Origin of the sequence: Pseudomonas sp. JV449 (genome assembly GCF_032424295.1) — a bacterium.
In the GTDB taxonomy this organism is placed as follows: Bacteria; Pseudomonadota; Gammaproteobacteria; order Pseudomonadales; family Pseudomonadaceae; genus Aquipseudomonas; species Aquipseudomonas marginalis.
In genome coordinates, this window is sequence record NZ_VYKD01000001.1 from 230,687 (window position 1) to 272,680 (window position 41,994).

Below are 41,994 nucleotides of genomic sequence, written 5' to 3' on the forward strand. Positions count from 1 at the left end.
GCTGCGACGTGCGCTTAAGGTAGAAAAACAACGACGCCAACACCCCCGCATAAATCGCCGTTTGCAACTCCAGCAACAAGGTGGCGACACAGGTCAGGCTCATCACTACGAACTCTGCGCGGCTCACGCGGAACAACGCACGAATACCCCGACGATCCACCAGGCCCCAGGAAATCAGCAAGATGCTGGCGGCCATGCTCGGGATCGGAATATGTGCGATCAATGCGGCGCCAAACAGCGCAAACAATGCCACCCATACTGCGGAAAACACCCCGGCCAACGGCGAACAGGCGCCCGACTCATAGCTGAGGCCGGAGCGGGTGAACGACCCTGCCGACAGATACCCGGAGAAAAATCCGCCAGCGATATTGGATAAACCCTGGGCGCGAACTTCCTGGTTGGCATCGAGCAATTGTTGCGAACGGGCCGACAGCGAACGGGCAATCGACAGGCTGGTCACCAGCCCCAGCATGCCCACCGCAACGGCGCTGGGCAGCAGGCGCAGGATCATGTCCGGATCCAGCGGCAGCGGGCTGAACGGTGGCAGCTTGCCGATAAACGAACTGACGAGCGCCACATGCCCGAACATCGCCGGCCATAGCCACGTTGCCAGGCTACCCAGGGTCAGTGCGATCAGTAGCGTTGGCCAGCGAGGCACAAGGTATTTGAGCAACGCGCCCACCAGCAAAGTACCGAGTCCAAGGGCGAGGGAGGCGTGGTCCCACTCGCCAGCGTGGTCGATCAGCGCCAGCAGGCTATTGATCGCTGTGGCCTGGCTCGGTAAATCCAGGCCAAGCAGATTGGGCAGCTGCCCGAGGGCGATCACCACGGCGGCACCGAGGGTGAAACCCAGCACCACCGAATGCGAGACGAAGTTCACCAGCGCGCCAAAGCGCAGCATGCCCAGCAGCCACTGGAATACCCCGGCGAGGAATGTCAGCAACAGGATCAGGGTGATGTAGTCCTGAGACCCCGGCACGGCCAACGGGCTGACGCTGGCGTACAGCACGATGGAAATCGCTGCCGTGGGGCCACAGATCAGGTGCCAGGATGAACCCCACAGGCAGGCGATCAGCACCGGGATGATGGCGGCATACAGACCGTACTCCGGTGGGAGACCGGCGATCAGCGCGTAGGCAATCGACTGGGGCAGCGCGAGCACGGCACCGCTGAGGCCGACCAGCGCGTCCCGGCCGACGCTGGCGCGGGTTTGACGCGGGAGCCAGCGGAGGAAGGGGAAGAGTGTATGGCGGTTGGGCCGGGGCATTTATAACTCGGCTGAAAAGGTTTGACTCAGGGTATCAGTACACACTGGTCCTTGTGGGAGGGGGCTTGCTCCCGATATAGGTGGACCCGTCTAAATCTCTCTGACTGGCACTCCGCTATCGGGAGCAAGCCCCCTCCCACATTGGAATAGCGCAAGGCCCTAGAGTTTGGCCTTTACTGCCGGCAACGCGTCCTTGCCATCCACGGTTTTCACACCGTCGAGCCATTTGTCCAATACAGCCGGGTTCGCCTTGATCCACGCCTTCGCCGCGTCGGCATTGCTGACCTTGTTGTTGGCCACCTCAGCCATGATGCTGTTCTCCATCTCCTGGGTGAAACTCAGGTTGGTCAACAGTTTGCCAACGTTAGGGCAGGCCTGCGCATACCCTTTGCGGGTCAAGGTATACACACTGCCGGTGTCACCGAAGTATTTCTCGCCGCCTTTGAGATAGTGCATTTTCAGTTGCACGTTCATCGGGTGCGGTGTCCAGCCGAGGAAGGTGACGAATTTCTGCTTCTTCACCGCCCGTGACACTTCCGCCAGCATTGCCTGCTCGCTGGACTCGATCAGCTTCCACTGGCCAAGGTCGAAGTCATTCTTCTTGATGATCTCCTGCAGCGAGATATTTGCCGGCGCGCCCGAGCCGATGCCGTAGATCTTCTTGTCGAACTTGTCGGCGAATTTGTTCAAGTCGGCAAAGTCATGCACCCCGGCATCCCACACATAATCCGGCACGGCGAGAGTGAACTCGGTGCCGTCGAGGTTCTTCGCCAACTGCACCACATCGCCGTTGGCCACGAACTTGTCGTAGAAGCCCTGCTGCGCCGGCATCCAGTTACCCAGGAACACATCCACCTGGCCGTCCTTGAGCCCGCCGAAGGTGATCGGCACCGCCAGGGTGTCGACCTTGGCCTTGTAGCCCATGCCGTTCAGCAGGAAACCGGTAATGGCGTTGGTGGCGGCAATGTCGCTCCAGCCTGGATCGGCCATCTTCACGGTCTCACAGCGGGTGTCCGCATACGCATTGGCACTACTTAGCACCAACATGCCCACTACTGCAGTTAACTTTTGCATGGCCTTCCCTCTGTATTTATTGGTTTTGGCAGGGTTGTGGATAACGTGCCTTGCGCTCCAGGTCGTCGAGGTCGATATGGTTGCGCATGTATTGCTGACTGGCGTCCACCAGTGGCTGGTGATCCCAGCTCTTCAGCTTGCCTTGGGTCAGCGCCTCGAATACCAGGCGACGACGGCGTTGGCTGGCGAGCACCTGCTGGTGGATCGCCGGGATGTCCCACTTGGCCCGCGCCTCATTCAAAAACGCCTCGAACAGTGGCCGGTGTTCCGGTGACTGGCTGAGGTCTTCCCGCTCGTGCGGGTCGTTGTGCACATCGAACAGTAGACAAGGGTCGTCTTCGCTGTAGATGAATTTGTAGGCGCCACGGCGAATCATCATCAATGGGCTGATGGTGCCTTCGGCCATGTATTCGCCAAAGACTTCGTCATGCCCGCCCTGCCCCTGCAAGTGCGGGACCAGCGAGCGGCCGTCCAGGGGCAGGCGCGGGTCCAGCTCGCCGCCGGCCAGTTCCACCAGGGTCGGCAGCAGGTCGGCGGTGGACACTGCCTGGGTTACGCGGCCCGGCGCAAATTGCCCCGGCGCACTGACCAGCAGCGGCACGCGGGCGGCCATTTCAAACCAGTGCATTTTGTACCAGAGGCCGCGTTCACCGAGCATGTCGCCGTGGTCGCCGGAGAAAATGATGATGGTGTCGTCGGCCAGGCCGGTGTCTTCCAGGGTCTGCAGCAGCTTGCCGACATTGCTGTCGATGTAGCTGCACGCGCCGAAGTAGGCGCGGCGGGCGTCGCGAATTTTATCCACAGGCAGCGGCTTGTCCCACAGGTCATAGACCTTGAGCAGACGCTGGGAATGCGGGTCGAGATCTTCCTGGTTCGGCGTTGCAGGCAAAGGGATGTCGTTGTCGTCGTACAGGTCCCAGAACGGCTTGGGAATGGTGTACGGGTCGTGGGGATGGGTCATCGACACGGTCAAGCAGAACGGTTGGTCACCGTCTTCGCGGATGTGGTCGAACAGGTACTGCTGGGCCTTGAACACCACCTCTTCGTCGAAATCCAGCTGGTTGGTACGCACGCACGGGCCGGCTTGCAGCACCGAGGACATGTTGTGGTACCAGGTGGGGCGTACGTCCGGCTCATCCCAGTTCACCGCCCAGCCATAGTCGGCGGGGTAGATGTCGCTGGTCAGGCGTTCTTCATAGCCGTGCAGTTGGTCGGGACCGCAGAAGTGCATCTTGCCCGACAGCGCGGTGCGATAACCGAGGCGCCGCAGGTAGTGGGCATAGGTCGGCACATCGGCGGGAAAATCCGCCGCGTTGTCGTAGGCGCCGATCTTGCTCGGCAATTGGCCGCTGACCAGGGTGAAGCGTGAGGGGGCACACAGTGGGCTGTTGCAATAGGCCGCGTCGAACACCACGCCCTGTGCGGCGAGGCGGCTCAAATTCGGCAGCTTGATGGAGGAAGGTCCGTAGAACGGCAGCATCGGCGCGGCCATTTGATCGGCCATGATGAAAAGAATGTTCTTGCGCTTCATGGGTCTTCGGCATTCCATAGGCAGTGTTTATGCGAATGAGCATGCAGCCCATGTAAAATGGGGTAAAGCCCATGACGAGCAATGTCTAGGATAAGCGCAGCTTATGTATGAAGCCCTTGGAGACCTGTCCCTCGACCTGCTACGCGCATTCGAGGCGGCCGCGCGCCATCGCAGCTTTACCGCCGCTGCGATGGAGCTGGGTACCACTCAGCCGGCGATCAGCCAGCAGATCAAGCGCCTTGAAGAACAACTGACGATCCGCCTGTTTGACCGCATCTATCGGGGCATCGAACTGACCGACGCCGGCGCCCTGCTGTTCGAGCATGTGCAAGGCGGTTTGCAGAACATCAACCAGGGCCTCAGTGTGATTACCCAGCAGGACCAGCACGAAGTGCTGCAAGTGGCCACAGACTTTGCGTTCGCCGCCTATTGGCTGATGCCGCGCCTGCATCGCTTCCACGCCGCCAACCCGCAGGTGGACGTGAGCCTGGTGACCAGCGAGCGCAACCACGCGACACTGCGCAGTGACATCGATGTGGCAGTGCTGTTTGGCGATGGCCGCTTCAAGCAGGGCGACAGCCTTTGGCTGTTCAACGAGGAAGTGTTCCCGGTGTGCAGCCCGCAATGGCTCAAGGAGCAGGCCAGGCCTTTGACTGTGCACACCTTGCCCGACTACCCGTTGCTGCACCTGCGCCAGGAAAACAACAGCCAGTGGTTCGACTGGAGTGGTGTATTCCGCGAGCTGGGTATCACCGCCGCACCCACGCCCGGCCAGCTGCGATTCGACAACTACACCTTATTGATCCAGGCAGCGATTGCCGGCCAAGGGGTGGCGATCGGCTGGCGCCATTTGGTGGATAACCTGCTGGAACAGAACTGGTTGTGCCGACCGATCGGCAACACGGTGATTTCGCGCTTTGGCTATTACGTGGTGCAGCCCCAGCGCAAGCGGCGTGGGCAGTTGGTCGAACGTTTCGTCGACTGGTTGCAGGCAGAACAGGCCAGCAGCGCGCAGTCCCTGACCGGACTGGCCCTGCCATCGATTGCGGTCTAGGATTTGCCGCACATTGGATCCGGAGTCCGTCATGCAACGTATCAAGGGCTACCATGCCCATATCTACTTTGACGCCAGCACCATCGACCAGGCGCGCACCCTATGTGAAGACGGCGCGAAACTGTTCCCGCTGCGCATGGGCCGTGTGCATGAACGGCCCGTAGGCCCGCACCCGGACTGGAGCTGCCAGCTGGCGTTCGATGCCGAATACATTGGCGTGGTGCTGCCGTGGCTGGCGCTGCATCGCAATGGGCTGGTGGTGTTCCTGCACCCCGAAACCGGCGATGAGCTGAAGGATCACACCGATCACGCGATCTGGATGGGTGCGATGCGCGAGCTGGACCTGTCGGTTTTTTAACCTCCCCTTATCAGATAAAAACCGCCCCTTCCCGCAGTAAAAGGCGAGGAAGTTGTAGGATTTATCTTGTCTTGTCTCAATATATGGGACTGTTATTTATATATTGAGATATTGCCGGCCATAGGTTTATATTCGCCCATCTGCTTTTTTCAGCACCCACTCATTTCAGGTGAAGCGATGCAGGCGCAATTGATCGCGCTCGATTGGGGGACCAGCTCCCTTCGTGCTTATAAACTCGGGCCCGCAGGCGTCGTGCTGGAACAGCGCTCGCTGGCGTCGGGCATCATGCATTTGCCCAGTGAGCCCCGGGACATCGGCGGTGTGCACTGCAGCGATGGCTTCGAGTTGGCGTTCGATGCGGCATGCGGCGACTGGCTCGACGCCCAACCCCATCTTCCAGTGATCGCCTGCGGCATGGTCGGCAGCGCCCAGGGCTGGAGCGAGGCGGCATATCGCAATACGCCGGTCGACGTCGCCAGCCTGGGCCAGGCGTTGCACACGGTGCGCAGCCTGCGCGGCGTCGATGTGCGTATCGTGCCCGGCGTGATCGAGCAGGTCGGTTTGCCCAATGTGATGCGCGGTGAAGAAACCCAGGTGCTGGGTGTGCTGCAAAGCCTGTCGGCCAACGGTGAAATGTTGATCGGCCTGCCCGGCAGCCATTCCAAATGGGTCGAGGTGGTGGAAGGTTGCATCACCCACTTCGATACCTTCATGACCGGTGAACTGTTCGCGGTGCTGAGCAAGCACAGCCTCCTGGGGCGTACGCAAAAGGTATCCGCGCAGTTCCAGGCCGAGGCTTTCGACCGCGGCGTTCAAGTGGCGCTCTCGAACGATGGCCAGCGCGGCGTGCTGTCGACCTTGTTCAGTGCGCGCACCCTGGGCCTGACCGCCGAACTCACCCCTGAGCAGCAGCCCGATTACTTATCCGGCCTGCTGATCGGCCATGAACTGGCCGGCTTGCCAGCCAGTGCACGGCACATCCCCATCATCCTGGTGGGCGCTGGCCCGCTTTGCGTGCGCTACCAACGCGCCCTCGCCCTCTGCGGTTTCGCCCACGTCAGCCTGGCGCAGGAAGCGACCGAGCGCGGCCTGTGGCAACTGGCAGTGGCCGCCGGGCTCACTCAACCTGCAACGGAGGCCTGACATGCTCAAGCAAGCACTGGCACAAAACGGTTTGATCGCGATCCTGCGCGGTGTGCGCCCGGACGAAGCCCAGGCGGTCGGCCAGGTGCTGTACGACGCCGGTTTTCGCGTGATCGAAGTCCCGCTCAACTCGCCGGACCCTTACACCAGCATCCGCACCCTGCGCGACAGCCTGCCCGCCGATTGCCTGATCGGCGCCGGTACGGTGTTGACGCCTGCGCAGGTCGAGCAGGTGAAAGCCGCTGGTGGCCAAGTGATCGTCATGCCCCACAGCGATGCCAAGGTCCTGCGCGCCGCCAAGGCCGCTGGCCTGTACCTGTCGCCGGGGGTGGCCACGCCCACCGAGGCGTTCGCCGCGCTGGATGAAGGCGCCGACGTGTTGAAGCTGTTCCCGGCCGAGCAAATGGGCCCTTCTGTGATCAAGGCGTGGCTGGCGGTATTGCCGGCAGGCACGTTGCTGCTGCCGGTGGGCGGCATTACCCCGGACAACATGCAGGTGTTTATCGACGCCGGCGCCAAGGGGTTCGGGCTGGGTTCCGGGTTGTTCAAACCGGGTATGACAGTGGATCAGGTAGCGAGCCGCGCCCAGGCTTATGTCGCCGCCTGGAAAGCCCTGAGCTGAGATCAAGTTCCGCGCCCCTGGCGCTGCATCTATAAGAGAGATAACAGATGAAAATCACCAAACTGACGACCTTTATCGTCCCGCCGCGCTGGTGCTTCCTCAAGGTCGAGACCGACCAGGGCGTGACCGGCTGGGGTGAGCCCGTAGTCGAAGGCCGCGCTCACACCGTGGCTGCGGCGGTCGAGGAACTGTCCGATTACCTGATCGGCAAGGACCCACGCAATATCGAAGATATCTGGACCGTGCTCTACCGCGGCGGCTTCTACCGTGGCGGCGCCGTGCACATGAGCGCCCTCGCCGGCATCGACCAGGCGCTTTGGGACATCAAGGGCAAGGCCCTGGGCGTATCGGTCAGCGACCTGTTGGGTGGCCAGGTACGCGACAAGATTCGCGTGTACTCGTGGATCGGTGGCGACCGCCCGGCCGACACCGCCCGCGCCGCCAAAGAGGCCGTGGCCCGTGGCTTTACTGCGGTGAAAATGAACGGCACCGAAGAGTTGCAGTTTGTCGACAGCTTCGAAAAAGTCGACCTGGCCCTGGCCAACGTCGCGGCCGTGCGCGATGCGGTCGGCCCTAACGTCGGCATCGGCGTCGACTTCCATGGCCGTGTGCACAAGCCCATGGCCAAGGTGCTGATGAAAGAACTGGACCCGTACAAACTGATGTTTATCGAAGAGCCGGTGCTCAGCGAAAACTACGAAGCCCTCAAGGAACTGGCGCCGCTGACCAGCACCCCGATTGCCCTGGGCGAGCGTCTGTTCTCGCGCTGGGACTTCAAGCGCGTGCTCAGCGAAGGCTACGTCGACATCATCCAGCCGGACGCTTCCCACGCGGGCGGTATCACCGAAACCCGCAAGATCGCCAACATGGCCGAAGCCTACGACGTGGCCCTGGCCCTGCACTGCCCGCTGGGCCCGATTGCCTTGGCGGCGTGCCTGCAACTGGATGCGGTTTGCTACAACGCGTTTATCCAGGAGCAAAGCCTGGGCATTCACTACAACGAGAGCAACGACCTGCTCGACTACGTGCGCGACCCGGGCGTGTTCGACTATGACCAGGGCTTTGTGAAAATCCCCAACGGGCCGGGCCTGGGGATCGAGATCAACGAGGAATACGTGATCGAACGCGCAGCCATCGGCCATCGCTGGCGCAACCCGATCTGGCGCCACGCCGACGGCAGCTTTGCCGAGTGGTGATGTCTGCCTGAAAGAACGCGGTCAAACATGTGGGAGAGGGCTTGCCCCCTCCCACATGTTGATCCGGTTTCTGCAGAAGTCCCTTCCTCAACAAATATAAGAAGAGGCACCTACCATGCAACCTGAATCCTTGAGCGGGCAGGCTTCTTTAGTCACGCCTACCCGAAAGCGCTACTTCATCATGGTGCTGCTGTTTATCACCGTCGTGATCAACTACCTCGACCGCAGCAACCTGTCGATTGCCGCCCCGGCGCTGACCAGCGAACTGGGTATCGACCCGGTACATGTCGGGCTGATTTTCTCCGCGTTCGGCTGGACGTACGCCGCCATGCAGATCCCCGGCGGCTGGCTGGTGGACCGGGTGCCGCCGCGTATCCTCTACACCGCCGCCCTGTTGCTGTGGTCTATCGCCACCGTGATGCTCGGTTTTGCCGCCAGCTTCATTGCGCTGTTTGTGCTGCGCATGGCGGTGGGTGCCCTGGAAGCACCGGCTTACCCCATCAACAGTCGCGTGGTCACCAGCTGGTTCCCCGAGCGTGAGCGCGCCACGGCCATTGGCTTCTACACCTCCGGGCAGTTTGTCGGGCTGGCGTTCCTGACGCCGGTCCTGGCCTGGTTGCAGCACCATTACGGCTGGCACATGGTATTTGTCGTGACCGGTGGCGTGGGCATTCTGTGGGCGGCAATCTGGTATGCCCTGTATCGCGAGCCCCGTGATTTCAAAGGCGTCAACGCCGCTGAAATCGAATTGATCCGCGAAGGTGGCGGGCTGGTGGACTTGAGCGCACAAGCGAGCAAGAGCAAGGCGCCCTTCAGCTGGGTCGACCTGGGCATCGTCCTGAGCAAGCGCAAGTTGTGGGGTATCTACCTGGGGCAGTTCTGCCTGAACTCCACGTTGTGGTTCTTCCTGACCTGGTTCCCGACCTACCTGGTGAAATACCGCGGCATGGACTTCATCAAGTCCGGCATGCTCGCGTCACTGCCCTTCCTCGCGGCTTTCGTCGGCGTGCTGTGTTCGGGGTTGTTTTCCGACTGGCTGATCCGCCGTGGCGCCTCGGTGGGGTTTGCCCGCAAGTTGCCGATCATCAGCGGCCTGTTGATCTCTACGGCGATCATTGGCGCCAACTTCGTCGAATCGACACCGTTGGTCATCGCCTTCCTGGCCCTGGCGTTCTTCGGTAATGGCCTGGCCTCGATCACCTGGTCGCTGGTCTCGACGCTTGCCCCGGCACGTCTGCTGGGACTGACCGGCGGGGTGTTCAACTTCATCGGCAACCTGGCGGCGATTGCCACGCCGATCGTCATCGGTTTCCTGGCCAGTGGCGATTCGTTTGCGCCGGCGATCACCTACATCGCCGTGCTGGCGCTGTTGGGCGCACTCTCCTATGTGCTGCTGGTGGGCAAGGTCGAGCGGATCGAGCTGTAAGCAGTGGGCGGCCTGCGGGCCGCCCGTTGGCCGGGCTCAGGGCACCGACATTTCGTTACGGAACACATTCGAAGGATCCCAGCGTTGCTTGGTTCGGCGCAGGCGGTTCTCGATGATCGTGTTGGGGAAGAAAATTCCATACCACAGAGGGTTCCTGGGGTTCGCGGGATTGCCACCGAGGTGGGTCATGTCCAGGTCGGGGTAGTTGATGTAGCAGCCCTCGAACTCAGGGTCATTGGGAACACCGTTGGTGAATGCAGCGTAATAGAGGCTGCGGATCCAGTCGGCATGGGCGCGGTCGATGGCGTCATCGTCGGCGTGCCAGTAACACTGCGGTTGCCATTTGAGGTACGAGGAGCGTTGCGCGGCTGACGTCTGCGCCAGGATCGGGCCGTCCATCTGGTTGATGCGCCCGCCGAACGACTGGATCTGGATCAGGCTCTGGGTCAGGTATTGCTCGGGGTCCGGCAAGGTCAGCGTCGTCCAGATCGCGTCCAGCACGCGCTGTGTAAACCCGCCTTTCTGATACGCCGATTTATACCGCCCGCGCTGATTGTCACCGGAACCGTTGAGCGATTGGGTGGCGTACAACCAGTCCAAACGCCTGGCGGCCTCATGGGCACTCTGCAGGGAGTCGACCCAGCGGCCCTTTTGCCCGCCACGTGGCTGATGCACGACGTGGAACGGCAGGAGCGACTCCGTCGCACCGACACCCACCGCGGCCTGCATGCTGCTGACAAAGTCGTCGAAAGGCGCCAGGTCATCGAGCTTCCCGTCCTTGTCGACGTAGTGGATGCCCAGGGTCACGTTGCCAGTGTTCAGATGACGCATTTCCAGTTTGGTGGCCAGGCCCCAGGTTGCCGGGTCGGCCTGATGGTCCACGAACCAGTTTTGATAGGCGTGCAGCAAACGTTCGAGGGCGGCGCGTGTGAGGTCTGACCAGTCCCATTCCAATGGCAGCCAAAGCACTTCGTCCGGGGCTGGCGGCAGCGTCTTGAAATAGTAACTGGTGATGATGCCGAACTGCCCACCACCGGCGCCGCAACAGGCGGCGAACAGGTCCAGCTCATCAGTGTCGAGGCTGTTACGGGAGACATGGACAGGTTCAAGACCCGAGCCGGGTCCATTGGCGACCAGCAAGTCGACGCCGTCCAGCCAGTCGCAGACCAGCCCGTATTTACGCGACAACAACCCATAGCCGCCGCCGCAGATATGCCCGCCCAGTCCCACCGAATAGCAGGATCCACTGGGCAGCGCCTTGCCTGCCAATTTGTACAGCGCGACGCTGGTGTCCCAGTTCTGGCAGCCGGGCTCCAGGCGGAATGCATAGCGATGGGGCGAAGCGGGTACCAGCACTGAGCTGATCAGGCCGTTGGGGTCGTAGGCCAATTGGTTGATCTGGCCGATGTCCAGGATCGACAACACCTCGCCTGGCACATCCGGCATCTTGTTAGAGACAAATCCTTCATAGCAATGCCCGCCGCTGCGCACCGTGATACGGCCATTGGGCACAGCCAGGGCCTGGGCGGCTGCGTCGATGATGTCTTGTGGGGTGTGGCAGAGGTAGATCTGGCTGGCGCCGTTGGGTGAAGACTCGCCCTGGACGTTGCCCAATGGCCAGCGCAGGTTGAAACCCTTTTGCAACGTGGAATGACGACGGTCCGAGGGGGTGATGAGATCAAATGCCATGATGGACTCCTGGGAGACGATAATGACTTCTGATGCAGCTAACTTAACGACCGGCAACGCAAGAAGGCGTGACTTGCAGAGGTGGTTAGACGGCAATAGGCACGAAGTGTGTTGAGGGGGTGTGTTCCCCCTCAAGCCTAGCCTATATGGAAAAAGCCCGGATCAGTTCAGCACGCCGTCCAGAATTTCATAGACGATACCGGTACCCACCGCGATCAACACCACATCCGGCCCCGAACGGCGCCACTCATAACCCGGGTACACCGGCAGGCGCGCCAGCGCACGGTTGTCCAGGCGCTCGCCGTAGTAGCCGCGCGGCAGGGGTTGGCCGCGCACCAGGCGCACATTCGGCGGCGGCGGTGCGCCACGGGAGAACTGGCCGTGGTTATCGTGAATGATCTGGCGTACCGGGCCGAAGTCCTGGGGCGGGCCTCCGCGACGGTTGTCCTGCGGGCCGCGATGGTCGTCGCCCCGTTGCTCGTGCTGGCCCTGCGGGCCGCCACGGTCGTCACCCCGCTGGTCAGGCGGCGCGGCTTGCACCAGGGCGCTGGCGCCAAGCACCAGCACACCAAGACCTGCAATCACGGATTTGGGCATTTTCATCGGGTATTCCTCAGGGCACACATACAAAAAAGGGATCTCGAACGCGGTTCGAAATCCCTTGGTCTTGCTGTTTAGGCCGTGATTGCGCGCGTTGATTCCTCTGTATCAGGAACTTTACCTCTCGCTACATGGCGCTTACTTACGGGCGTTGCGCACACCTTCCGACAGCGCCGCGCACAGGCTCAATACGCCATCGATTGCTTGTTGATCGTTACTGGCATTGGCGATGTGATCGATCAGGGCCGAGCCCACCACCACGCCATCGGCCAGGCGCGCGATGGCGGCCGCCTGTTCCGGTGTGCGGATACCAAAACCGATGCTGATCGGCAGGTCGGTATGCCGACGCAGGCGGGTCACGGCTTCCTCGACGTGTTCCAGGGTCGCGGCGCCGGCGCCTGTCACACCGGCCACGGATACGTAGTACACGAACCCGGAACTGCCGTTGAGCACGGTCGGCAGGCGCACGTCATCGGTGGTCGGCGTGGTCAGGCGAATAAAGTCGATACCTGCGGCCTGGGCCGGGTCGCACAGCTCGCCGTTATGCTCGGGCGGCATGTCGACCACGATCAGGCCGTCGACGCCGGCCTCTTTGGCGTCAGCGATGAACTTAGGCACGCCGTATTTGTGGATCGGGTTGAAGTAGCCCATCAACACCAGCGGGGTGTCGTTGTTGTCCTTGCGGAACTCTCGCACCATCTGCAGGGTTTTCAGCAGGTTCTGCTTGGCTTCCAGTGCGCGGATGTTGGCCAGTTGGATGGCCGGGCCGTCGGCCATCGGGTCGGTGAAGGGCATGCCCAACTCGATCACATCGGCGCCCGCAGCGGGCAAGCCCTTGAGGATCGCCAGCGAGGTGTCATAACCCGGGTCACCGGCCGTGACGAAGGTCACCAGGGCGGCGCGGTTTTGTTCCTTGAGTTGCGCAAAGCGGGTTTGCAGGCGGCTCATTTAGTGTTTCTCCTGCTGAGACTGTTCCATGTGGTGCATCACGGTCTGCATGTCTTTATCGCCACGGCCGGACAGGTTGACCACCATCAGGTGATCCTTCGGCAGGGTCGGTGCGCGCTTGAACACTTCGGCCAGGGCATGGGCGCTTTCCAGGGCAGGAATGATCCCTTCCAGGCGGCAGCATTTGTGGAACGCGTCCAAGGCTTCATCGTCGGTCACCGAGGTGTACTGGACGCGGCCGATATCGTGCAACCAGGCGTGTTCCGGGCCGATGCCGGGGTAGTCGAGGCCGGCGGAAATCGAGTGGGCGTCGATGATCTGGCCGTCGTCGTCCTGCAGCAGGAAGGTACGGTTGCCGTGCAGCACGCCCGGTACGCCACCGTTGAGGCTGGCGGCGTGCTTGCCGGTCTCGATGCCGTGGCCGGCGGCTTCAACGCCGATGATCTCGACGCTGGTGTCGTCCAGGAATGGGTGGAACAGGCCCATGGCGTTGGAGCCACCGCCGATGCATGCCACCAGGCTGTCCGGCAGGCGGCCTTCCTGGGCTTGCAGCTGGGTGCGGGTTTCCTTGCCGATCACGGCCTGGAAGTCGCGCACCATCGCCGGGTACGGGTGCGGGCCGGCCACGGTGCCGATCAGGTAGAAGGTGTCGTCGACGTTGGTCACCCAGTCGCGCAGGGCTTCGTTCATGGCGTCCTTGAGGGTGCCGGTGCCGGCGACCACCGGGATCACTTCAGCGCCCAAAAGCTTCATGCGGAACACGTTGGCCTGTTGGCGCTCGATGTCGGTGGTGCCCATGTAGATCACGCACTGCAGGCCGAAACGCGCGGCCACGGTGGCGGTCGCCACACCGTGCATACCGGCGCCGGTCTCGGCGATGATGCGTTTCTTGCCCATGCGCCGCGCCAGCAGGATCTGGCCGATGCAGTTGTTGATCTTGTGCGCGCCGGTGTGGTTCAGCTCTTCGCGCTTGAGGTAGATCTTGGCGCCGCCGCAGAACTCGGTCAGGCGCTCGGCGAAATACAGCGGGCTGGGGCGGCCGACGTAGTCGCGCTGGAAGTAGGCCAACTCTTCGTTGAACGCCGGATCGATCTTGGCCGCTTCGTATTCGCGGGCCAGGTCGAGGATCAACGGCATCAGGGTTTCGGCGACGTAGCGGCCGCCAAACGCGCCAAACAGGCCGTTGGCATCAGGGCCGTTGCGCAGATCGGTCTGGGACTGAGTCATGGGACGCTCCAGGTAGAAATTCTGTATGGGAAGCAATGACGGCCACTCTACCCCTCACATCCGGCGCTGAAAACCGATAAGATCGCTGCAACCTGTCAGGAAAACTCACAGATGAGCCGCGACCTCCCGCCCCTCAATGCCCTGCGCGCATTTGAAGCCACTGCCCGCCTCAACAGCGTCAGCCAGGCTGCCGAGCAATTGCACGTGACCCACGGTGCGGTCAGCCGCCAGTTGAAAGTGCTGGAGGAGCATTTAGGTGTCAGCCTGTTCATCAAGGACGGGCGCGGCCTTAAACTCACAGATGCAGGTGTGCGGTTGCGAGATGCCAGCGCGGAGGCGTTCGAGCGCTTGCGGGACGTGTGCGCCGAACTCACCCAGGCCAGCGCCGACGCACCTTTCGTGCTCGGCTGCTCAGGCAGTCTGCTGGCGCGTTGGTTGATCCCGCGCCTGGGACGCTTGAATGCCGATCTGCCGGACCTGCGCCTGCACCTGTCGGCGGGCGACGGCGACCTTGACCCCCGACGCCCCGGTCTCGATGCCCTGCTGGTCTTCGCCGAACCGCCGTGGCCGGCGGATATGCAGGTATATGAACTGGCGAGCGAGCGTATCGGCCCGGTGATGAGCCCGCGTTTTGCCGGCTACCAGCGCCTGCGCCAGGCGCCGCCGCACGCCTTGTGTGGCGAAGCTTTATTGCACACCACGTCCCGTCCGCAAGCCTGGCCCAGTTGGGCGCAACAGCACGGCATCGAGCCCGGCGCGTTGAAACACGGCCAGGGTTTTGAGCATTTGTATTATTTGCTGGAGGCGGCGGTTGCAGGGTTGGGTGTGGCGATTGCGCCAGAACCGCTGGTAGCAGAGGACCTGCGCGCGGGTCGCCTGGTGGCGCCGTGGGGTTTCAGTGAAACCCCGGCGCACCTGGCTTTGTGGCTACCCAAGCGCGCCGCAGACGGGCGCGCGGGTCAATTGGCGCACTGGCTCAAGGCTGAGCTGGCGCGCCAGCCGGTGTAGCCGGTCAATCAGTCACCGCGTTTGCACAGCAGGTAAGCCGCCAGCAGGCCCAGTGCGCCAACGGCGACGCCGGCGGTGGTCCATGGGTGCTCTTGTGCGTAGTCCCGGGTGGCAACACCGGTTTCGCGGATTTTGACTTTGCTTTCTTCGTAGGCATCGCTGATCAGGTGACGGGAATGCTTGAGGGCATTCTCGGCATTGCTTTTCAGGGCCTTCAGGGTTTTGCGCGACTCATCCGACGCATCGTCCTTGAGGCTCTCAAGGGACTTGAGCAGGCTCGAAATCTCGGCTTCCATGCTTTCCAGCGACGCTTTGCGTAAAGAAGTGTTGGCCATGTGAATTCTCCTGAAGTGATTGAGTGGCGTGTGTAGATACCGACTCCAGCGTTTTCAGAAAGTGCAGTAAATCTGAACTTTCGGGTAGGAACGGTCGCCAGAAGCAGTATGAACAATGACTGCTAGGCTTTATTGACGACCCTCAGGAGAAACACCATGTCTGATCATCACACCTACAAGAAAGTCGAATTGGTAGGTTCATCCACCACCAGCATCGAAGACGCAATCAACAATTCCCTGGCCGAAGCCAACAAGAGCATCAAGCACTTGGAGTGGTTTGAGGTGACGGAGACCCGTGGTCATATCAAGGACGGCAAGGTCGCCCACTATCAGGTCACGCTCAAGGTGGGGTTTCGAATTGCCAGTAGTTGATCGCGTCGGTTGAACTTGCCGGCTGGCCGATTGCCATAACCTGCGCTACAAACAATGGGTGCCGATGCCTGCAGCGTCGGCACGCTCGTTTCAATCAGCGCAAGGAAAGTGACGGATGAAGAAGTTCCTGTTAGCGGTAGGTTTGTTGAGCATTGCGGGCACAGCCCTGGCGGCGGGCAAGCCTTGTGAAGAGCTGAAAAGTGAAATTGCAGCGAAAATCGACGCCAAGGGCGCTTCGGGTTATTCGCTGGAAGTCGTGGATAAAGGCGCCTCGACCGACGCTAAAGTGGTTGGCACCTGTGAGGGTGGTACCAAGGAAATCGTCTACAAGCGCGGTTAATCCCGTGTGGCAGGCTTGAAACCGACGCACAGGTGCGTCGGTTTTTTTTCGCCTGGGGGTTTAGCCCTTCATCAACTGCGCCAGCAGCTCGTAGGAATGAATCCGATCGGCGTGCTCGTACAGGTCGCAGGTGAAGATCAATTCGTCGGCGCCGGTCTGTTCGATCAGTACTTCCAGCTTGGCACGGATCTTCGCCGGGCTGCCCACCATTGCCAGTCCGAGGAAACTGCCGACGGCGTCTTTTTCATGGGGCAGCCACAGGCCGTCCATGGTTTTCACCGGTGGGCGCTGCACCAGGCTTTGCCCGCGCATCAAGGCAAGGATGCGCTGGTACACCGAGGTGGCCAGGTAGTCGGCCTGCTCATCGGTGTCGGCGGCAACCAATGGAATGCCGAGCATCACGTAAGGCTTGTCCAGCACGGCCGAGGGCTTGAAGTGGTTGCGGTACACGCGAATCGCCTCGTGCATCAAACGCGGTGCGAAATGGGAGGCGAAGGCGTAGGGCAAACCGCGTTCGCCCGCCAGTTGCGCGCTGAACAGGCTGGAACCCAGCAGCCATACCGGTACGTTGGTGCCGGTGCCGGGCACCGCAATCACCCGTTGGTCCGGTGTGCGTGGGCCGAGGTAGGCCATCAGCTCGGCCACGTCTTCCGGGAAGTCATCCGCGCTGCCGGAGCGTTCACGGCGCAGGGCGCGAGCGGTCATCTGGTCGGAGCCGGGTGCGCGGCCCAGGCCCAGGTCGATACGTCCGGGGTAGAGGCTTTCCAGGGTGCCGAACTGCTCGGCGATCACCAGCGGTGCATGGTTGGGCAGCATCACGCCGCCGGAGCCGACGCGAATCGTCGAGGTACCGCCGGCCAGGTAACCCAGCAATACCGAGGTGGCCGAGCTGGCGATGCCATCCATATTGTGGTGTTCCGCCACCCAGAAACGGTTGTAGCCGAACTTTTCCACATGCTGGGCCAAATCCAGGGAATTGCGCAACGACTGCGCCGGGCTGCCGTTGGCGCGCACCGGCACCAGGTCGAGGGTCGAGAACTTTACGTCGGACAGCGATTTCATAAGCCTGCTTCTCCAATGGGGGCGCAGGCTTCTTAGACGAACCAAAACCTGCCGCTTCATGTGCATGTCCTATGCAATGAGGGCATATACCCGAGATTCAATAGCAGCAATGAAATTTCCTACTTAATTGCTAGGTTTCTCTTACAACTGAACTTTGCCGGCGCGTCTATCCTCAGAACCTTACCGACGCAAAACCACCGTTCGAGGAGAAAGCTATGAGTATCGTTAAAAAGGCATCCGCGCATTGGGAAGGTGATCTGAAGACTGGCCTGGGCTCCATTTCCACCGAAACCGGCGTGCTGCGCGAAGCGCCCTACGGCTTTAAGGCCCGTTTCGAAGGCGGCAAGGGTACCAATCCTGAAGAACTGATTGGCGCGGCCCACGCCGGCTGTTTCTCCATGGCTTTTTCCATGATTCTCGGCGACGCCGGGCTCAAGGCTGACAGCATCGACACCCAGGCCGAAGTGACCTTGGACCAGGTCGATGGCGGCTTCGCGATCACCGCCGTGCACTTGGTGCTCAAGGCCAAGATTCCAGGTGCCAGCCAGGCGCAGTTCGATGAATTGAGCAAGAAGGCCAAGGAAGGGTGCCCGGTGTCCAAGGTGCTGAATGCGAAGATCAGCCTGGATGCCACGCTGGTCAACTGACACTGCAGGTCCAGTGTGGGAGGGGGCCAGCCCCCTCCCACATTTTGTTCTGCGTTAAATCAGAACTCGTGTTTCCCGAATGTGGTCCTATAGCCTATGCAGCCTTAGGCGCACACCCGTGCGCATGCATTCAGGGAGCTTCACACATGAAACGTTTTGCTTTGGCGATCATTTGCGGTGTGTTGGCCACATCGGCTGTGGCCGCACCAAAAGACTGCGAAGAGCTCAGGAAAGAGATTGAGGTCAAGATCCAGGCGAACGCGGTTCCGTCCTACACCTTGGAAATTGTCAGCAAGGAAGAGGCTGACAAGCACGACGTCGCCATGGTCGTCGGCAGCTGTGAGAACGGTACCAAAGCCATCATCTATCAGAAGAACAACGATTGATCAGAGACAGTTGACGCTGCGTTCTTCCGCCAGCAATTGGCGAGCGGCGTTATACAGCCGGATATTCGGCGTGAAGGCCAATGAGCGCCCTTCCAGGCGATAGCGTTGGCCAGCCTCGAAATGGTCGTACTGCAGAGTGATGAAACAGGTGCGGTCGGCCGTTTGCCCAAAGCCATTGAGGCTGCCGCCGGTCGGCACCTCGAAATCAAAGCGCACCATCAACTCGTGACTGCCCGGTGAAACCTGGAAGTAGCGTCCGTCCGGCAGGTTCTTACCATCCAGGCGCTGCGCCATCACCAGCTTGGCTCCCGGCGTTGGCGTAGCGAAATCGACCCAGGCCTGATGCGGATCGACCGGCGGCAGGGGGGTCGAAGCGCAGGCGCTGAGCAACAGGGCGACGACGGGAAGCAGGAGCTGGCGCATGGCAGGTACTCAACGCAAGGAGAGCTTTGAGTATAAACACGCCACGCCGTGGAAAAATCCCCTTCAGGCGCGATAGTCTGGCGAACACATCACCCAGGAGCGGTCGGGGCATGGTCAGGCGTTTTCTTCCAGGGTTGATAGTCGTGCTGCTCAGTGGCTGCTCCAGCGTCAGTTACTACAGCCAATTGGCAGGTGGTCAGTGGCAGCTGTTGCGAGCCCGGGAGCCGGTTGCCGAGGTCATCGCCGATCCGTCGCGGCCGCAGGGGCTGCGTGATCATCTGGCTCAAGCACAGAAAGCTCGAACCTTCGCCAGCGAACACCTGAATCTGCCTGACAACCAAAGTTACCGGCTGTATGCCGATATCGGCCGACCTTATGTGGTCTGGAATGTCTTCGCCACGCAGGAATTTTCCCTGGCGCCTCAAACCCATTGCTTTCCCATTGCCGGTTGCGTGGCCTATCGCGGCTATTACAGCCAGGGCGCGGCACGGGGTGAGGCGGCGTTGTTGCGCCAGCAAGGCATGGACGTATCGATAGGTGGCGTCGAAGCCTATTCCACCCTGGGTTGGTTCAACGACCCGATCATGAATTCGATGATGAACTGGGGCGACGAACGCCTGGCCACGCTGATCTTCCATGAGCTGGCGCACCAGCGGTTCTACGTGCAGGACGACACCGAATTCAACGAGTCGTTTGCCAGCTTCGTCGAGCAGGAAGGCACCCGCCAGTGGCGCGCGGCCCAGGGCCTGGCGCCGCTTGGCAGCTCGACGCGGCAGCAGCGGGACCAATTTACCCAGTTGATCCTCGATACACGTAAGCGCCTGGAAAAACTCTACGTGCAACTGCTGTCCGTCGAGGCGATGCGCCAGGCCAAGGCGGCCGAATTCGAGGCGTTGCGCCGTGAGTACCGGCAGATGCGCGATAGCCAATGGGGCGGGGACAAGCGTTATGACGCCTGGATGAACCTGCCGATGAACAATGCGCGGTTGTTGCCGTTCGGGCTGTATGACCGGTGGGTGCCGGCGTTTGCGGCGTTGTTCAGGCAGGAAGGCGGGGATTGGCGCAAGTTTTACGCCGCAGTGGAGAAGATGGGCGAGTTGCCGGTGGGGCAGCGCAAGGCTGCGTTGAGGCGGTTGGAAGGTACTGATCGGTAGAGCCTCATCGGCGGGCAAGCCGCTCCCAATGTGGGAGGAGGCTTGCCCCCGATGGCGGCCTCAGGGCCGCATCAAAAACGCCTGATGCATCTGCGCCAACGTCTCGAAATGCCAGGTCGGCGCTTCGGCGTTCAACTCTTCGAAACTGCCAAACCCATAACCGACGGCCGCCGAATCCACGCCATTGCTGCGCGCCCCGATCAGGTCGTGCTTACGATCACCGATCATCAAGGTAGTGGCCGGATCCAGGCCTTCTTCGCGGAGCACATGCGCAATCAACTCAACCTTGTTGGTGCGTGTCCCGTCCAGTTCACTGCCGTAGATCACCTTGAAGTGCCTGGCAAAATCGAAATGCCGCGCGATCTCGCGGGCAAACACCCAGGGCTTGGATGTGGCGACGTACAACTGGCGGCCCTGTTTGTCCAGGTCTTCGAGCAGCGGCATCACGCCCTCGAATACGCGGTTTTCATACAGCCCGGTGACCTTGAAGCGCTCGCGGTAGAAATTCACCGCCTCCCAGGCCTTGGCCTCATCGAAGTCGTAGAACTGCATGAAGGCTTGCAGCAACGGCGGGCCGATGAAGTGTTCGAGTTGGGTCAGGTCGGGTTCGTCGATGCCCAGTTTGCCAAGGGCGTACTGGATCGAGCGGGTGATGCCCTCGCGTGGGTCGGTGAGGGTGCCATCCAGGTCGAACAGGACGGTTTGGTAAGGGAGGGTCATTGGTCGAATCCTTCAGCCAGGTGCAGGTCTTTGAGCTTCACGTAGTTGGCGGCGCTGTAGGTGAAAAAGGCGCGTTCCTTGTCAGTCAGCGGGCGGATTTGTTTAACCGGGCTGCCCACATACAAAAAACCACTGTCGAGTTTCTTGCCCGGTGGCACCAGGCTGCCGGCGCCGATGATGACGTCGTCTTCCACCACGGCGCCGTCCATCACGATGCTGCCCATGCCGATCAAAATCCGGTTGCCCACCGTGCAGCCATGCAGCATGACCTTGTGGGCGATGGTCACGTCATCGCCGATCAGCAGCGGGAAACCGCCAGGATTGAACGGTCCGGCATGGGTAATGTGCAGCACGCAGCCGTCCTGCACGCTGGTGCGCGCGCCGATACGGATGCGGTGCATGTCGCCGCGAATCACGGTCAGCGGCCAGACCGAGCTGTCGGTGCCGATTTCGACATCGCCGATCACCACCGCCGAAATATCGACAAAAGCCCCTGCGCCCAGGGTTGGCGTGTGGTTCTGATAGGTGCGAAGGGTCACGATAGCCTCTCTCTTATGTGCTGATAGCTGCGGTGGGCGTTGATTGTAATTAAGATGGCCCCATCTTTGTTCTTACATGTTTCTTCAGCCAAGGTGCCAACCGTGAGCGCGAACAATCCTCTTCTGCAGTCCTACGACCTGCCGCCGTTCTCGGCGATCCGTGCCGAGCACGTGCAACCGGCCATCGAACAGATCCTCGCCGACAACCGTGTTGCCATCGAAGGCATCCTGCAAAGCCAGGGTAAAAATCCGACATGGGCCGGCCTGGTGCTGGCCATGGACGAATTGAATGATCGCCTGGGCGCCGCCTGGAGCCCGGTCAGCCACCTCAACGCCGTGTGCAACAGCGCCGAGCTGCGCGAAGCCTACGAGGCGTGCCTGCCGGCATTGAGCGCCTACTCCACCGAGATGGGCCAGAACCGCGCGCTGTTCCAAGCCTTCGAAGCCCTGGCCAACAGCCCGGAAGCCGCCGGTTTCGACGTGGCGCAAAAAACTATTCTTGAACACTCCCTGCGCGACTTCCGCCTCTCGGGTATCGACTTGCCGCCTGAGCAGCAAAAACGTTATGCCGAAGTGCAGAGCAAGCTTTCCGAGCTGGGCAGCAAATTCTCCAACCAACTGCTGGACGCCACCCAGGCGTGGACCAAGCACGTCACCGAGGAAGCCACCCTCGCCGGCCTGACCGATTCGGCCAAGGCGCAGATGGCCGCTGCCGCGCAGGCCAAAGGCCTCGACGGTTGGCTGATCACCCTGGAGTTTCCGAGCTACTACGCGGTCATGACCTACGCCCAGGACCGCGCCCTGCGCGAAGAAATCTACGCGGCCTACTGCACCCGTGCGTCAGACCAAGGTCCGAATGCCGGTCAGAACGATAACGGCCCGGTGATGGAACAGATCCTCGATCTGCGTCAGGAACTGGCCAAGCTCCTGGGTTACGCCTCGTTCTCCGAGCTGAGCCTGGCCACCAAGATGGCCGAGTCCAGCGACCAGGTGTTGAGCTTCCTGCGTGACCTGGCCAAGCGCAGCAAGCCGTTCGCTGCCCAGGACCTGCAACAGCTCAAGGCCTACGCCGCCGAACAAGGCTGCGCCGACCTGCAAAGCTGGGACAGCGGTTTCTACGGCGAAAAGCTGCGTGAGCAACGCTACAGCGTGTCCCAGGAAGCCCTGCGCGCCTACTTCCCGATCGACAAGGTGCTGGGCGGCCTGTTCGCCATCGTGCAGCGTTTGTACGGCATCGAGATTGCCGAGCAAAAAGGCTTCGACACCTGGCACCCGGATGTTCGCCTGTTTGAAATCAAGGAAAACGGCCAGCACGTCGGGCGTTTTTTCTTCGACCTGTACGCCCGCGCCAACAAGCGTGGCGGTGCCTGGATGGACGGCGCGCGCGACCGTCGTCGCACCATCGACGGTGTGCTGCAAAGCCCGGTGGCGAACCTGGTGTGCAACTTCACCCCGGCCGACAGCGGTAAGCCTGCCCTGCTGACCCACGATGAAGTGACCACCCTGTTCCACGAATTCGGCCATGGCCTGCATCACCTGCTGACCCGCGTCGAGCATGCCGGCGTGTCCGGTATCAATGGCGTGGCGTGGGATGCGGTGGAGTTGCCAAGCCAGTTCATGGAGAACTGGTGCTGGGAGCCCGAAGGCCTGGCGCTGATCTCCGGTCATTATGAAAGCGGCGAGCCACTGCCCCAGGACCTGCTGGAAAAAATGCTCGCGGCGAAGAACTTCCAGTCCGGCCTGATGATGGTGCGCCAGTTGGAGTTCTCGCTGTTCGATTTCGAATTGCATGCCACCCATGGCGATGGCCGCAGCGTGGCCCAGGTGCTCGAAGGCGTGCGCGATGAGGTGTCGGTGATGCGTCCTCCGGCCTACAACCGTTTCCCCAACAGCTTTGCGCACATCTTCGCTGGCGGTTATGCCGCGGGCTACTACAGCTACAAATGGGCCGAAGTGCTGTCGGCGGATGCCTTCTCCAAATTCGAAGAAGACGGCGTGCTCAACGCAGAGACCGGCCGTGCATTCCGTGAGGCGATCCTGGCGCGCGGCGGCTCCCAGGCGCCGATGGTGCTGTTCGTCGACTTCCGCGGACGTGCCCCGTCGATTGACGCACTCTTGCGCCACAGCGGCCTGAGTGAGGACGCAGCAGCATGAGTGAAGGGCCTGTGATTACCAAAAAGCAATTTATCGCCGGGGCGGTCTGCCCGGCGTGCAGCGAACCGGACAAGTTGAAGATGTGGACCGAGGACAGCGTGCCGCATCGTGAGTGCGTGGCCTGCGGGTACACCGATACGCTGAATGATCAAGGTCTGTCGGTGCCCAAGGAATTGGGCACGCGGGTCAATACATCGGCGTTGAAAGCGCCGGACCCGAAGGTGCAGGCGGTGCAGTTCTTTCCTAACCCGAAGCTGAAGAAAGACTGAAGAAACCGCACAACCCCCCCCTGTAGGAGCGAGCTTGCTCGCGAAGAATCAGAGAGCGCCGCGTTCCTCCAGAAGGCCTGCGTCATCGTTAACGTTCTTCGCGAGCACCCTCGCTCCTACAATGGTTTCTCCTTCTGGCTTGATGTATTGAGCCAGCCGTTCATTGAACACAGGGCAAACGCGCTGGTGCTGCAATCGCCATTCGCCAAGGCTGTGCGCAACTTGTCGATATCGGCCCTCATCATGTAGCGAACGCCGTCCTTGAAGCCGTTACTGGTGCCGAAACCGCCCAAGGTCATCTCGTTCAGCGCATCCTCCTTGCTCCATCCCTGGATCACCACGCGATACATCGCCGCCATCAGGCCGGTGCGGTCAGAGCCGTGCTTGCAATGCATCAGCACCGGGCCGTCAGCTTCCGCTTCCTTGATCGCCCTGAGTGCCGCCAGCACGTCAGAGTCATCCACATGGTTGGTGCGATAACTCAACTGAACCTGACGGATGCCTGGCGCCTTCAGCCAGTTGCTATCGGACTCGGGCAGGAAGTTGATCACGGTCCCGATCTTGAGCTGTTCCAGCAACGGCGCTGCCTTGCTATCCGGCAATGCGCTGCGATAGAGCGTGGGCGTCATTTGATGCAGGTTGTAGCGGTCGCCCACTGGCTGGGCCCATTCTGGAGAACGCAGGGACGTAGCGTCATCGGCCCGAACAAAAGCTGTGGTGAACAGTGCCATGAACGCGAGGCCCAGGGCCGGCAACCAATGATGCTTGTACATGGGCGACGTCACCCTATAGGGAGTGGTTGATGGCGCCCAGAGTCGGTCACGGCGGGTCAAGGAGGTGTGAGGTGTGCGTCAAAGAATCGTGAATCCTCAATCTTTAGTCGCTGAAGCGATTCTCTCGATGCTTAGGCTGCTATCATTTGTAACTATTGTTTGCGCGCTGCGCTCTATCTCCCTGGATCACCTGGATCCAGATCGCCGCCCGACAACGCCAAGCCACTCCCTAGAAGCGGCTGATAACCCCGTGACCACATGATGAGGTGCCACCATGTCTGATCAAGATCAAGACAACCCCCGGCGTGACTTTCTACGCAAATCCTTGACCTTGATCCCGGTGGTCACGGTTGCCAGCACCGGCCTTGGCGGTTCGATGCTGATGGCGACGCCTGCGCCGGTCGAGGCTGCGCCAGCCAAGCCTGCGGCCAGCGAAAAAGCCTACGAGCCAAGCTATTTCACTGCGGAGGAATGGGCGTTTATCAACGCTGCCGTCGAGCGTCTGATCCCGGCCGATGCCCAAGGCCCCGGCGCCCTGGAAGCTGGCGCGCCGGAGTACATCGACCGGCAGATGAACACGCCTTACGCCAGCGGTGCCCTGTGGTTCATGCAAGGCCCGTTTAATGCCGATGCGCCACCGGAGATGGGCTGGCAGAGCAAGTTGGTGCCCAAGGACATCTATCGCCTGGGTATTGCCGCGACGGATGCCTGGTCGAAGGCGTTCAACGGCAAAGTTTTTGCTGCGCAAGACAGCGCTACCCGAGACGATATGTTGCGGCGCCTGGAGGCGGGCGGCAGTGAGGTCACGGCACATTTTGACGCGGTGCCGCCGAAGATGTTCTTCAACCTGCTGCTGCAAAACACCAAGGAAGGCTTCTTCTGCGACCCGATCCATGGTGGCAACAAAGGCATGGTCGGCTGGACCATGATTGGCTTCCCCGGCGCCCGCGCCGATTTCATGGACTGGGTGGAACGCAATGAGCAGTACCCCTTCCCGGCAGTATCCATCCGCGGCGAGAGGGCATAAACGTGGCGACCATCATGAAGAAAGTGGATGCGGTGATTGTCGGCTTCGGCTGGACCGGCGCGATCATGGCCAAGGAGCTGACGGAAGCCGGGCTGAACGTGGTAGCGCTGGAGCGCGGCCCGATGCAGGACACTTACCCGGACGGCAACTATCCCCAGGTCATCGACGAACTGACCTACAGCGTGCGTAAAAAACTCTTCCAGGACATCTCCAAGGAGACGGTGACGATTCGCCATAGCGTGAATGACGTTGCCTTGCCTAACCGTCAGCTCGGCGCGTTTTTGCCGGGTAACGGCGTGGGCGGTGCGGGCTTGCACTGGTCGGGCGTGCATTTCCGTGTCGATCCGATTGAACTGCGCATGCGCAGCCATTACGAGGAACGCTACGGCAAGCATTTCATTCCCAAGGACATGACCATCCAGGACTTCGGCGTGAGCTACGAAGAGCTGGAGCCGTTTTTCGACTATGCGGAAAAAGTCTTCGGCACCTCAGGCCAGGCCTGGACCGTGAAAGGCCAGGTGGTGGGTGAAGGTCGTGGCGGCAACCCCTATGCGCCGGACCGTTCCAACCCGTTTCCGTTGGAAGCGCAAAAGAACACAGTCTCCGCACAGCTGTTTCAGAAAGCCGCCGCCAGCGTCGGGTACAAGCCCTACAACCTGCCGTCAGCCAATACCTCGGGACCTTACACCAACCCCTACGGCGCGCAGATGGGCCCGTGCAACTTCTGCGGTTTTTGCAGCGGCTACGTGTGCTACATGTACTCCAAGGCCTCGCCGAACGTGAACATCCTGCCGGCGCTGCGCCAGGTGCCGAATTTCGAGCTGAGGCCCAACTCCCACGTGCTCAAGGTCAATCTGGACAGCACCAAGAGCAAGGCCACCGGCGTGACCTATATCGACGCCCAGGGCCGAGAGTGCGAACAACCGGCAGACCTGGTGATCCTCGGCGCGTTCCAGTTCCACAACGTGCGGCTGATGCTGCTGTCGGGCATCGGCAAGCCTTACGACCCGATGACCAATGAGGGTGTGGTGGGCAGGAACTTTGCCTACCAGAACATGGCCACCATCAAGGCGTTCTTCGACAAGGACACCCATACCAACAACTTTATCGGTGCCGGCGGCAATGGCGTGGCCATCGATGACTTCAACGCCGACAACTTCGATCACGGGCCCCATGGCTTTGTGGGCGGTTCGCCGATGTGGGTCAACCAGGCCGGCAGCCGGCCGATTGCCGGTACGTCCAACCCGCCCGGCACTCCGGCCTGGGGCAGTGCCTGGAAGCGCGCCACCGCCGATTACTACACCCACCAGGTGTCGATGGATGCTCACGGTGCCCATCAATCCTACCGGGGTAACTACCTGGATCTGGACCCTGTCTACCGTGATGCCTACGGCCTGCCGTTGCTGCGCATGACGTTCGACTGGCAGGAAAACGACATCAAGATGAACCGCTTCATGGTCGAGAAAATGGGCAAGGTCGCCGAAGCGATGAACCCCAAGGCGATAGCCGTGCTGGGCAAAAAAGTCGGTGAGCACTTCAACACCGCGTCCTACCAGACCACCCACCTCAACGGTGGCGCGATCATGGGGACCGACCCGAAGACCAGTGCGCTGAACCGCTACTTGCAGTGCTGGGACGTACACAATGTGTTTGTTCCCGGCGCATCCGCTTTCCCACAGGGCTTGGGCTACAACCCTACAGGCCTGGTGGCGGCATTGACCTACTGGTCGGCCCGGGCGATTCGCGAGCAGTACCTGAAAAAACCCGGCCCGCTGGTTCAGGCATAAGGAGCGATGACCATGAAAGCATTTGTTATCGCGACGTTTGCCCTGCTCAGCAGCTGCTCGATCAGTGCCGCTGAAACCGACCTGATCAAGCAGGGCGAATACCTGGCCCGCGCCGGCGACTGCGTGGCCTGCCACACCGCCAAGGGCGGCAAACCGTTCGCCGGTGGCCTGCCGATGGAAACCCCCATCGGTGTGATCTATTCCACCAACATCACCCCGGACAAGACCGGCCTGGGCGACTACAGCTTCGAGGACTTCGACAAGGCCGTGCGTCACGGTGTCGCCAAGAGTGGTAGTACGCTTTACCCGGCGATGCCCTACCCGTCCTATGCGCGTGTCAGCGAAAGCGATATGCAGGCGTTGTATGCGTACTTCATGAAGGGCGTGGAACCGGTCGCCCAGGTGAACAAGGACAGCGACATTCCGTGGCCGTTGAGCATGCGTTGGCCGCTGGCGGCGTGGCGCTGGATGTTTGCCCCTGAGGTGGTGGATAAGCCTGTCGTGGCCGACGCAGACCCGGTGATCAGCCGTGGCGCCTATCTGGTGGAAGGCCTTGGCCACTGTGGCGCGTGCCATACACCACGCGCCCTGACCATGCAGGAAAAAGCCCTGAGCGCGACTGACGGCAAGGCCTTCCTGTCCGGCAGCGCGCCACTGGAAGGCTGGATCGCCAAGAGCCTGCGCGGTGACCACAAGGACGGCCTCGGCAGTTGGAGCGAGGCGCAGCTGGTGCAATTCCTCAAGACCGGTCGCAGTGATCGCAGCGCGGTATTTGGTGGTATGAGCGACGTGGTCGTGCATAGCATGCAGTACATGTCCCAGGACGACCTGACCGCTATCGCCCGTTACCTCAAGAGCCTGCCGGCGGTGGACCCGCAGGACCAGCCGCACCAGTATGACAAGCAGGTGGCCGAGGCGCTGTGGAAGGGCGATGACAGCAAGCCCGGCGCCTCGGTGTACATCGACAACTGCGCGGCCTGCCACCGTACCGATGGCCATGGTTACACGCGGGTGTTCCCGGCGTTGGCGGGCAACCCGGTGGTGCAGACTGCGGACGCCACGTCGTTGATCAACATCGTGTTGAACGGCGGCACGTTGCCGGCCACTCACACGGCGCCGTCGACCTTTACCATGCCGGCGTTCGCCTGGCGCCTGTCGGACCAGGAAGTGGCGGATGTGGTCAGTTTCATCCGTGGCAGTTGGGGTAACCAGGGTGCCGCAGTGAAAGCCAGTGACGTGGCCGACCTGCGCAAGAACGACATGCGCACCACCTCGGGCGATGACCTGGGGCAGGTCACACAAAAGCACTGACCGCCAGACGGCACTGGTCAGGAACCTCGCGCCTCGATACTGTATATAAAAACAGTATCGAGGCGCTTTCATGTCTACTCCGCTGCCGCCCCGTGGTCGGGGCACGGCCATCAACCTGCATAACCGCTTTGCGCCCACCGTCAGCGTGGCGGAGGACGACGGCTGGTACCAGGAAGTGCCGCCGACCCAGGGCACCGAAGTGCGCATCGAAACGGCCAAGACCATCATCACCCGCAACAACTCTCCGGACCTGCCGTTCGACCGCTCCATCAATCCCTATCGTGGCTGCGAACATGGCTGCATTTACTGTTATGCACGGCCCAGTCATGCCTATTGGGACATGTCACCGGGGCTGGATTTCGAAACCAGGCTGATCGCCAAGAGCAATGCGGCCGACGTGCTGGAACAGCAGTTGTCGAAGCCGGGCTATGTGTGTGCGCCGATCAACCTGGGTTCCAACACCGACCCGTACCAGCCTATCGAGCGTGAGTACAGGATCACCCGGCAAACCCTCGAAGTGCTGCTGCGCTATCGGCACCCGGTCACCATCATCACCAAGGGCTCGTTGATCCTGCGTGACCTGGACCTGCTGGCGGAGCTGGCCAGGCAACGCCTTGTGGCGGTGATGATCAGTCTCACCAGCCTGGATGATGAGCTCAAGCGCATCCTGGAGCCGCGCACCGCCGCGCCCAAGGCACGGTTGCGGGCCATACGGGTGATGCGCGAGGCGGGCATCCCGGTGGGCGTGCTGTGCTCGCCGATGATCCCGATGATCAACGACAGCGAGTTGGAAAGCCTGCTTACCGAAGCCCATGCCGCCGGTGCGCAGAGTGCGGCGTACATGATGTTGCGCCTGCCGCTGGAGGTGGCGCCGCTGTTCGAGGAGTGGCTGGCGGCGCATTACCCGCAGCGTGCGGCCCATGTGATGAGCCTGGTGCGCCAGGTGCGCGGTGGTGAGGTCTACGACAGTCGGTTCGGCGTCCGCATGCGGGGCGAGGGGCCGTTTGCCGACCTGCTGGCCCAGCGCTTCAGCAAGGCGATCAAACGCCTGGGGCTCGATCGCAGAGAAGGCTTCAATCTGGATTGCACGGCGTTCTGTCCACCGGGCAGACAGATGGCATTGTTGTAGACTGAAAAGGCAGAATGCACCGTTCCTGTAGGAATAGTCGCGTTTTGACATCACTGAAACCCGCGATCTAGAGCGGTTCATTCAGTTTGAGTTAAGTTTCGGTGGTTACCTTGTTCAGCGAGTGACTGATGAGTCGGCAGTCTGGTTGGTGGCTTTTACAACTATTTCACTGGCCTGGCGTCGAACTGACCTGAAAACTCCCCTGCATTAATCAAGAGGATGAATCATGAGTGACAAGGATAAACAGCCGTTGGCTGCGTCGGCTTCAGCCCCTCAGGTGGCAGAGTCTGCCGATGCAGCGCTAAAACACATCGTTGACGGCTTTTTGCATTTCCATCACGACGTCTTCCCTCAGCAGGAAGAACTCTTCAAGAAACTCGCCACGGCCCAGAGCCCGCGGGCGATGTTCATTACCTGCGCCGACTCGCGCATCGTGCCTGAGCTGATTACCCAAAGCTCTCCCGGCGACCTGTTCGTGACCCGCAACGTCGGTAACGTCGTGCCGCCTTATGGGCAGATGAACGGCGGTGTTTCCACTGCCATCGAGTACGCAGTACTGGCCCTGGGCGTGCAGCACATCATCGTGTGCGGGCACTCCGATTGTGGCGCCATGCGCGCGGTCCTCAACCCCGCCAGCCTGGAGAAGATGCCAACGGTAAGGGCCTGGCTGCGGCACGCCGAAGTCGCCAAGTCCATGGTCGAGGACAATTGCGACTGCGCCAACGAAGGCGAGAGCATGAAAGTGCTCACCGAAGAAAACGTCATCGCCCAACTGCAGCATTTGCGCACCCATCCTTCTGTGGCGTCGCGCATGGCCAACGGTCAGCTGTTTATTCACGGCTGGATCTACAACATCGAGACCAGTGAAATTCGAGCCTACGATGCTGATCAGTCGGCATTCCGACCGTTAAGCGGCGAAGGGCCGATTCCTTCCGCGACGCCTAAAGCGCGCTTCTAAACACTTCCCTGCCGGGTAAAGCGGTGGCTGCCATGGATGCAGCCAGGCTTTGCCGCGCCCGGCGAATACCTCGGGAGAGCCATCATGCGTGCTGCTCAATTGAAAGCTGTATTGCCACGGGAGCTGCTCGCCTCCGTGGTTGTGTTTCTGGTCGCCCTGCCCCTGTGCATGGGGATCGCCATCGCGTCCGGCATGCCGCCGGCCAAGGGCCTGATCACCGGGATTATCGGTGGCCTGGTGGTGGGCTGGTTGGCGGGCTCGCCGCTGCAGGTCAGCGGCCCGGCGGCGGGGCTGGCGGTCTTGGTGTTCGAGCTGGTGCGCCAGCACGGGATGCTGATGCTCGGGCCGATCCTGCTGCTGGCCGGCTTCCTGCAACTGGTGGCCGGGCGCCTGCGCCTGGGCTGCTGGTTCCGCGTCACGGCGCCGGCAGTGGTGTACGGTATGCTGGCGGGGATCGGCGTATTGATTGTGCTATCGCAGATCCATGTGATGCTCGACGGTGCGCCCAAGCCCTCCGGGCTGGATAACCTGGCGGGCTTCCCCGCCGCGCTGGTGCAGGCGATTCCTACCTTGGGCGGCGGACTGGGTTGGCAGGCCGGATTGCTCGGTTTGTCGACGATGCTGGTGATGTACCTGTGGGATAAATTCCGTCCGCAAACCCTGCGTTTCGTGCCCGGAGCCCTGTTGGGTGTGGGCCTGGCAACGGTGACCAGCCTGGTGCTGGCGCTGCAGGTCAAACGTGTGGAAGTCCCGGAGAACCTCGCCGACGCCATCGATTGGCTGCGTCCCAGCGACCTGTTGAACCTGGCTGACCCTCAGTTGTTGATCGCTGCGTTTGCGGTGGCGTTTATCGCCAGTGCCGAAACCTTGCTCTCTGCGGCAGCGGTCGACCGCATGCACAGCGGCCAGCGTTCCGATTTCGATAAGGAATTGTCCGCCCAAGGCGTGGGCAACATGTTGTGCGGCCTGGTGGGTGCCCTGCCGATGACCGGTGTGATCGTGCGCAGCTCGGCCAACGTGCAGGCCGGTGCCACCACGCGGTTGTCAGCCATGTTCCATGGCGTATGGCTGTTGGGGTTCGTACTGTTGCTGTCGAGCGTGCTGCAAAGCATTCCTGTGGCAAGCCTGGCGGGTGTGTTGGTGTACACCGGGATCAAGCTGGTGGACATCAAGGCCTTCAAGGCCCTCGGTCGTTATGGGCGTATGCCGATGTTTACCTACGCGGCCACGGCGTTGGCGATCATTTTCACCGACCTGCTGACCGGTGTGCTGGTGGGCTTCGGGCTCACACTGGTCAAGCTGGCGCTCAAGGCCTCGCGCCTGAAAGTCAGTCTGATCGACCTGCCCCTGGAGGGGGAAATGGAGCTGCGTTTGACCGGTGCGGCGACTTTCCTGAAAGTGCCGGCGTTGACCCAGGTGCTGGCGACGGTGCCTCCGGGCACGACTGTGCACGTACCGCTGAGTAACCTGAGTTATATCGACCATTCCTGCCTGGAGTTGCTGGAGGAATGGGACCGGGCGAATGCGGCCAAGGGCTCGAGGCTGGTGATCGAGGCGCGTGGGTTGAAGCGCAGGCTCGAAGGCCGGGTCAGGATGACGACAGGGATCGGCTCGGCGCCCTCAGTCGGCTGAGGGAGTGGGATCAACATGTGGGAGGGGGCTTGCCCCCTCCCACATTCATTCTCTGTGTCATTTAGGATTTAAGCTGGCTGATCCAGCGCCAATTCAACTCCCAGCTGGCGGGACAGGCACGGCCAGCGCTTCCACGCGGCTTCCGTTGCCGGGCTTTTCAGCTGTTCGCGATACGCTTCGACAGACTCCAGTGCAAAGCTGTCTTCGTTGAGCATTTCATCCACCGCATGATGAACGGCTTCATCCAGCTGGTTGGCGAATGCTTCACCGATCAACTGATGGGCAATCACGTTGGCCACGGTGGTATCTGCTGGAATCAGTGGCCGGCCAAAGTGTTTGATATACAAATCGTTGACCTCTTCCACCAGGCGATGGGCCAGGTAAGCCTCGTCCAGCAGACCGTCGAGCCCTTCATGGCCGGCCAGGATGGCGGGGGGCTGCAGGAAGAAATGCTCGGCGATTTTCAGCACTGGCTTGATCTGGCTTTCGATGCCGGCCTCGCGGGCCACGTCGTTGGCGGCGTCCAGCAGGTCCGGCACGAGATCGATGTAGGCCGTGACGAAACGGGTCATGACAATGTTGCGATCGCCATCAGCCAGGGAAATGGCCGAATGCAGGTGCGGCAATTGCTCTTCCAGCTGCTTGGCCAACTGGCCAGTGCTGGATTCGTGTTGATGGGCACGGGAAATCTGCTCGCGCAATGCGGCGGTGTTCATGAAGGCTCCAGTGAAGCAGGCGTAGGAATAGGGACAGCATAAGGTAGCTCGTTTATACGAGCGCCTAAGACGCATTTGTCATAATTATTTCATGGTTATGCACAGGCGTTATATCGAATTGCCATCGTTGGTCGGATAAACGATTCCGCAGCCGGTTTTATTAGGCCTGGCCACTCATTTTTGCTCATTTGCCCCTACACATTGCGGGGTTGCAGAGCGTGTCTATACTCGGGTTTGTACGCGATTAGCTGATGACGCCAGACTGCATAAGCAGGTAAGGCTAAGCGGTTGTAAGCAGTATGGAAGCCGCTCCCTTCGACGCAGGTGCAAACCGGCGGGATAACAAGAACGATAAGGGGAACCCGCAATGACGCGACATCCACATGTTTGGATGGGCCTCCTGTTGTGGTCGGTATTCGGCCAGGCGCACGCCGCCTGGACAACGAATATGGCGCCAGGGGCAACTGAAGTCAGTCACGCTGTGTTCGACCTGCACATGACCATTTTCTGGATCTGTGTAGTGATCGGCATTGTCGTTTTTGGCGCGATGTTCTGGTCGATGATCCTTCATCGCCGCTCTACGGGCCAGGTCGCGGCCAAATTCCACGAAAGCACCACCGTGGAAATCCTCTGGACCGTGGTGCCCTTGCTGATCCTGGTCGCGATGGCCATTCCGGCGACCAAGACCCTGATCAATATCTACGACAGCACCGAGTCGGATATCGATATCCAGGTCACCGGCTATCAGTGGAAGTGGCATTACAAATACCTGGGCCAGGACGTGGAGTTCTTCAGCAACCTGGCCACGCCCGCCGAGCAGATCCATAACCAGGCCACCAAGGGCGAACATTACCTGCTGGAAGTCGACCAGCCGCTGGTGCTGCCGGTGGGCGCCAAGGTGCGCTTCCTGGTGACCGCCGCCGACGTGATCCACTCCTGGTGGGTGCCGGCCTTTGCGGTCAAGCGTGACGCCATCCCGGGGTTCGTCAACGAAGCCTGGACCCGCGTCGAGAAGCCTGGCATCTACCGTGGCCAATGCGCCGAACTGTGTGGCAAGGACCACGGTTTCATGCCCATCGTGGTAGAGGTCAAGTCCAAGGCCGACTACGGCACCTGGCTCGGCGAGCGCAAGGCAGAGGCCGCCAAGCTCAAGGAGCTGACCTCCAAGGAGTGGACGCTGGAAGAGCTGGTGGCCCGCGGCGACAAGGTCTACCACACCACCTGCGTGGCCTGTCACCAGGCCGAGGGCCAGGGCCTGCCACCGATGTTCCCGGCCCTCAAGGGTTCGAAAATCGCCACCGGGCCCAAGGAAGGTCACCTGAGCCTCGTCTACCACGGCAAGCCCGGTACGGCGATGGCCGCATTCGGCAAGCAGCTCTCGGAAGTGGATATCGCCGCCGTGGTGACCTACGAGCGCAACGCCTGGGGTAACAACAAAGGCGACATGGTCACGCCTAAAGACGTGCTGGCCATCAAGCAGGCGGAAAGCAAATGACTTCATTCATTGCGTATGCCCCGAACCGCCCCGCCCACTCGCTTGCAGGAGAACGGCCATGAGCGCTGTGATCGATGACCATGGCCACGCCGGTGACCATGCCCACGGCCCCGCCAAAGGCTTGATGCGCTGGGTGCTGACCACCAACCATAAGGACATCGGCACGATGTACCTGTGGTTCGCGTTCACCATGTTCCTGCTCGGCGGCTCGTTCGCCATGGTGATCCGTGCCGAGCTGTTCCAGCCTGGCCTGCAGATCGTCGAGCCGGCGTTTTTCAACCAGATGACCACCATGCACGGCCTGATCATGGTGTTCGGGGCGGTAATGCCGGCGTTTGTCGGCCTGGCCAACTGGATGATTCCGCTGATGATCGGCGCGCCGGACATGGCCTTGCCGCGCATGAACAACTTCAGCTTCTGGCTGCTGCCGGCGGCGTTCCTGCTGCTGGTCTCGACCCTGTTCACGCCCGGTGGCGGGCCGAATTTCGGCTGGACGTTCTACGCCCCGCTCTCCACCACCTACGCACCGGAAAGCGTGACGTTCTTCATCTTCGCCATCCACTTGATGGGCATCAGCTCGATCATGGGTGCGATCAACGTGGTTGCCACCATCCTCAACCTGCGTGCGCCCGGCATGACCTTGATGAAAATGCCGCTGTTCGTCTGGACCTGGCTGATCACCGCATTCCTGCTGATCGCGGTGATGCCGGTGCTGGCCGGCTGCGTGACCATGATGTTGATGGACATCCACTTCGGCACCAGCTTCTTCAGCGCGGCCGGTGGCGGTGATCCGGTGCTGTTCCAGCATGTGTTCTGGTTCTTCGGCCACCCCGAGGTGTACATCATGATCCTGCCGGCGTTTGGCGCCGTCAGTTCGATTATCCCGACCTTCTCGCGCAAGCCGTTGTTCGGCTATACGTCGATGGTCTACGCCACGGCGAGCATCGCGTTCCTCTCGTTTATCGTGTGGGCGCACCATATGTTCGTGGTGGGCATTCCGTTGGTCGGCGAGTTGTTCTTCATGTACGCCACGTTGCTGATTGCGGTGCCCACCGGCGTGAAGGTGTTCAACTGGGTCAGCACCATGTGGCAAGGCTCCCTGACCTTCGAGACGCCGATGCTGTTTGCCGTGGCCTTCGTGATCCTGTTCACCATCGGCGGCTTCTCCGGATTGATGCTGGCGATTGCCCCGGCGGACTTCCAGTACCACGACACCTACTTTGTGGTGGCGCACTTCCATTACGTACTGGTGCCCGGTGCGATCTTCGGCATCTTCGCCTCGGCCTACTACTGGCTGCCGAAATGGACCGGCCACATGTACGACGAAACCCTGGGCAAGCTGCATTTCTGGCTGTCTTTCGTGGGCATGAACATGGCGTTCTTCCCGATGCACTTCGTGGGGCTGGCCGGCATGCCGCGCCGGGTACCGGACTACAACCTGCAGTTCGCCGACTTCAATATGGTCTCGTCGATTGGCGCGTTCATGTTTGGCGCCACGCAGATCTTCTTCCTGTTTATCGTGATCAAGTGCATCCGTGGCGGCCCGCCCGCGCCGGCCAAGCCGTGGGATGGCGCCGAAGGCCTGGAGTGGAGCGTGCCCTCGCCCGCGCCGTACCACACCTTCACCACGCCACCGGAGGTCAAATGAACAGGGTAAGCGGAGGTGGTCATGGCTGACTCCGTGCCCCTCAAGCGCCTGGTTACCCGCCTGCTGATCCTGGTGGTAGCGATGTTCGCCTTCGGCTTTGCCCTGGTGCCGATCTACGACGTGATGTGCAAGGCGTTCGGCATCAACGGCAAGACGGCCGGGCAGTACGAAGGCGAGCAGGTCGTCGACCTCACGCGCCAGGTACGGGTGCAGTTCCTGTCCACCAATGCCATCGACATGGTCTGGGAGTTTCATTCCAAGGCTGACGAGGTGGTGGTCAACCCCGGTGCCGTCACCGAGATGCTGTTCGTGGCCTACAACCCCACTGACAAGCCGATGACCGCCCAGGCGGTGCCGAGCATTTCCCCCGCCGAAGCGGCGATGTATTTCCACAAGACCGAATGCTTTTGCTTCACCCAGCAAGTGCTGCAGCCAGGCCAACGCATCGAGATGCCAGTGCGTTTTATTGTCGACCGTGACATGCCCAAGGATGTGAAGCATTTGACCCTGGCGTACACGCTGTTTGATATCACTGCGCGCCAACCGCCCGTGGCTGTCCGTACCGGCGGCTAGCTACTGTTTGCCCGCTCAATCAGGAGAGCGAATACATGTCGACTCATGATACGTACTACGTACCAGCGCAAAGCAAATGGCCGATAATTGCCACGATTGGCATGCTGGTCACCGTGTATGGCCTGGCCGTGTGGTTCAACGACCTGAAGGCGACACGCCCGGAATCCCACGGGCCGTGGATCTTTTTCGTCGGAGGGCTGTTGCTGGCCTACATGCTGTTTGGCTGGTTCGGTGCAGTGATCAAGGAAAGCCGCGCCGGTTTGTACAGCGCCCAGATGGACCGCTCGTTTCGCTGGGGCATGACCTGGTTCATTTTTTCCGAGGTGATGTTCTTCATCGCGTTTTTCGGTGCGCTGTTCTACGTGCGCCATTTGTCCGGTCCCGCATTGGCCGGCGAAGGCCCCAAAGGCATTGCGCACATGCTGTGGCCGAACTTCGAGTTTGCCTGGCCGTTGCTCAACAACCCGGACCCGAAGCTCTATCCCGCGCCGGAGGGCACCATCAGCCCGTGGGGCTTGCCGTTGGTGAACACCATCCTGCTGGTGAGTTCCAGCGTGACCATCACCATTGCCCACCACGCCTTGCGCAAGGGGCATCGCGGCGCGCTGAAAATCTGGCTGGCGATCACCGTCTTGCTGGGCCTGGCATTCCTCGGGTTCCAGGCCGAGGAATACATCCATGCCTATAAAGAACTGGGCCTGACCTTGGGTTCGGGGGTGTACGGCGCGACGTTCTTTATGCTCACGGGCTTTCACGGTGCTCACGTGACCATCGGCACCATCATTTTGTTTGTGATGCTGATGCGCATCCTGCGCGGGCATTTCAATGCCGAGCATCAGTTCGGTTTCGAGGCAGCCAGTTGGTATTGGCACTTCGTGGATGTGGTGTGGATCGGGCTGTTTTTCTTCGTCTATGTGCTCTGAGGCGACTTACCAGGGCGCATGAGATACCAGCTGGCCGCTGAAAAATCCCCAGGCGATCAATGCCACGGTGATCACGGCCAGTACCACACGCACGGTCAAGGCCGTCACGAGGCGGTTGGAGTTGCCCTCGTCCTTGACCAGGAAGAACAGGCCACTGAACAGGCTCACGACGGTCGCGATCAGCATCAGGGCAATGGCTGCTTTGAGCATGGTCTGGTTCCTGGCGTTGGTGGGCATTAAGGGGATGGGCGGGCAATGAAAACAAGTATAGCCAGCGCCATGAAACGCTTTCGTCCAGGTATCGCACCGACTGTGGTGGTGATGATTCTGCTGCCTTTGATGGTGGGCTTGGGCGTCTGGCAGCTGTCGCGCGGCCATGAGAAGCAGTTGCTGGTGGACAGCTATGCCGAACGCCGCGCCGCTGAGCCGATCAGCAGTGTGCAACTCGGGGATATGGCGGACCCGGCCTTTCGCCGCGTGCATCTGCGCGGGCAATTCGATGCCGAGCACAGCGTATTGCTGGATAACCGCATGCGCGACGGCAAGGCAGGTGTCGAGTTGCTGCAACCCTTTCATGACCAGGCCAGCGGCCTGTGGTTATTGCTCAATCGGGGCTGGTTGCCGTGGCCGGATCGGCGCACCCCGCCCGTCTTCACCACCCCGGATCAGCCTTTAAATCTCGACGCCTGGGTGTATGTCGCGCCCGGCGAAACCTTCCAGCTGCATGCGGACCCCACGACCGCGCAATGGCCGCGCCTGTTGACCGCGTTGCACCCCGCCGCGCTGTGGGCTGAGCTGGGCCGCAACGGTTTTGCCTATGAGCTGCGCACCGAAGCCGGCCCCGGCACGTACGAAACCACCTGGCCCATCGTTGCGATGGGGCCGGAAAAACACTTGGCCTACGCGGTGCAGTGGTTCGCCATGTCCCTGGCGCTACTGGCTCTTTACCTCTACCTCGGATGGCACACCACAAAGGAGAAGCCCCATGGGAACGGCCACGAATCCACTCAACATGTCTGAGGTGCCTGATCGGCGCAAAGGCCGCTGGCAGCTGATGCTGATCCTGCTGATGGTGATCGGTCCGATGGTGCTGGCCACCTTCATGTACAAACTGCAGTTCTGGGTGCCGGACAGTCGCAGCTACCACGGAGAAATGATCGGTAACGGTCAGACCCGCGCCGATATTGGCGTGCAGGCCGATGAACAGCGCTGGCAGTTGCTGGTCACCGCGCCTGGCGCCTGCGCCGCCGATTGCCAGCAACTGGTGTACCTCGCGCGCCAGTTGCAGATCGGCCTGGGGCGCGACGCTTCACGCGCCAGCCATGCCTTGGCCAGTGCGCAACCGGTCGCTGCCGACTATGACACCAAGCTCAAGGCCGAATACCCGCAATTGCAGCGCTACTCACTGGATCTCTCGACGTTCACCAAAAACGCCGCCGCGCCGGGCGCTGCGCAACTGTGGATCGTTGACCCTCACGGCAACCTGGTGCTGCGCTACGACGCCAAGGTCAAGGGCAAGGACTTGCTCAATGACCTGCGCCACCTGTTGAAACTGTCGAACATCGGATAAGGGCATCGTCATGGCCAAACCTGGATTTCGCCTCGCGTTGTTTGCCACTTTGCTGGCGTTGATCGTCGTGCTGCTTGGCGCCTACACCCGCCTGACCCACGCCGGCCTCGGTTGCCCGGACTGGCCGGGCTGCTACGGCTTTATCAGCGTGCCGCAAAGCGAGGCCCAGCTGGCCCATGCCGAATTGCATTTTCCCGATACGCCCGTGGAGGCTGACAAGGGCTGGGCGGAGATGACCCATCGCTACTTCGCCGGCACCCTGGGCCTGTTGATTGTGCTGTTGGCGGCGCGTTCGTGGAGCCATCGGCGTGATCCGGGCCAGCCAGTGAAACTGCCGTTGTTTCTGTTGATGGTGGTGTTCGCCCAGGCGGCGTTTGGCATGTGGACGGTGACCTTGAAGCTGTGGCCCCAGGTGGTGACGGGGCACTTGTTGGGCGGCTTTGCGACCTTGAGCCTGTTGTTCCTGCTGACCCTGCGCTTGTCTGGGGTGTTGCCCGCGTTGATCGTGCCCAGGCGCCTGCAATATTGGGCCACGGCGGGTCTGGTGCTGGTGATCGGCCAGATCGCCTTGGGCGGCTGGGTCAGTTCCAACTATGCAGCGGTGGCCTGCATCGATTTGCCCACCTGCCATGGCCAGTGGTGGCCTGCGGCGGACTTTGCCAACGGCTTTCACCTGACCCAGCACATCGGCCCCAATTACCTTGGCGGCCAACTCGACAGCGACGCGCGTACCGCCATCCACCTGACCCACCGCATCGGTGCGGTGCTGGTCACCCTGGTGCTTGCGGGGCTGGCCTGGCAGCTGCGTGCGGTGGGTATGACGCGGCTCGCGGGCCTACTGTTGATTGCCCTGGCGGCACAAATCAGCCTGGGCCTGAGCAACGTGTATTTCCACCTGCCGCTGCCGGTTGCGGTCGGCCATAACGCCGGCGGTGCAGCGTTGTTATTGACCCTGGTGCTGGTCAATTACCACGCCCGCACCAGTCTGGTTCGGGTGCGTCACCAGTTGCCCTTCGGCTGGCGCTTCAGCCCGCGCAAACACGTATCGGGCCTCATCACCCTTAAAGGAGAGATGCCATGGCGACCTTGATCGGCGCGCGCCACAGCCAGGCGATCTGGCGCGACTACCTGGAGCTGACCAAGCCGAAAGTGGTGGTGCTGATGCTCATCACCTCCCTGGTCGGCATGTTCCTCGCCACCCGCGCCGGTGTGCCGTGGGCGGTGCTGGTTTTCGGCAACCTGGGGATAGCCCTGTGTGCCGGTGGCGCGGCGGCGGTGAACCATGTGGTGGACCGGCGGATTGATGCGGTGATGGCCCGCACCCATAAGCGACCGTTGGCGGAGGGGCGTGTGTCGCCGGTGGCGGCGCTGGCCTTTGCTTTGTTTCTAGCCGTTGCAGGATTGGCCTTGTTGCTGGCGTTCACCAATCCCCTGGCGGCATGGCTGACGCTGGCTTCGCTGCTCGGTTACGCGGTGGTCTACACCGGTTTTCTCAAGCGTGCGACGCCGCAAAATATTGTCATCGGAGGCCTGGCCGGTGCCGCGCCACCGCTGTTGGGCTGGGTTGCCGTCACCGGCCATGTCAGCGCCGAACCCTTGTTGCTGGTGCTGATCATCTTCGCCTGGACCCCGCCGCACTTCTGGGCCCTGGCCATTCACCGCAAGGAGGAATACGCCAAGGCCGATATCCCGATGCTGCCCGTCACTCACGGCGAGCACTACACCAAGGTGCATATCCTGCTCTATACCTTCGCCCTGTTGGCGGTGAGCCTGATGCCCTATGTGATCCACATGAGCGGCCCGCTCTACCTGGCCTGTGCGCTGGTTTTGGGCGGACGCTTTCTGCAATGGGCCTGGGTGCTGTACCGTGGCGCTCAGCCGCACGCGGCGATCAACACCTTCAAGTACTCTATCTGGTACCTGTTCCTGCTGTTTATCGCCCTGCTCGTAGACCACTACTTACTGTTGAACCTATGACTCGAACTCAAAAAACCGTCTTTATCCTGGTGGCCATCGTCGCGTTGATCATGGGCCTGACCGTTAACAAAGTGCTCTCGGGCAAGGGCCAGGGCGACCCTACCGCGTTGATCGACGCCGGCATCATCCTGTTGCCGCAAAGCCGCCAGCTGCCGCCGGTCAGCATGACCAACCAGGACGGCCAGCCGGTGCGGGTCAACGAGTTGAAAGGCAAGTGGAGCCTGCTGTTCTTCGGCTACACCTTCTGCCCCGACATCTGCCCGACCACCCTCGCCCAACTGCGCCAGATCAAGAGCGAGTTGCCTAAGGAGGCTGTGGATAAGTTGCAGGTAATCCTGGTCAGCGTCGACCCGAACCGCGACACCCCGACCCAGCTCAAGCAGTACCTGGGCTACTTCGACCCGCAATTCGAAGGCCTCGCCGGCGCGAACGTGGAGGATGTGCAGAAGGTCTCGAATGCCGTGAGCATCCCGTTCATCCCGGCAGACACCAGCAAGCCCAACTACACCGTCGACCACAGCGGCAACCTGGCGCTGATCGGTCCGGATGGTACCCAGCGCGGCTTTATCCGTGCGCCGTTGAACAACCAGAAGCTGGTGGCGCAACTGCCAGGGCTGTTGCTGCGCAAGTAACAAGGCAATACACAACACATGTGGGAGGGGGTAAGCCCCGGTACAAACCGGGGACATCGTTTACATTTCTAACCGGGGACATGGTTTACAGGCTAATACGCATGATCAGGAGGTAACTGATCATGCCCTGGAACCAAGAGTCCCCCATGAATCAAAGAATCAAGCTGGTAGCTGATTGGCTTTCTGGCAACTTCACCAAAAGCCAGTTGGCACGCCGCTTTGACGTTAGCCGACCTACCGTCGATAAGTGGATTGCCCGGCACGACGGCGATTTGAGGTCTTTATCCGAACTGTCCCGG

The 41,994-nt window shown here is 61.2% G+C and carries 45 protein-coding genes (1 of these 45 running past the window's edge); 30 read left to right on the top strand and 15 right to left on the bottom strand.

The window, feature by feature from the left end:
* The 3 genes from F6S08_RS01015 to betC form a co-directional block, all read right to left on the bottom strand.
* On the bottom strand, nucleotides 1–1,267 hold the 5' portion of the coding sequence (locus F6S08_RS01015) for a SulP family inorganic anion transporter (protein ID WP_137211757.1). It extends 302 nt beyond the left edge of the window; the window shows 1,267 of its 1,569 coding nt (coding positions 1–1,267); it begins with the start codon at nucleotides 1,265–1,267; its stop codon lies off the left edge, out of view.
* A 159-nt stretch (nucleotides 1,268–1,426) separates the two neighbouring features.
* The gene (choX, locus tag F6S08_RS01020) at nucleotides 1,427–2,341 is read right to left on the bottom strand and encodes a choline ABC transporter substrate-binding protein (RefSeq protein ID WP_065926825.1); all 915 of its coding nucleotides are present in this window, start codon (nucleotides 2,339–2,341) and stop codon (nucleotides 1,427–1,429) included.
* A 16-nt stretch (nucleotides 2,342–2,357) separates the two neighbouring features.
* The gene (betC, locus tag F6S08_RS01025; protein ID WP_074848089.1) at nucleotides 2,358–3,872 is read right to left on the bottom strand and encodes a choline-sulfatase; all 1,515 of its coding nucleotides are present in this window, start codon (nucleotides 3,870–3,872) and stop codon (nucleotides 2,358–2,360) included.
* 103 nt (nucleotides 3,873–3,975) lie between these two features.
* On the opposite strand from betC, the gene F6S08_RS01030 reads away from it, so the two are divergent.
* From F6S08_RS01030 to F6S08_RS01055, 6 genes are all read left to right on the top strand, one after another.
* Complete coding sequence (locus F6S08_RS01030) at nucleotides 3,976–4,926, top strand: choline sulfate utilization transcriptional regulator (protein ID WP_137211759.1); 951 nt, start codon at nucleotides 3,976–3,978, stop codon at nucleotides 4,924–4,926.
* Nucleotides 4,927–4,957: 31 nt separating this feature from the next.
* Nucleotides 4,958–5,284 (top strand): DOPA 4,5-dioxygenase family protein, encoded by a 327-nt coding sequence (locus tag F6S08_RS01035; RefSeq protein WP_027608141.1) that lies wholly within the window; start codon nucleotides 4,958–4,960, stop codon nucleotides 5,282–5,284.
* A gap of 177 nt (nucleotides 5,285–5,461) precedes the next feature.
* On the top strand, nucleotides 5,462–6,427 hold the full coding sequence (locus F6S08_RS01040; RefSeq protein WP_065926828.1) for a 2-dehydro-3-deoxygalactonokinase: 966 nt from the start codon (nucleotides 5,462–5,464) through the stop codon (nucleotides 6,425–6,427).
* Between the two features lies 1 nt (nucleotide 6,428).
* A complete protein-coding gene (locus F6S08_RS01045) occupies nucleotides 6,429–7,049 on the top strand; it encodes a 2-dehydro-3-deoxy-6-phosphogalactonate aldolase (protein ID WP_053127387.1) in 621 nt (206 codons plus the stop codon).
* 47 nt (nucleotides 7,050–7,096) lie between these two features.
* Nucleotides 7,097–8,245: a galactonate dehydratase gene (gene dgoD, locus F6S08_RS01050; protein WP_003170741.1), complete on the top strand. Its 1,149-nt coding sequence runs from the start codon at nucleotides 7,097–7,099 to the stop codon at nucleotides 8,243–8,245.
* 115 nt (nucleotides 8,246–8,360) lie between these two features.
* The gene (locus F6S08_RS01055) at nucleotides 8,361–9,671 is read left to right on the top strand and encodes an MFS transporter (protein WP_027608138.1); all 1,311 of its coding nucleotides are present in this window, start codon (nucleotides 8,361–8,363) and stop codon (nucleotides 9,669–9,671) included.
* Between the two features lie 36 nt (nucleotides 9,672–9,707).
* Here the strand turns inward: F6S08_RS01055 and F6S08_RS01060 are convergent, their stop codons facing one another.
* The 4 genes from F6S08_RS01060 to trpB all read right to left on the bottom strand — a co-directional run bounded on the left by F6S08_RS01060 (nucleotide 9,708) and on the right by trpB (nucleotide 14,135).
* Nucleotides 9,708–11,360, bottom strand: a complete 1,653-nt coding sequence (locus F6S08_RS01060) for an FAD-dependent oxidoreductase (protein WP_315871166.1) — start codon at nucleotides 11,358–11,360, stop codon at nucleotides 9,708–9,710.
* 162 nt (nucleotides 11,361–11,522) lie between these two features.
* Entirely contained in the window at nucleotides 11,523–11,963 is a 441-nt protein-coding gene (locus F6S08_RS01065) for an anti-virulence regulator CigR family protein (RefSeq protein ID WP_027608136.1), read from the bottom strand.
* A 135-nt stretch (nucleotides 11,964–12,098) separates the two neighbouring features.
* Complete coding sequence (gene trpA / locus F6S08_RS01070; RefSeq protein WP_065926830.1) at nucleotides 12,099–12,908, bottom strand: tryptophan synthase subunit alpha; 810 nt, start codon at nucleotides 12,906–12,908, stop codon at nucleotides 12,099–12,101.
* On the bottom strand, nucleotides 12,909–14,135 hold the full coding sequence (trpB, locus tag F6S08_RS01075; RefSeq protein WP_027608134.1) for a tryptophan synthase subunit beta: 1,227 nt from the start codon (nucleotides 14,133–14,135) through the stop codon (nucleotides 12,909–12,911).
* Between the two features lie 111 nt (nucleotides 14,136–14,246).
* On the opposite strand from trpB, the gene F6S08_RS01080 reads away from it, so the two are divergent.
* A complete protein-coding gene (locus tag F6S08_RS01080) occupies nucleotides 14,247–15,143 on the top strand; it encodes a LysR family transcriptional regulator (RefSeq protein ID WP_065926831.1) in 897 nt (298 codons plus the stop codon).
* Nucleotides 15,144–15,151: 8 nt separating this feature from the next.
* Here F6S08_RS01080 and F6S08_RS01085 read toward each other — a convergent pair whose 3' ends face one another.
* A complete protein-coding gene (locus F6S08_RS01085) occupies nucleotides 15,152–15,478 on the bottom strand; it encodes a YqjD family protein (protein ID WP_003170746.1) in 327 nt (108 codons plus the stop codon).
* Nucleotides 15,479–15,634: 156 nt separating this feature from the next.
* On the opposite strand from F6S08_RS01085, the gene F6S08_RS01090 reads away from it, so the two are divergent.
* Nucleotides 15,635–15,850: a dodecin gene (locus tag F6S08_RS01090; RefSeq protein WP_315871167.1), complete on the top strand. Its 216-nt coding sequence runs from the start codon at nucleotides 15,635–15,637 to the stop codon at nucleotides 15,848–15,850.
* Between the two features lie 115 nt (nucleotides 15,851–15,965).
* Nucleotides 15,966–16,190, top strand: coding sequence for a DUF1161 domain-containing protein (locus tag F6S08_RS01095; protein WP_005783407.1), 225 nt, complete (start codon nucleotides 15,966–15,968; stop codon nucleotides 16,188–16,190).
* Nucleotides 16,191–16,250: 60 nt separating this feature from the next.
* On the opposite strand, the gene F6S08_RS01100 is transcribed toward F6S08_RS01095, so the two are convergent.
* A complete protein-coding gene (locus F6S08_RS01100) occupies nucleotides 16,251–17,252 on the bottom strand; it encodes an LLM class flavin-dependent oxidoreductase (RefSeq protein ID WP_021491416.1) in 1,002 nt (333 codons plus the stop codon).
* Nucleotides 17,253–17,467: 215 nt separating this feature from the next.
* Between F6S08_RS01100 and F6S08_RS01105 the strand changes: the two genes are divergently transcribed.
* Both F6S08_RS01105 and F6S08_RS01110 read left to right on the top strand, forming a co-directional pair.
* Nucleotides 17,468–17,899, top strand: coding sequence for an OsmC family protein (locus F6S08_RS01105; RefSeq protein WP_065926832.1), 432 nt, complete (start codon nucleotides 17,468–17,470; stop codon nucleotides 17,897–17,899).
* A gap of 146 nt (nucleotides 17,900–18,045) precedes the next feature.
* Nucleotides 18,046–18,285 carry a DUF1161 domain-containing protein gene (locus tag F6S08_RS01110; protein ID WP_017734725.1) on the top strand — a complete coding sequence of 80 codons (240 nt, stop codon included), beginning with the start codon at nucleotides 18,046–18,048 and terminating at the stop codon, nucleotides 18,283–18,285.
* On the opposite strand, the gene F6S08_RS01115 is transcribed toward F6S08_RS01110, so the two are convergent.
* Nucleotides 18,286–18,708: a hypothetical protein gene (locus F6S08_RS01115; RefSeq protein WP_065926833.1), complete on the bottom strand. Its 423-nt coding sequence runs from the start codon at nucleotides 18,706–18,708 to the stop codon at nucleotides 18,286–18,288.
* Between the two features lie 110 nt (nucleotides 18,709–18,818).
* Here F6S08_RS01115 and F6S08_RS01120 point away from each other — a divergent pair, with 110 nt between their 5' ends.
* On the top strand, nucleotides 18,819–19,862 hold the full coding sequence (locus tag F6S08_RS01120) for an aminopeptidase (protein WP_315871168.1): 1,044 nt from the start codon (nucleotides 18,819–18,821) through the stop codon (nucleotides 19,860–19,862).
* Nucleotides 19,863–19,922: 60 nt separating this feature from the next.
* Here the strand turns inward: F6S08_RS01120 and F6S08_RS01125 are convergent, their stop codons facing one another.
* Both F6S08_RS01125 and F6S08_RS01130 read right to left on the bottom strand, forming a co-directional pair.
* Nucleotides 19,923–20,582, bottom strand: coding sequence for an HAD family hydrolase (locus tag F6S08_RS01125; protein ID WP_065926835.1), 660 nt, complete (start codon nucleotides 20,580–20,582; stop codon nucleotides 19,923–19,925).
* Complete coding sequence (locus F6S08_RS01130; protein ID WP_065926836.1) at nucleotides 20,579–21,121, bottom strand: gamma carbonic anhydrase family protein; 543 nt, start codon at nucleotides 21,119–21,121, stop codon at nucleotides 20,579–20,581. Before F6S08_RS01130 ends, F6S08_RS01125 begins: the two co-directional genes overlap by 4 nt.
* Before the next feature lie 54 nt (nucleotides 21,122–21,175).
* Here F6S08_RS01130 and prlC point away from each other — a divergent pair, with 54 nt between their 5' ends.
* Nucleotides 21,176–23,275 (top strand): oligopeptidase A, encoded by a 2,100-nt coding sequence (gene prlC, locus F6S08_RS01135; protein ID WP_174556988.1) that lies wholly within the window; start codon nucleotides 21,176–21,178, stop codon nucleotides 23,273–23,275.
* A complete protein-coding gene (locus tag F6S08_RS01140) occupies nucleotides 23,272–23,544 on the top strand; it encodes a YheV family putative zinc ribbon protein (protein WP_027608125.1) in 273 nt (90 codons plus the stop codon). Before prlC ends, F6S08_RS01140 begins: the two co-directional genes overlap by 4 nt.
* Before the next feature lie 116 nt (nucleotides 23,545–23,660).
* Here F6S08_RS01140 and F6S08_RS01145 read toward each other — a convergent pair whose 3' ends face one another.
* Nucleotides 23,661–24,317: a tyrosine-protein phosphatase gene (locus F6S08_RS01145; protein WP_315871169.1), complete on the bottom strand. Its 657-nt coding sequence runs from the start codon at nucleotides 24,315–24,317 to the stop codon at nucleotides 23,661–23,663.
* Nucleotides 24,318–24,591: 274 nt separating this feature from the next.
* On the opposite strand from F6S08_RS01145, the gene F6S08_RS01150 reads away from it, so the two are divergent.
* The 6 genes from F6S08_RS01150 to F6S08_RS01175 all read left to right on the top strand — a co-directional run bounded on the left by F6S08_RS01150 (nucleotide 24,592) and on the right by F6S08_RS01175 (nucleotide 32,161).
* Nucleotides 24,592–25,344 (top strand): gluconate 2-dehydrogenase subunit 3 family protein, encoded by a 753-nt coding sequence (locus F6S08_RS01150; RefSeq protein WP_027608123.1) that lies wholly within the window; start codon nucleotides 24,592–24,594, stop codon nucleotides 25,342–25,344.
* A gap of 2 nt (nucleotides 25,345–25,346) precedes the next feature.
* Nucleotides 25,347–27,131: a GMC family oxidoreductase gene (locus F6S08_RS01155; RefSeq protein WP_315871170.1), complete on the top strand. Its 1,785-nt coding sequence runs from the start codon at nucleotides 25,347–25,349 to the stop codon at nucleotides 27,129–27,131.
* Between the two features lie 12 nt (nucleotides 27,132–27,143).
* The gene (locus F6S08_RS01160; RefSeq protein WP_027608121.1) at nucleotides 27,144–28,442 is read left to right on the top strand and encodes a cytochrome c; all 1,299 of its coding nucleotides are present in this window, start codon (nucleotides 27,144–27,146) and stop codon (nucleotides 28,440–28,442) included.
* A gap of 70 nt (nucleotides 28,443–28,512) precedes the next feature.
* Nucleotides 28,513–29,571, top strand: a complete 1,059-nt coding sequence (locus tag F6S08_RS01165) for a PA0069 family radical SAM protein (protein ID WP_315871171.1) — start codon at nucleotides 28,513–28,515, stop codon at nucleotides 29,569–29,571.
* 226 nt (nucleotides 29,572–29,797) lie between these two features.
* Complete coding sequence (locus tag F6S08_RS01170) at nucleotides 29,798–30,529, top strand: carbonic anhydrase (protein ID WP_027608119.1); 732 nt, start codon at nucleotides 29,798–29,800, stop codon at nucleotides 30,527–30,529.
* Nucleotides 30,530–30,613: 84 nt separating this feature from the next.
* Nucleotides 30,614–32,161, top strand: coding sequence for a SulP family inorganic anion transporter (locus F6S08_RS01175; protein WP_315871172.1), 1,548 nt, complete (start codon nucleotides 30,614–30,616; stop codon nucleotides 32,159–32,161).
* Nucleotides 32,162–32,229: 68 nt separating this feature from the next.
* Here the strand turns inward: F6S08_RS01175 and F6S08_RS01180 are convergent, their stop codons facing one another.
* Nucleotides 32,230–32,877 carry a hypothetical protein gene (locus F6S08_RS01180; RefSeq protein ID WP_065926842.1) on the bottom strand — a complete coding sequence of 216 codons (648 nt, stop codon included), beginning with the start codon at nucleotides 32,875–32,877 and terminating at the stop codon, nucleotides 32,230–32,232.
* Nucleotides 32,878–33,244: 367 nt separating this feature from the next.
* Here F6S08_RS01180 and coxB point away from each other — a divergent pair, with 367 nt between their 5' ends.
* From coxB to F6S08_RS01200, 4 genes are read left to right on the top strand one after another with little or no spacing between them, the layout of a single operon-like run.
* Nucleotides 33,245–34,372, top strand: a complete 1,128-nt coding sequence (gene coxB / locus F6S08_RS01185; protein ID WP_315871173.1) for a cytochrome c oxidase subunit II — start codon at nucleotides 33,245–33,247, stop codon at nucleotides 34,370–34,372.
* A 58-nt stretch (nucleotides 34,373–34,430) separates the two neighbouring features.
* Nucleotides 34,431–36,020: a cytochrome c oxidase subunit I gene (gene ctaD / locus F6S08_RS01190; RefSeq protein ID WP_024072609.1), complete on the top strand. Its 1,590-nt coding sequence runs from the start codon at nucleotides 34,431–34,433 to the stop codon at nucleotides 36,018–36,020.
* A 21-nt stretch (nucleotides 36,021–36,041) separates the two neighbouring features.
* Nucleotides 36,042–36,593: a cytochrome c oxidase assembly protein gene (locus tag F6S08_RS01195; protein WP_065926844.1), complete on the top strand. Its 552-nt coding sequence runs from the start codon at nucleotides 36,042–36,044 to the stop codon at nucleotides 36,591–36,593.
* Between the two features lie 35 nt (nucleotides 36,594–36,628).
* Nucleotides 36,629–37,516 carry a cytochrome c oxidase subunit 3 gene (locus tag F6S08_RS01200; protein ID WP_315871174.1) on the top strand — a complete coding sequence of 296 codons (888 nt, stop codon included), beginning with the start codon at nucleotides 36,629–36,631 and terminating at the stop codon, nucleotides 37,514–37,516.
* 6 nt (nucleotides 37,517–37,522) lie between these two features.
* Here the strand turns inward: F6S08_RS01200 and F6S08_RS01205 are convergent, their stop codons facing one another.
* A complete protein-coding gene (locus tag F6S08_RS01205; protein WP_016978774.1) occupies nucleotides 37,523–37,726 on the bottom strand; it encodes a twin transmembrane helix small protein in 204 nt (67 codons plus the stop codon).
* Nucleotides 37,727–37,771: 45 nt separating this feature from the next.
* Between F6S08_RS01205 and F6S08_RS01210 the strand changes: the two genes are divergently transcribed.
* From F6S08_RS01210 to F6S08_RS01235, 6 genes are all read left to right on the top strand, one after another.
* Nucleotides 37,772–38,536, top strand: a complete 765-nt coding sequence (locus F6S08_RS01210) for an SURF1 family protein (protein WP_065926845.1) — start codon at nucleotides 37,772–37,774, stop codon at nucleotides 38,534–38,536.
* Nucleotides 38,502–39,086 carry a hypothetical protein gene (locus F6S08_RS01215; RefSeq protein WP_065946462.1) on the top strand — a complete coding sequence of 195 codons (585 nt, stop codon included), beginning with the start codon at nucleotides 38,502–38,504 and terminating at the stop codon, nucleotides 39,084–39,086. Before F6S08_RS01210 ends, F6S08_RS01215 begins: the two co-directional genes overlap by 35 nt.
* 10 nt (nucleotides 39,087–39,096) lie before the next feature.
* A complete protein-coding gene (locus F6S08_RS01220) occupies nucleotides 39,097–40,176 on the top strand; it encodes a COX15/CtaA family protein (RefSeq protein WP_098480656.1) in 1,080 nt (359 codons plus the stop codon).
* The gene (gene cyoE / locus F6S08_RS01225) at nucleotides 40,164–41,063 is read left to right on the top strand and encodes a heme o synthase (RefSeq protein ID WP_065926848.1); all 900 of its coding nucleotides are present in this window, start codon (nucleotides 40,164–40,166) and stop codon (nucleotides 41,061–41,063) included. Before F6S08_RS01220 ends, cyoE begins: the two co-directional genes overlap by 13 nt.
* A complete protein-coding gene (locus F6S08_RS01230) occupies nucleotides 41,060–41,695 on the top strand; it encodes an SCO family protein (protein WP_315871175.1) in 636 nt (211 codons plus the stop codon). The genes cyoE and F6S08_RS01230 overlap by 4 nt, the downstream gene beginning before the upstream one ends.
* A gap of 122 nt (nucleotides 41,696–41,817) precedes the next feature.
* On the top strand, nucleotides 41,818–41,994 hold a 177-nt coding region (locus F6S08_RS01235), incomplete at its 3' end, for a helix-turn-helix domain-containing protein (protein WP_409999750.1).

Bases quoted from the DNA above. Each gene is read 5' to 3' on its own strand.
- F6S08_RS01125 (WP_065926835.1), bottom strand. From the start codon at position 20,582: ATGACCCTCCCTTACCAAACCGTCCTGTTCGACCTGGATGGCACCCTC.
- F6S08_RS01055 (WP_027608138.1), top strand. From the start codon at position 8,361: ATGCAACCTGAATCCTTGAGCGGGCAGGCTTCTTTAGTCACGCCTACC.
- ctaD (WP_024072609.1), top strand. From the start codon at position 34,431: ATGAGCGCTGTGATCGATGACCATGGCCACGCCGGTGACCATGCCCAC.
- F6S08_RS01030 (WP_137211759.1), top strand. From the start codon at position 3,976: ATGTATGAAGCCCTTGGAGACCTGTCCCTCGACCTGCTACGCGCATTC.
- F6S08_RS01035 (WP_027608141.1), top strand. From the start codon at position 4,958: ATGCAACGTATCAAGGGCTACCATGCCCATATCTACTTTGACGCCAGC.
- F6S08_RS01115 (WP_065926833.1), bottom strand. From the start codon at position 18,708: ATGCGCCAGCTCCTGCTTCCCGTCGTCGCCCTGTTGCTCAGCGCCTGC.
- F6S08_RS01195 (WP_065926844.1), top strand. From the start codon at position 36,042: ATGGCTGACTCCGTGCCCCTCAAGCGCCTGGTTACCCGCCTGCTGATC.
- F6S08_RS01180 (WP_065926842.1), bottom strand. From the start codon at position 32,877: ATGAACACCGCCGCATTGCGCGAGCAGATTTCCCGTGCCCATCAACAC.
- F6S08_RS01085 (WP_003170746.1), bottom strand. From the start codon at position 15,478: ATGGCCAACACTTCTTTACGCAAAGCGTCGCTGGAAAGCATGGAAGCC.
- trpA (WP_065926830.1), bottom strand. From the start codon at position 12,908: ATGAGCCGCCTGCAAACCCGCTTTGCGCAACTCAAGGAACAAAACCGC.
- F6S08_RS01205 (WP_016978774.1), bottom strand. From the start codon at position 37,726: ATGCTCAAAGCAGCCATTGCCCTGATGCTGATCGCGACCGTCGTGAGC.
- F6S08_RS01110 (WP_017734725.1), top strand. From the start codon at position 18,046: ATGAAACGTTTTGCTTTGGCGATCATTTGCGGTGTGTTGGCCACATCG.
- F6S08_RS01150 (WP_027608123.1), top strand. From the start codon at position 24,592: ATGTCTGATCAAGATCAAGACAACCCCCGGCGTGACTTTCTACGCAAA.
- F6S08_RS01165 (WP_315871171.1), top strand. From the start codon at position 28,513: ATGTCTACTCCGCTGCCGCCCCGTGGTCGGGGCACGGCCATCAACCTG.
- F6S08_RS01080 (WP_065926831.1), top strand. From the start codon at position 14,247: ATGAGCCGCGACCTCCCGCCCCTCAATGCCCTGCGCGCATTTGAAGCC.
- coxB (WP_315871173.1), top strand. From the start codon at position 33,245: ATGACGCGACATCCACATGTTTGGATGGGCCTCCTGTTGTGGTCGGTA.
- F6S08_RS01140 (WP_027608125.1), top strand. From the start codon at position 23,272: ATGAGTGAAGGGCCTGTGATTACCAAAAAGCAATTTATCGCCGGGGCG.
- F6S08_RS01160 (WP_027608121.1), top strand. From the start codon at position 27,144: ATGAAAGCATTTGTTATCGCGACGTTTGCCCTGCTCAGCAGCTGCTCG.
- F6S08_RS01145 (WP_315871169.1), bottom strand. From the start codon at position 24,317: ATGTACAAGCATCATTGGTTGCCGGCCCTGGGCCTCGCGTTCATGGCA.
- F6S08_RS01230 (WP_315871175.1), top strand. From the start codon at position 41,060: ATGACTCGAACTCAAAAAACCGTCTTTATCCTGGTGGCCATCGTCGCG.
- F6S08_RS01045 (WP_053127387.1), top strand. From the start codon at position 6,429: ATGCTCAAGCAAGCACTGGCACAAAACGGTTTGATCGCGATCCTGCGC.
- dgoD (WP_003170741.1), top strand. From the start codon at position 7,097: ATGAAAATCACCAAACTGACGACCTTTATCGTCCCGCCGCGCTGGTGC.
- choX (WP_065926825.1), bottom strand. From the start codon at position 2,341: ATGCAAAAGTTAACTGCAGTAGTGGGCATGTTGGTGCTAAGTAGTGCC.
- F6S08_RS01220 (WP_098480656.1), top strand. From the start codon at position 39,097: ATGGCCAAACCTGGATTTCGCCTCGCGTTGTTTGCCACTTTGCTGGCG.
- trpB (WP_027608134.1), bottom strand. From the start codon at position 14,135: ATGACTCAGTCCCAGACCGATCTGCGCAACGGCCCTGATGCCAACGGC.
- betC (WP_074848089.1), bottom strand. From the start codon at position 3,872: ATGAAGCGCAAGAACATTCTTTTCATCATGGCCGATCAAATGGCCGCG.
- F6S08_RS01090 (WP_315871167.1), top strand. From the start codon at position 15,635: ATGTCTGATCATCACACCTACAAGAAAGTCGAATTGGTAGGTTCATCC.
- F6S08_RS01065 (WP_027608136.1), bottom strand. From the start codon at position 11,963: ATGAAAATGCCCAAATCCGTGATTGCAGGTCTTGGTGTGCTGGTGCTT.
- F6S08_RS01200 (WP_315871174.1), top strand. From the start codon at position 36,629: ATGTCGACTCATGATACGTACTACGTACCAGCGCAAAGCAAATGGCCG.
- prlC (WP_174556988.1), top strand. From the start codon at position 21,176: ATGGCCCCATCTTTGTTCTTACATGTTTCTTCAGCCAAGGTGCCAACC.
- F6S08_RS01120 (WP_315871168.1), top strand. From the start codon at position 18,819: ATGGTCAGGCGTTTTCTTCCAGGGTTGATAGTCGTGCTGCTCAGTGGC.
- F6S08_RS01175 (WP_315871172.1), top strand. From the start codon at position 30,614: ATGCGTGCTGCTCAATTGAAAGCTGTATTGCCACGGGAGCTGCTCGCC.
- F6S08_RS01040 (WP_065926828.1), top strand. From the start codon at position 5,462: ATGCAGGCGCAATTGATCGCGCTCGATTGGGGGACCAGCTCCCTTCGT.
- F6S08_RS01215 (WP_065946462.1), top strand. From the start codon at position 38,502: ATGGGAACGGCCACGAATCCACTCAACATGTCTGAGGTGCCTGATCGG.
- F6S08_RS01100 (WP_021491416.1), bottom strand. From the start codon at position 17,252: ATGAAATCGCTGTCCGACGTAAAGTTCTCGACCCTCGACCTGGTGCCG.
- F6S08_RS01060 (WP_315871166.1), bottom strand. From the start codon at position 11,360: ATGGCATTTGATCTCATCACCCCCTCGGACCGTCGTCATTCCACGTTG.
- cyoE (WP_065926848.1), top strand. From the start codon at position 40,164: ATGGCGACCTTGATCGGCGCGCGCCACAGCCAGGCGATCTGGCGCGAC.
- F6S08_RS01170 (WP_027608119.1), top strand. From the start codon at position 29,798: ATGAGTGACAAGGATAAACAGCCGTTGGCTGCGTCGGCTTCAGCCCCT.
- F6S08_RS01210 (WP_065926845.1), top strand. From the start codon at position 37,772: ATGAAAACAAGTATAGCCAGCGCCATGAAACGCTTTCGTCCAGGTATC.
- F6S08_RS01095 (WP_005783407.1), top strand. From the start codon at position 15,966: ATGAAGAAGTTCCTGTTAGCGGTAGGTTTGTTGAGCATTGCGGGCACA.
- F6S08_RS01105 (WP_065926832.1), top strand. From the start codon at position 17,468: ATGAGTATCGTTAAAAAGGCATCCGCGCATTGGGAAGGTGATCTGAAG.